This is a genomic window from Haloarchaeobius sp. HME9146, from assembly GCF_025399835.1.
Taxonomy (GTDB): domain Archaea; phylum Halobacteriota; class Halobacteria; order Halobacteriales; family Natrialbaceae; genus Haloarchaeobius.
The window spans coordinates 3,337,527-3,393,171 of sequence record NZ_JAODVR010000001.1; the positions used below are offsets into that span (position 1 = coordinate 3,337,527).

Here is a 55,645-nt window from a genome sequence, read left to right on the forward strand (position 1 = left end):
GTAACGTCGAAAAAACCGGGGTCGGTTCGCGGGGTCAGCCCCGGACTCTGCGGGCGAGCAGCGCCGCACCGAGGAGTGCGACCGCGCCCACGCCGATGGCGGTGCCGGAGACACCGGCCGCGATGGGTTCGGGCTGTTCCTCACCGGCCCCCATCGGCTCCTGGTCGGGCGCGGCTTCCTCGAGTTCGAGGAACGCACCGACCTGGGTCTCATCTATCTCGGGGAACACCGTGGTCGCGGGGTCCCAGTCACCGGGCATGTGGACGACCGTGTCCACGCTTACCTCGGGCAGGAGCTGTACCTGGTCGATGGTCGGGTTCGCCATCGTAGCACCCGTCACCTTGACGTAGGTCGTGGTCTCGCCGGCCTCGAGTTCGCTGTAGAGCTTCTGGACGTGGAGCCCATCGAACTGTTCGTCGACGAGTTCACCGAGTTTCGTGAGGTCGGCGAACTTCGCGGCCGCCTGGATGGTGACCGTGCCCTCTTGCATGTTCACCATCAGCTTGGCCTTCTCGAGGTCGCCCTGCTGCATCGCCTCGAGTATCTTCGCCGAGTGCGGGTCCATGTCGTCCGTGGCACCCTGCTTCATCGCTTCGGCGAGCACCATGTCGACGAGGCCGCTCTGGCTCACCGTCACGGCCATGTCGGTCGAGAGGACGCCCTCCTCGGTGCCGGCAGTTATCTGCACGCTGGACGTCGGAACGTCGATGTCACGGGCGTCGAGTTCCGTGACGAACGACTCCCAGTTCTCGTGGTCGAATCCAGCCTCGAGCTGGAGGCGGTTCGTCGGCTCGTCGGCGTCGACGCTCGACAGCAGCCCACGCCAGTTGAGCGTCATCGTCAGGTCCGCTGCCTGCTTGGCGTCGAGTTTCGCGCGGTGCGTCTCGACGAGCGCCTCGTCTTTCCCGGCGAGCGTCGCGATGTCGAGGTTCGCGGTGACGAGTTCGTCTATCCCGTCGAGCTTGACGTTCCAGGCGAACACCGTCGTCGACTCCGTCTGCTCCATGATGACCGTCATCTCGGTCAGCGTCGCGGCGCTGATGCGCTCGGCGACGAGTTCACGCTGCTCCTCGGTGAGTTCGACGTCCTGGGAATCAGCCATGGCGTCGGCGAGGTGTTCCGACAGCGCCTCCTCGACACCGTCGAAGTTGACCGTGTAGGCCATCGTCAGCCGACCGGTCTCCGCGTCGAACTCGTGCTCGTCGACGGTGACGGTCGTCTCACCGTCGAGCATCTCCCCGACACCACTGAAGGTGTTCAGGAGCGTCTCTTCGGCGGCTTCGCTGGTCTCCCAGCTGTCGGTCGCGAACTCGTTCACGATGATCGACTGGTAGCCGAACAGGACGAATCCGTCGTCGACTTCGGTGAGCGTGAGCTCGTAGACGTCACCCTCGAACGCCTCGGCCTCCGGCTCATCGGCCTCCGCGGGCATCTCGGCGTTCTCTTCCGCCATCTCGGGCAGCGTCCCCATGAACACGTAGCCCTGCATCGTCAGCGAGGACCCTATGGTGACGACACCCTCGGTCGCGAGGATCTCGTCGGTGGAGGTCGTGGGGAGTTCGCCGGTCGTCTCCGCATCGCTCATGAACGTCGCGTCGACGACGAGCGACCCGCTGCTCTCCGTCTCGTCGGTCGACGTGCTGACGTCGAGCGTCAGGTCGGTCAGGGACTCCGGCGTCGGCATCGCGACTGCCCCCTGGGCGTCGAACATGTCGGGGTCGATGTCGATGGTCGCCTGCCCGCTCAGCTCGGGGTCTGTCGCACCGGTCAGGAAGACGGCTGCGAGTCCCTTGGACACGTCGAGTGCGGCGTGTCCGGACGTGGCGGTATCCTCGTGTTCGCCCCTGTAGACGAGCACGGCATCACCGTTCTCGAAAACGAATATCTCGTCGGCCGCCTCGACCGACGCGTCGTGCATGTCGGCGCTCGTCGCGGTGCCGTACGCCGCCCCCGCGACGCCCGCGCTCGTGACGAGCATGAGTGTGACAGCGACGACGAGCGCTGTCCGTAAGTTGGAAGGCATTACGTATGTCCTTGGTCGCTTGGTTCGATAACACTCTCGTATAATCTGACACTATTTGGGAGTCTCCAGCAGGGTGAGTGAGCAGTAACTAACACGGAGACAGTGACCCCCTAACTCGGGGTTCGGCGCGGTACACCTCTCTCTACAGGACAGAACCTAACAGAACAATTACCCACGGTTGTCGCGAGTGCCGGTCGCTGCCCAGCGAGTCGACGTCGAGAAAGTGGAGAGCGGTTCGCGGTGGGCGGTCGAGCCGACGTGAGTCGTTCAGTCGCGCACTCGAAGCGCGACCAGGCTCAGGCCGAGGACCGCCACGATGGCAGTGCCGACGCCGAAGCCGGGCATGCCACCGAGCATGCCGCCGCCACCGTTGTTCACACCGATGTAGTTCCGGACCTCGTCGTGGTCCATCTCGGGGAAGCTCTGCTCGTCGGGGTTCCAGTCACCGGGCATGTGGACCGTGGTCTCGCTGTCCACGACCGCCAGCGACCGGACGTCAGACTCGCTCGCACCCTCGGAGACGGCTCCCTTCAGGCGGACGTAGGTCTTCCCGTCGCTGCCGGCGGTCCCGTAGGCGCTCACGACGTTGAGGTCACCGTACTGCTCGGCCATCGCGTCCTCGAACGCCGAGAGGTTGTCGAACGAGGCACCTGCCTCCATCGAGACGTTCCCGTCCTCCATCGAGACGTCCATCTTGGCCTTCTCGAAGCCGGATTTCTGGAACGCCTCGAGCAGCCGCTTGACCTGCGGGTCGGTCTGGCTGCCCTGCAGCGACTTGACGGCGCTGTCGACGGCGCTGTCGAGGAAGTCCTGCTGTTTCACCTCGGCGGACATCGTCGTCTCGAGCTGCCCGTCGTTCGTCTCGGCGTGGGCCTCGAGCGACATCGTGCCGAAGGTGGTGTCGGTACGGGACTCCATCTCCGAGACGTACGCGCCCCAGTTCTTCGTCGTGTACTCGGTGTCGAACTGGACGCGCGCAGTGTTCTCGTCGGGCGAGGTCAGCTTGCCGTTCCAGGTGACCGTCTGCTGGAGGTCGGCCGCCTGCTGGGCCTCGAACGCGGCCTTGGCCTGTTCGAGCGCCTCGGCGTCCTCGTCCTGCATCTCGGAGGCGGCGGCGAGGTCGAACATCGCCTTCACGGGCTCGTCGTACTCGTCGAGCTGGACGTCCCACGACGCCTTCGCGTTCGTGTCGGTCACGTCGACCGTCGCGGACACCTTCGTCACTTCGAGCTGCTGGATGCGCTGGGCGAGGTCGTCGGCCTCGCTCTCGGAGAGGTCGAGCTGCTGGGAGGTCGCCAGTGCCGAGGCGAGCTGCGTCGAGATGGCCTCGTCCACACCGGTGAACTGGACCGTGTACGCGATGTCGATGCGGTTGGTCGAGGAGTCGAACGAGTAGGAGTCGACGCTGACCGACACCTCACCGTCGAGCTGGCGGGTGAGGGCACTGAACTGGGATTCGAGTTGCTGTTTCGCATCCGCACGCGTGCTCCAGGCGTCGGCCGAGTACTGGCCGACCTCGTAGTTCTGGGCGGCGGTCAGGGTGTAGCCACCGCTGGTCTCTTTCAGCGTGAACTCGTGGTGCTGGTTCGCGAGGGAGGCGGGCTTCTGCTCGAAGGCGACGTCGACCGAGCCGCTCGTGGTGAACGTGCTCGCGGTGGTCTTCATCGTCCCCTCGGTCGAGAGCGATTTGACCATCGAGGTGGACTGGCCCACGGTCCCGTCCTCGCTGGAGAACGTCCCGTCGAAGGAGGCCGACGCCTTCGCGTTGTCCGTGGTCTGGGTGACCGACGCGTCGAAGGTCAGGTCCTCGACGGAGTCGGGCGTGGGCATCTCGAGCGAGCCGTCACCGGAGAACGACTCCGGCTGGAGGACGAACGTCGCGTCGCCCGTCACGTTGCGCTGCGTCGGGGTCTGGTCCTCGACGAGGATGTGCATCAGCCCCTGGGAGAGGTCGACCCCGTAGTGTCCGGTGGTGGAGGTGGAGGGGCTCTGACTCCCGGTGTCGTAGACGAGAACGGCGTCACCGTTCTCTTTGACGTATATCTCATCTGCCGATTCGAGCGAATCGTCCTGGGCGAGGGAGCCGACGGCGGGGGCCGGGTCCTCACCAGCGGGGGTCGCTCCCACGGTCACCACGCTGCCCATGGCGCTTGCCACGAGCAGGGCGGTGACGGTGAGAACGAGCATCGTCTGTTTTTTCGAACGCATTCGGCCGGGTATCATCTAGCCATCCTAATAATTCCCCCGCTTCAAGTGCCACTGGAATTATACATCGTCGTCGGGTAGCTCCCGGAGACGGACCCCAGACAGCAGCCCCGAAACCGGTCGAGAGGCCATTTTCAGGGAGTCCCTCGACTGGCCCCCGACGCCGCCTGCGAGATAGTATCATGCGAGGCATACGAATCTCGGCAGGGGTGGTCCCACGATGGTGACTCCCGCCCGACTCGGTTTCGTGGCGCTTTTGCCCGCGCACGGGCAAGGACCGATAGCATGGCCCGGTACCACATAGAAACGTACGGCTGCACCTCGAACCGCGGGGAGAGCCGCCAGATAGAGTCGGCGCTCAGGGACGCCGGCCACTACCGCGTCGACGGTCCCGAGACGGCAGACGTCGCCATCATGAACAGCTGTACCGTCGTCGAGAAGACGGAGCGCAACATGCTCCGCCGGGCCAAAGAACTCGAAGCCGAGACGGCCGACCTCATCGTCACCGGCTGCATGGCGCTCGCCCAGGGCGAGGAGTTCGAGAACGAGGACATCGACGCCCAGATCCTCCACTGGGACGACGTGCCACAGGCCGTCACCAACGGGGAATGCCCGACGCCCGGCCCCGGCGTCGAACCGGTGCTCGACGGCGTCGTCGGCATCCTCCCCATCGCGCGCGGCTGCATGAGCGACTGCTCGTACTGCATCACGAAGCACGCGACCGGGAAGATAGACAGCCCACCCGTCGAGGAGAACCTCGAGAAGGCCCGCGCACTGGTCCACGCGGGCGCGAAGGAGATTCGCATCACCGGCCAGGACACCGGCGTCTACGGCTGGGAGCAGGGCGAGCGCAAGCTCCACACGCTGCTCGACCGCATCTGCACCGAGATAGAGGGTGACTTCCGCGTACGCGTGGGCATGGCGAACCCGAAGGGCGTCCACGGCATCCGCGACGAACTCGCCGCGGTGTTCGCGAAGCACGACGAACTCTACAACTTCCTGCACGCGCCCGTCCAGTCCGGTTCGAACGACGTGCTGGGGGACATGCGCCGCCAGCACCAGGTCTCGGAGTACGTCGAGGTCGTCGAGGCGTTCGACGACGCACTCGACTACTGGACCCTGAGCACCGACTTCATCGTCGGGTTCCCGACCGAGACGGACGAGGACCACCAGCAGAGCCTCGCGCTCCTGCGCGAGACCCGGCCCGAGAAGATCAACGTCACCCGGTTCTCCAAGCGTCCCGGCACCGACGCCGCCGACATGAAGGGGCTCGGCGGCACGCTGAAGAAGGAGCGCTCGAAGGAGATGTCCGAGCTGAAGATGGAGGTCGTCGGCGACGCCTACGAGGCGATGGTCGGCGAGACGATGGAGGACGTGCTGGTCGTCCAGGAGGGCACGGCTGACTCCGTGAAGTGTCGCGACGCGGCCTACCGCCAGATAATCGTCCAGAACGCCTCCGAGCACGGTCTCGAACCGGGCGACTTCGTCGACCTCGAAGTGACGGGACAGAACACCGTCTACGCGTTCGGGACGCCGGTCTGACTCAGTCGCCGCCGTCCTTCCGTAACAGTTCCTCCGTCGCCCAGTCGTCTTTCCACTCGCCGAGTTCCTTCGGGTCCACGTGGACGAACACGTCGTCGACCTCTTCGATATCCCGGATGGACTGGACCACGTCGGACTCGATGTCGTGCGCCTCGAACAGCGTGTGGTCGCCCTCGACTTCGATGTGCAACGAGACGTCTATCTCGGGGCCGACGTAGTGGGCGACCACGTCGTGGACGCCGTGGACCTCCGGATGGGCGAGCGCCCGCGAGACGATCTCGGCGCGGAGGTCCTCCGGCGGCGCGGCACCGACGAGGTAGTTGACGTTGTCGCGGACGATCTCGACGCCGGTCCAGAGGATGGCCAGCGAGACGACGCCGGCCGCGAGCGGGTCGAGCACCGGGAAACCGAGGCCGGAGCCGACGACGCCGACGAGTGCGGCTCCGGCGGTGAGCACGTCGTTCCGGTTGTCGAGGGCGGTCGCGACCAGCGCCGGAGAGTTGTAGTCGTCACCCATCTGGAGGCAGTAGCGATAGAGCCCGAGTTTCACCACGCCGGACGCGACGAGGACGGCGACCGCGGACGTGGAGTAGCGGACGACGAACTCGCCGGCCAGGAGCGTGGTCACGGACTGCCAGAGGACGAACCCGCCGGCCGCGAACACGCCGACGGCGACGAACAGCGAGACGAACGGCTCGATGCGCTCGTGGCCGTGGGGATGCTCGAAGTCCGGCGGCTGCGTGGTGAGGTACAACCCGAGGAAGACGATGAGGCTGTACGCGGAGTCCGCGAGGCTGTTGACCGCCTCGGAGCCGACCGCGAGGCTGCCCGTCTGCCAGTAGACGAGCCCCTTCACCGCCGCGAGCAGGACGTTCGCGACAACGATGATAGCGCCGACCTGCCTGACGGTACTGCCGCGTGCCATTCGTGTCGGGATACGAGGGGGGAGTAAAAGGGCTTGTCGCGTTTCCGCAGAGGGAGTGCCGGCACGGGGTCACACGACGACGACCCACCGTCGCGCGGTCGCAGTGAAGCCGTCTTACAACAGCCCCGCTCAGATGAATGCGAGTGGGACCATCACGGCGAAGCCGAGAGCGACGCCGGAGACGAGTTCCAGCCGGCCACCACCCTCCATGCGCTCGCCGAGTTCCAGCGCCTCCGGGATGAACTCGGTGGCGACGAGGAAAATCATCGCACCCGCGGCGAACCCGTAGCCGTACGGGAGGAACTCCCGGGCGTACCGGACGAAGCCGAAGGCGATGACCGCGCCGATGGGCTGTGGCAGGCTGGAGAAGACGGCCCACCAGACCATCTTGGGCTCGCTCACGTCCATCGCCCGCAGCGGGATGGAGATGGCCACGCCTTCCGGGACGTTGTGGATGGCGATGGCGACCGTGATGAACACCGCGACGATGGGGACGCCGAAGCCGAGGAACGAGATACCGTCCTGTAGCCCCGGCAGGTTCAACTCGGCGAAGGAGACGCCGACGGCGACGCCCTCCGGGAAGGAGTGGACGGTGAGGATGCCGAGGATGAGCAGGAGCTTCTTGAAGTCCGCCTCGGCGTACGCGCCGGGCTCCGGTTCGTACTCCTCGATGATCTCGTGTGCGACGACGACCAGCACCACGCCCGCGAGCATCCCGATGCCGACCGCGGTGAGGGTACCGCTCGCCGTCCCCTCGAAGATGAGGCCGAACACCGACGCCGACACCATGATGCCCGAGGCGACCCCCCACAGCACCACGTTCCAGCGGTCGCTGATGTCGTCGATGACGAAGAACGGTAGCGCGCCAAGGCCCGTGGCCAGTGCGGTGATGAGCCCCGCGATGAACACCAGGACCAGGTTCTCCAGCAGCGCCATGTCTCTGTTCGATACTCGCGTGGGCGGCGACATAACGCTTGCCATCTCAGAAAATTATTTTCGGTTCCCCTAAACCAAAATTGTCGATTGTGGGTTCGCCGGGGCGCGCAGGGGCAACCTGGCCCGGACAGGGCGCGCGCACCAGCCGCGGGACCGGATGGACCGACCGCTCAGTCGAAGCGGACCGCGGTGTCAGAATCGACCACTGTCGCGCCGTCCTGGGCCGCGAACGCCTCGTGCAGCCGGTCGTAGGTGTCCTCCAGCGCCTCGACGATGACCTTCGTGTCCGAGACGACCGGCATGAAGTTCGTGTCACCGTTCCAACGGGGAACGACGTGCGTGTGGAGGTGGTCGTCGATAGAGCCGCCTGCCGCCCCACCACCCAGGTTCAAGCCGGCATTGAAGCCGTCTGCACCCATGGCATCCTCGAGCGCAGACAGGGTTCGCTGTTTCAGTCTGGCGTGGTCGAGCAGGGTCTCCTCGTCGAGGTCGCCGTAGTCACCGGTGTGGTCGCGTGGGATGACCATGGCGTGCCCCGGGTTGTACGGGTAGTTGTTGAGCATGACGAAGGCGTGGGCGCTGCTGGCGACGATGCGGTACTGCCTGTCGCCGTCTCTCGTCGGGAGCTCGCAGAACACACAGCCCTCGATGTCCTCGTTCTTGTCGTCGCGCTCCACCCACTCGATCCGCCACGGTGCGAACACCTGTTCCATACCTGCACTCGGAGGGCTGGTGATTTCAATCCCACGTCACAGCACCCCTCTGATATCTGGTACGAAAGGGCTGCTATCCCGGTTTCAAGAGGCAACATCCCGATTACAAGCACCCCTCATTCGGCCCCGAGACGTTTCGAAGCTGCTGATATCGGCACATTAACCGATAATCACTATTGGTTGTCAAGAATGGTCTGTTCAACCGTATAAACGGTCGATTCTTTTTATGCTACTATACCTCATCTGGCCAAGTGGATGGCGACGACTGACAACTCACTCAACGGGCGGAACGAACACTGCGACAGCTGCGGTACGGACACGCTCCACAGCGTGTCGGTGCAGCTGGTTACCGAGAGCACGAAGAAGGAGAACTCCCAGTTCTCGCGCGAACCCTACCGGGTGACGGAATGCCAGCGGTGTGGGGAGCGGGCGAGCCAGCGCATGAACAACGCGTAAGGGGTCGACAGCAGGGTTCGACACGTATCGACAGACGAACAGGGAAAGGAAGACTCGGGGATACTCGTTTGCGGGTGGGCGCGGTTATCGTGACCGGGTGGTCACTTCACAGCCGTCTTCAGTGACGATGACGGTGTGTTCTTTCTGACTGACGAGCTTCCCATCGTCCTCTTTGAGCACCGGGTAGCCGTGGACGATGTCGTTCATCTTCAGCCGACGCAGCGCCATCTCGGGACGGGCGATGTCGAGCCAGCGGGTCGCGAACGGGAGCGTCTTGAACTCCTCGGTGATCTGTTCGAGCGCCTGTCGGGCGTTGCGGTCCCGGACCGAGGCCTCCCGCTCGAGCGCGAAGATCTCCTCGTCGGCTCCCTCGGAGACCTTTCCGCTCCCGTCGGTCGCGAACGGTTCGATGGCGACCACGTCGCCGACTTCGAGGGTCGTGCCCTGCGAGACGGCGCGGTTCGGGATGTTCGGGTCGGTGTGTTGCTCCCAGTGGCCCAGCCCGTGGCCGGAGAGGTTCACGACCGGGTTGAAACCGTAGCCCTTGATGACGTCCTCGATCTCCGCGCCGATGGTGCCGGTGTCGACGCCGGCCTCGACCACGTCCAGGGCCGCGTCCAGTGCCTCCTCGGACGCCTCGGCGAGTTCGGGGTTCCCCGAGAGGTCGACCGTGACGGCGGTGTCGGCCAGCCAGCCGTCGATGCAGACGCCGATGTCGAGGTTGACCATCTCCTCGCCGAAGACGGAGTCGTCGTCGATGCTCGGCGTCGCGTGGGCGGCTTCCTCGTCGATGGAGATGTTGACGGGGAACGCCGGCTGGCCGCCGAGTTCGCGGATGCGCTCTTCGGCCCACTCCGCGACCTCGAGGTGGCTCGTGCCCACCTCGACCATCTCAGCGGCCTCGTCCCGTACCTCGGCGAGGATGCGGCCGGCCTCTCGGTGTTTCTCGTACTTCTCTGCGTCCAGGTCGACCTCGGTCTCGCTCATGTCACGTGATTTGCTCACCGGCGAAAAAGAGGTTGCGTTCGGTGGGCGCGACAAAGTTGTCGTATATTGGGATATATAGTTCACTTAGAAACTGTTTATGTCGGTGACGACCTCTCTCACGTAAGTCACCACGATGAGCGCACCAGAACCAGCCTTCTCGGACACAGCGGCCGCCTGGCATCGAACCGTCGACGCGGACGACTGGGACGACATCTACGTCGTCGGGGACGTTCACGGCTGCTTCGACGCGTTGCAGCACCTCCTGCAGGAGATAGACCCGAGCGAGGACGACCTCGTCCTCTTCGTCGGCGACCTCGTCCGCAAGGGCCCGGACAGTCGCGGCGTCGTCCAGCTCGTCCGCGAGTCCCCGAACATGCTGTCGGTCCGCGGGAACAACGAGGAGAAGCTCATCCGCGGGGAGAAGACGCTCGACGAACTGAGCGCGGTCGACATGGAGTACATCGCGTCGATGCCGGTCGCCATCTCGTTCGACGAGTCGCTCGTCGTCCACGGCGGCATCGACCCGCGCAAGCCCCTGGCAGACCACAGCGTCGACGACGTCCAGAACATGCGCTCGCTCGCACCCGGTGGGAGCTACGACCGACCATACTGGTTCGAGGAGTACGACAGCGCGCCGAAGGTGTTCTTCGGCCACACCGTCCTCGACGCGCCAGTTCACCGCGAGTGGGCCGTCGGCCTCGACACCGGCTGCGTCTACGGCGGGGAGCTGACCGCGTACGACTACTGGGCTGACGAGTTCATCGCCGTCCCGCTCGACCGCGAGGGGAAGGGACGCAAATCGTCGAAAATCGTTACCCCGCCCGGCCGCAAGGTAGCGTAAGAACCGATGGCAGACGACTCCCCACCGGTCGAATCAGTCGTGGACCACGACTACGACCTCGACGCCCCCGAGTACTACCTCAACCGCGAGCTCAGCGAACTCGCCTTCCAGCGGCGGGTACTGCACGAGGCCATCGACGAGCGCAATCCCCTCCTCGAACGGGTGAAGTTCCTCTCCATCTTCACCTCGAACCTCGACGAGTTCTTCATGAAGCGGGTCGGCGGCCTGAAACAGCAGATGGCGGTCGACGTGACCGACACCACGCCCGACGGTCGCACGCCCCAAGAGCAGTGGGAAGAGATCATGCAAGAGACGCGCCCGATGTTCGAGGAGCAGGCGCGCTGTTACCGCGAGGACATCAGGCCGGCGCTCGCGGACCAGGGCATCTACGTCGTCGACCACGACGACCTCGAGCCCCACGAACAGCAGGACCTGCGTGAGTACTTCGAGCGCTCCGTGCTCCCGACGCTGACCCCGCTGACGTTCGACCCGGCCCACCCGTTCCCGTTCATCTCGAACCTCTCGCTCTCACTCGCCGTGTTGACCCGGAAGAGCCCGGACGCCGAGCCGAAGTTCTCGCGCATCAAGATTCCCGGGAACCGGCCGCGGCTCGTCCAGGTCGGCGACAGTCACACCTACGTGCCCATCGAGGGCATCATCGCGGCGAACCTCGACCTGCTGTTCCCCGACGTGGAGGTGCTCGACCACTCGATGTTCCGGGTCACCCGGAACGCCGAGGTCCGGCGGAACGAGGAGGTCGCAGAGGACCTCATCGACATGATAGAGGAGGTCCTGCGCGAGCGCCGGTTCGCGACCGTGGTACGCCTCGAGCTCGAGGCCGACACCCCCGACCGCGTGCGGGAGCTACTGAAAGAACACCTGGACGTGACCGAGCGCGAGATATTCGAACGGGAGGGCCCGCTCGACTACCGCGACCTGATGGGGCTGACCGACCTCGACCGACCCGACCTCAAACTCGACCCGTGGACGCCACAGCCGCACCCGCGGCTGCTCGAGTCCCGGATGGAGGAGGAAGACCGGGACCTCTTCGACACCATCCAGCAGCGGGACATGCTGGTCCATCACCCGTACCACTCGTTCTCGAAGACGGTCCACACGTTCATCGACGACGCGGCCCACGACCCCGACGTGCTGGCCATCAAGGCCGCCATCTACCGCACCTCGCGCGACTCGAACGTCATCCAGAGCCTCATCGAGGCGGCCCGCAACGGGAAGCAGGTCGCGGTGATGGTCGAGTTGAAGGCGCGCTTCGACGAGGAGAACAACCTGCGGTGGGTGAAGAAACTCGAAGAAGAGGGTATCCACGTCGCGTACGGGACGCCCGGCTACAAGACCCACACCAAGACGACGCTCGTGGTTCGCGAGGAGGGCGACGACGTCGAACTGTACTCCCACGTCGGAACCGGGAACTACCACTCCGAGACGGCGAAGACGTACGTCGACATCGGCCTGCTCACCGCGAACAAGGACATCGGGCAGGACCTCGTGAAGCTGTTCAACTTCTTCACCGGGCACTCGATGCACGACCAGTACCGCGAGTTGCTCATCGCGCCCGGAAACATGCGCAAAGACTTCGAGGCGATGATTCGCCACGAGGCGGTGGTCGCCCGCGAGGGCGGCGAGGGCCGCATCGTCGCGAAGATGAACCGGCTGGAGGACCCCGGCATCGTCAGAGAGCTGTACGAGGCGTCCATCGCGGGCGTCGACATCGAGCTCTACGTCCGTGACATCTGCCGGCTCCGACCGGGCCTCGACGGCGTGAGCGAGAACATCGACGTGTACAGCGTCGTCGGGCGGTTCCTCGAACATTCTCGCATCTGGTACTTCGAGAACGACGACCCCGGCTTCTACATCGGGTCGGCCGACTGGATGACGCGCAACCTCGACAACCGCATCGAGGCGGTCACCCCCGTCGAGAACACCGACCTGCAGGAGGAGCTGTGGGCCATCCTGCAGCTCAACGGTGCGGACAACCGCAAGTGCTGGGAGATGAACGCCGACGGTACCTACGAACAGCGTCGCCCGTCAGCAGACGAGACGGTCGTCAACATGCAGGAACGACTGATGGAACAGAAGCGTGCGGCGGTCCACGAGGTGGACCAGAACTCGTGGACGCCGGGGATTCTCGACGACCGGTAGCTTCTCAGCGCGTCTCGTCGACCCACGCACACTTCGGGCATGCGTCGACACCCTGGACGTTCACGGTCTCTTCCTCGCACTCCGGGCAGCGGCGTGTGTCGCTGTGCTGGCTCTGCTCGAGCATAGTAGAACTGAGGTATTCGACGACAATAAAGATGCAGTTCGACAATCGACGTAAAATATTGCTACCGCGTGCCACGGCGTCGTAGCGACAGCATCCCCATGATTCCGGGTCCGAGCAGGACGATGCTCACGACGAAACCGAGGGCAAGCAGGGCGACGAGCTGGTCGAGGAACGTCACGTTGTACCGGGTCACCCCACCGGGGAGGAAGAAGACCCCGGCGCTGACGAACAGGGCGACCGGCCACGCGAGGGCGACACGACGGAGCGCGACCCCGGCGTCACCATCGGCACGTGTCGAAACGAGTGCGACCCCGACCAGCAGCGGGACGACGACCAACGTGAGCGCGGTCGCGGCGACGACGAGACCGGCGACCGGCCCGCCAAGGACCAGCGCGCCGAGCACCGCGACCAGCACGGGGAGGCCGACCACGGTCGCCAGCGCGCGCTCGAAGGCGACCCACCGCGCGAGTACGAACGACAGTGCGACCGCTGGGACGGCACCGAGGACGATGCCGACGTAGGTCAACAGCGAGAGTAGCGGGAGAACCGATTCCACGCAGAGACTACGTCGCGTCGAGAGAAAAGCTAGCGCGACACCGCAATCTGCATCGCGTCGGAGTTGAACGCGCTGCCCGCGTTCCCGTCCCGGTCGAGGACGATGATACCCGCGCTCGACCCGGTGAGTTCGCCGAACTCGGAGATCGCGAGGTCGGCCGCGGCCTGGGCGGAGTGCCCCGATTCGAGGTGGCGGACCGCACGCCGGGAGAGCGTCACCCGGGCGATGTCCTCGCCGGCCCCGGTGGCCGAGGCACCACCCGCGGGGGCGCAGTAGAACCCGTTGCCCACCTGCGGGACGTCGCCCACGCGCCCCGCGAGCGCGAGCCAGCGCCCGCCGGTAGAGGTCGCGGCGGCGAAGGAATCGCCGTCGTAGGCGACTGCGCCGACCGTATCGTGATCTAACAGATCACTGCTCGACGAGGTCTCCTCGTCGGCGTCGTGGTCCATCTCCGCCGGGTTGCCGTCGGGGTCGGTCGTCCCGAATCGCTCCTCGAGGTACGCGAGGTGTTCCTTCGGGCCGCCCTCGGGGACGTCCTCCTCGGCCCAGCGCTCGCGAGCCCGGTCGCTCAGCAGGTCGACCCCGGTCTCGACGCCGAAGTCCTCGGCGAGGTCGACCGCGTGCTCCCCGGAGACGCAGATGTGCGGCGTCTCCTCCATGACAGCCCGGGCAACGCTGACCGCGTGTTCGACGCCCGGCATCGAGCAGGCCGCCCCGGTCTCCAGGTCGTCGGTCATGACGCCCGCGTCGGTCCGGACCACGCCGTCGGACTGGACCGCGCCGCCGAAGCCCCCGTTGAACCGCGGCGACGACTCGAGGACGTGGATGGCCTGTTCGACCGCGTCGAGGGGCGTCTCGGCGTCGGACCCCGCAGCGGCTGCCTCGTCGAGCACTCCCTGTCGTGTCTCCGGGTCGTCCGGGTTCGCGCCCGCACCACCGTGGACGATGACGTGCATACCCGACCCTGCCGGGCGAGCGAGTATAAGTACTGACGGTTGGTGGGCGATGGTCGACTTGCCACCAAGGCGCGCGGGGGCAGTGAACCGAGCGCAAGCGAGGGGCACTGTCGAAAGCGCGCGAAGCGAAACAGAGGGAGTCGGCTGGGGAGGGTGTGGGGCGCTTCGAGACCAACCGCCGGCTGGCAACTACACCACCGTTCAGAGTTTGTTACACGTCAGCACGAAACACGCTCAAACGCCGCAAAACTTGCGCTCGCACGCAAATGGCAGCCCTTTTAGGCGCAACCTCCGACGCTCTAGACGACATGAGCTACGACTACGACAAGATCGACGTCCCCGAAGCGGGGGAGCAGATTACGGTCGGTGACGACAACGAACTCGTCGTCCCGGAGAACCCCATCATCCCCATCATCCACGGGGACGGAATCGGAACGGACGTCGGACCTGCGGCCCAGAAGGTCCTCGACGCCGCCGCCGAGGCGACTGGTCGTAACATCGAATGGCTGCGCCTCTACGCTGGCTCGTCCGCCCGCGAGAAATACGACGAGAACCTGCCCGAGGACACCGTCGAAGCGATCAAGCAGTTCAAGGTCGCCATCAAGGGCCCGCTCACGACCCCCGTCGGCGCTGGCTTCCGCAGCCTGAACGTCGCGCTTCGCCAGAAGCTCGACCTCTACGCGAACGTCCGACCGACCTACCACCTCGACGGCGTCCCGTCCCCGGTCAAAGCGCCCGAGAAGATGGACATGGTCACCTTCCGTGAGAACACCGAGGACGTCTACGCCGGCATCGAGTGGGAAGCCGGTACCGACGAGGTCCAGCAGGTCAAGGAGTTCGTCGAGGACGAGATGGGCGCAACGGGCGTCATCCACGACGGCCCCGTCGGCATCGGCGTCAAGCCGATCACCGAGTTCGGAACGAAGCGTCTCGTCCGCGAGGCCATCGACTACGCCATCGAGAACGAGCGCGGCTCCGTCACCCTCGTCCACAAGGGCAACATCATGAAGTTCACCGAGGGTGCCTTCCGTGACTGGGGCTACGAGGTCGCAGAAGAGGAGTACGGCGAGGACGTCATCACCGAGGACGAGCTGTGGGAGGAGTACGACGGCGAGGCTCCCGAGGGCACGCTGGTCGTCAAGGACCGCATCGCCGACAACATGCTCCAGCAGCTCCTGACCCGTACCGACGAGTACGACGTCATCGCGACGATGAACCTCAACGGCGACTACATGTCCGACGCCGCCGGCGCACAGATCGGTGGCCTCGGCATCGCCCCCGGTGCGAACTACGGTGAGACCCGCTGTCTCGCAGAGCCGGTCCACGGCTCCGCCCCGAAGTACGCTGGCGAGGACAAGGTCAACCCGACCGCGATGATCCTCTCCGGCCGCGAGATGTTCGAGTACATGGGCTGGAAGGACGCCGGTCAGCTCATCCGCGACGCCGTCGAGAAGGCGATCTCCGAGGGCTTCGTCACGTACGACCTCGAGCGCCAGATCGAGGGCGGCACGAAGCTCGCCACCAGCGAGTTCGCCGACAAGGTCGTCGAAAACATCGAAGAGCTCGCGTAAGCCAGCCTCGAACCGATTTCCACCGCATTTTTCGGCCACCGCTGACCGATTCAACAGACGAATCCCGCGAGAACCCCTCGGAAAACGCTTGTAGTCTCCAGATTCGCTCGCACACACACTTATCAGCCTCGCAAGCGTCTCCTTCGTAGATGGCGATTATCGCGGAAGTGACGATCGCCTCGGAGTCGTTCCCTCTCGGCCAGTTGACGCTCGAAGAACCGGGGATGCGAATCGAGCTCGAACGGGTCGTACCGACGGACGATGCCGTTATCCCATTCTTCTGGGCACAGGGAGGCGACTTCGAGGCGTTCGAACGGGGGGCTGCACAGCTACAGTCGGTCGACAAGCTGACCGTACTGGATAGACTGGACGATGCGGTGCTGTATCGCGTCACATGGGGAGATGACGTGGTGAGCTTCGTCTCGGTCATCGCCGAACTCGGCGCGACCATCCTCGAGGCACACGGGAACCACAAGTGGCTGTTCCGGCTGCGCTTCAACGACCACGGCGACCTCTCGTCGTTCAGTTCGTGGTGTTCGGACAACGACGTTCCGTTCGAACTCCGGCGGCTGCACACACTCGCCGAGGTGCAGAACCAGAAGTACGACTTCGGGCTCACCGACGAGCAACGCGAGGCGCTCGAGATCGCGGCGAGTCTCGGCTACTACAAGGTCCCGAAGAACGCGACCCTCGCGGACGTGGCCGCCGAACTCGGCATCAGCGAGCAGGCGGCGGGCGAGCGACTCCGGCGTGCGATGGACAAGCTTGCGAACGTGGTCGTCCTGGAGGAAGAAGCCAACTGAGTTCGAGCGCCCCCACGTTGATTCTCCAAGGTCCTTTTTAAGCGGGTTGAGAGAACCGGGCGCACACCCAAGCACGCCAGTGACCAACCTTTACCCGAGAATGACTCTCGTCGACGTCACGGTCGCGGCGACCGACTTTCCGCTCGGCGCGCTCACTGCACGGACGCCAGCGGCGGCTGTCGAGCTCGTCCGGGTCGTCCCCGTCGACGGTGCGGTCGCGCCACTCGTCTGGGTGGTGGGGCGGAACCTGGAGGGGTTCGAGCAGGCTGCCAGGTCGCTCGACCAGATCCAGCGGCTGTCACTGGTCGAGTCACTGCCGGGTCGGCGACTGTACCGCATCTGGTGGCGACCAGATGCGACCCCGTTCGTCAGCACCATCTACCGGTTCCACGGAGCGATACTGGACGGACGAGGGACCGACGAGTGGCACTTCTTCCTCCGGTTCCCCGACGACCGCAGCCGCGATGCGTTCTTCGCGGAGTGCGCCAGGACAGGCATCTCCATCGCCGACACGGAGTACATCGCTGTCGGCTGAGCGCCGGTAACGGCTATACCTGCTGCCAGCCTACACTCCGCGTGGCAAAAGACTCGACAGCCTTCGACGACCTCGATATCGACCTGCTGGGAGACCTGGACCGTTCGGAAGCACAGCTCTCCGTCCGGGTCGAGCGCCGCCGCTACGGGAAACCGATGACCATCGTGGAGGGATTCCCGCCGGACGTCGACCTCGGGAAACTCGCGAGCAAGTTGAAGCGTGCTGCAGGCGCGGGTGGCACCGTCCAGGACGACAGAATCGAGATACAGGGCGACCAGGTCGACCGAGTGGTCGAACTGCTCCGCGCCGACGGATACACCGTCTGACGCTACGAGATTACGAACCGAGCACCACCAGTTTCGCTTTCTTCGACCGTCACCGACCAGCCGTGGGCCTCCGCGATGCGCTCGACGATGGCGAGGCCGAACCCGGTCCCATCCGTGTCGGTGGTGAACCCTTGCTCGAACACCGACTCGCGCTCGGCTTCGGGGATACCGGGGCCGTCGTCGGCGACGTAGAACCCGGATTCTACCGCGGAATCGAGGCGGCCGACGGTGACGGTGGTCGCGCCCGTCGCATGGTCGGCGACATTGCGGAACAGGTTCTCGAACAGCGTCTGCAGACGGTCGGGGTCGGCCTCGATCATACCGAGATTTCCTTCGACTGCGATGGCGAGGTCGCCGGTCTCTCCGGTCTGCCAGGCCCTGGTCACGACCGCCTCGAGGCCGACCGGCTCGGGGTCCGCCACGACCTCGCCCTCGCGGGCGAGCGTCAACACGTCGCCGACCATGCGCTCGATGCGGTCGAGGGCCGCCAGTGCCGCCGCCAGTCCGTCCGAGGGGGTCTGTTCGGCGACCGTCTCGACGTGGCCCCTCGCGACGCTGAGTGGTCCCCGGATGTCGTGGCTCACGACGCTCGCGAACTCCTCGAGGCGCTCGTTCTGCCGGCGGAGTTCGTGGCCGAGTTCCTCCCGTTCGGTCACGTTCTTCTGGAATCCGAAGTAGTGGGTGACCTCGCCGTCCTCGTCGAACACGGGGGCGATGTCGAGCTGGTTCCAGAACGGCTCCCCGTCGGCGTCGTAGTTCTTCAACACGACGGATATGGGTTCGTTGGCGTCGATGGCGTCCCGAATCGAGGCCACCGTCTCCGGGTCGGTGTCTTCGCCTTGCAGGAACCGACAGTTCTTCCCGATGACCTCCTCGGCGCTGTAGCCCGTCATCTCCTCGAACCCGTCGTTCACGTACACGAGCGACTCGTCGGGGCCGGCGATGGTGATGCCGACGCCCGCCTGGTCGATCGCCCGGTCTTTCAACTGCAGGTCGTGTTCGAGCCGGGCCCGGGTCACGGCACGTCGAATCCGGGTCGCGAGCAGGTCAGAACGGCCGGACTCGAGCCGGGGCAGGTACTCGGTGGCGGGCGCAGAGAGGACCGTTTCGAGGACCTCCGAGGTGGGGTCGGCACCGAACAGCAGGTAGGGGGCATCGGTGTGGGACCGGACGGTCGCCAGCGTCTCCGGGGCTGTTCCGGTCTCGGTGGCGTGGACCACGCAGTCGACGCACTGGTCGGACGCGAGCACCTGCTCGACGGCGGCAGCCGAGTCCACGCGGGTGACGGTGAACCCGGAGCGGCCGTCGAGGGCGACGGCGTCCTCGTCCGGCGCGACGAGGAGCACCGCGACCGGGGCGTCGACCGAGATGGTCCGGAAACTGGCCGGTCGAGCACCACTCGAGCGTGTCATTAGTTGCAAATCGCCAGCCCTCGTCTTGAGCGTGTCGCCCAACTGGACGAAGATTCAAACCGATGGCCGCACGACGGTCGGGTATGTACCACGTGGTCGGGTGTAGCGACTGTGGCGCGTTGCGAATCATCGAGGACCGTCCCGAGAGCACCCAGTGTGGGCGCTGTGGCACGCGCCGCAAGTTCAAGCAGGTACGCTCGTTCGTGACGACCGACGATCTCGACCACGCCCGCGAGGTCCGCGCGTCGATGCTGGCGAACCGCCAGGGGGAGGGCGAGGCGTTCGCGAAGGTGGAGTCGTTCGCCGAACTGGACGACGCGGTCGCCGACGGGGTCATCGACGACGCCGAGTTCCTCGAAGCGTCCGGGCTGGACGTGGACGAGGTGAACGCCGCGGGCGACCGCGCGAGCGGCGGTGGCAGCCGGTCGCTGAGTCGGAAAGAGACCGTCGAGGCCGCCCTGCGCGAACTCGACCGGCCGACCGAGGACGAGGTCGTCGCCTTCGCCGAAGAACACGGCGTCCCTGCCGACTACGTCGAGAGGGCGCTGCAGAAGCTCGTCCGGCGTGGCGAGGTCAGCGAGAGTCGGGGACGCTACCGCAGACTCTGAGTCGCCGGGAGTCGGTCACCCGAGCACGCCGCTCGTGGCGAGGAAGACGGCGACCGAGGTCAGCCCCGCACCGAGGGCAGTGAACGCCAGTCCGAGTCGGCCGGGGACGCCCTGCGGCTGGAAGGAACTCGGGTCGGTCACGTCGAAGCCGCCCTGCACGCCCGCCTCGACGGTGTCCAGCCCGGCGTCGGTCGCGGCGAACGGGAGCGGGGCACAGGCCAGCATCGCCCCGCCGAAGAAGAACGAGACAGTGGGGAGGGGCATCCCGGCGACGGCGCTGGCACCGAGGACGAGCGCGGCGAACAGGGGACCGGCGAGCAGCGTGTACCGGACCAGGTACGGCTTGAGGGCAGCGAGATTCATACGCGACCGTTCATAACAGAATTATATCAAACTACCGCCAAACAGTGCCTCGAGAGACGACCCCGGACACTCAGTCGTCGTCCTGCCAGGCCGGGTTCTCCCGCGGCGGGCTGAAGATGTCGATGCCCTTGACGGGCACGTCCCCGCGGTTCTCGGCCCCGTGGACCTCGTCGCCCGGAATCGAGTAGGAGTCCCCCGCAGAGACCGAGATCTCCTCGCCGTCGACCAGGAAGGTGAGCGTCCCCTCGTAGATGAACCCCGCCTGCTCGTGGGGGTGGCTGTGCTCGGGGACTGTCGAGCCGGGCTCGATGAAGAAGTGCTGGACGTTCATCTGCTCGCCACCAGCGAGCATCGAGAGGTGCGTGCCCTCGACCGCTTCGGTCGGCTCGACGGAATCGTTCGGAACGTGTTCCATACCGGGTGGACGCCGGGCGAGCACCTAAAACGAGGGGGCGACCGCGGTTACCGACCCAGTTCCTCGTGGGCGGAGGAGAGGTGGCGCGACGCGAGCGCGGCGAGCAGCGAGAGTTCGCCCGCGAGCGCGCCGGCTGCGATGACCTCCGCGAGGGCGTCGGCGTTCGACCCGGCCGGGTCCCCACCGCCGGCGAGGCCGAGCACGTCGAGCGCCTCGGACTGAGTCGGCAGCTTCGTCCCGCCGCCGACGGTGCCGAGTTCGAGCGACGCCACGGAGATGGAAGCGTAGAGGTCGCCGTCGCGTTCCTCGGCGGTCGTGATGGCGTTCGACCCCTCGACGACCTGGGCGGCGTCCTGCCCGGTTGCGAGGAAGGCCGCGGCGATGGTATTCGCGGCGTGGGCGTTGAAGCCCAGACTCCCCGCCTTGGCGCTCCCGATGAGGTTCTTGCGGGTGTTGGCCTCGGCGATGGCCCCCGCCGTGGTGTGCAGGCGCTCCTCGACCACGTCGCCGGGGATGACCACGTCGGCGGTCACCGAGCGCCCGCGGCCCTCGACCGCGTTCACCGCGGCCGGTTTCTTGTCCGAGCAGAGGTTGCCCGAGAGCGCGACCAGCGAGGCGGGCGTCTCCGCCTCGACCACGTCACACGCCTCGCCCGTCGCGATGGTGGCCATGTTCATCCCCATCGCGTCCTTGGTGTCGTAGCGGAAGCGCAGGTACACCGAGTCACCGACGACGTAGGGCGTCACGTCGAGCAGTTCGCCGTGGCTGGTGGTCGCCTCGGCCGCCTCGCGCAGCTGGTCGGTGTTCTCGCGAACCCACTCGACGGTCTCGGCGGCCTCGACGACGCCGGAGACCCGGAACACGGGGGCACGGGTCATCCCGCTCTTGGTGACGCGGGCGTCCGCACCGCCGGCGGACTGGATGACGGAGAGACCGCGGTTCACGCTGGCCAGCAGCGCGCCCTCGGTCGTCGCCAGCGGGAGGTAGTACTCGCCGTCGGCCGCGCCGCCGTTGACGGTGACGGGGCCGACGACGCCCATCGGAATCTGGGCCGCGCCGATCATGTTCTCGATGGCGGACTCGGCGACCTCGGCGTCGAAGGCGTACTGGCCCACCGTGTCCAGGTCGGCGTCGGTCGCGTCTTCGAGCAGGAGCCGGCGCGCTTCCGTCGCCGTGTCGTGGTCCACGTGCTCTTCGAGTTCGTGCAGTCGGAGTTCCCCCTCGCGGACCCGTTCCGCGAGCGTCGCCGGGTCGGTCATACCAGAAGGTGTTCGGTGGCGGTTGATACCGGTTACCCTTTCAGGCAGGGTGGGGCGCACTCGCGGACACGGGCCATCCAAACGTTTACCCACCGGCGCGTCGCCCCTTGAACTATGACCGACGCAGCGGACCTCGTGCTCACGAACGCGGAGGTCCACACCCTGACGGAGCCGGACGAGACCGCCGAGGCCGTCGCGGTTCGAGACGGACAAATCGTCCGGGTCGGCGACGCCTACGAGGTGGACTTCCTGGCTGGCCTCGACACCGAGGTCGTCGACTGCCACGGGAGAACCGTCCTCCCGGGGTTCATCGACGCCCACACCCACATGCAACAGCTCGGCCAGTACCAGGTCCACGCCGACCTGAGCGAAGCCGACTCGCCCGAGCACGCGGTCGACCTGCTCGCCAGTGAGGCTCGTGAGGACCGCGAGTGGGTTCTGGGCTTCGGCTGGGACGAGTCCAGCTGGGCCGAGGACCGGTATCTCACGAAGGCGGACCTCGATTCGGTGAGTGAAGAACGTCCCGTCGCCGCAGTGCGGGTCGACATGCACACCGCGGCGCTGAACTCGGTCGCCCTGGAGCGCCTGCGCGACGAGATGCCCCCGGAAGACGTCCGAACCGACGACGGCAAGCCGACCGGGGTGGTCGTCGAGGACGCCATCGAACCGGTGTGGGACGCCATCGACCCCGACCCCGCGGAGACGCGAGAACTCCTCCGCGCCGCCCAGCAGCACGCCGTCGAACGCGGCGTGACTGGAGTCCACGACATGGTCCGCCAGAGCCACGCACCGCGGGCCTACCGCGAACTGGAGCAGGCGGGCGAACTGGACATCAGAGTCCGCATCAACTACTGGAGCGACCACCTCGACGCCGTCGAAGAGGTCGGCCTCCGGACCAACCACGGCAGCGAGAAGGTCGAGACGGGCGCGATAAAATCGTTCACCGACGGGAGCTTCGGCGGCCGCACCGCCAAACTCACCGAGCCCTACGCCGACGACCCGGACGAGACCGGGACGTGGGTCGTCGACCCCGACGAACTCCACGACATCACCAAGCAGGCAGACGAGGCTGGCCTGCAACTGACCGTCCACGCCATCGGCGACGAGGCCATCACGGTGACGCTGGACGCGTTCGAGAGTACTGAAAACCCGGGCGAAGCCCGTCACCGCGTCGAACACGTCGAACTGGTCACCGACGAGCACATCGAGCGCTTCGCCGACTCGGGAATCGTCGCTTCCTGCCAGCCGAACTTCCTCCAGTGGGCCGGCGAGGAGGGGCTGTACCAGTCCCGGTTGGGAACCGAGCGCCGCGAGCAGTCGAACCGCTTCCGTGACCTGCTGGATGCTGGTGTCCATCTCGCGTTCTCCAGCGACGTGATGCCGATGGACCCCTTGCTCGGGGTCGACTACGCGGTGAACGCACCGGCCGAGAGCCAGCGGCTCACTGTTACTGAAGCACTCCGCGCGTACACCCTCGGGGGCGCGTACGCGGGCTTCGCCGAGGACCGCCTGGGAACTATAGAAGTTGGCAAGCAGGCCGACTTCACCGTTCTGGACGACTCGCCGTGGGAGCACGAGGAGTCGATTCGCGACATCGACGTGGCGATGACGGTCGTGGGTGGCGAGGTCGTGTACGACGGCCGGTAGTCGTCGGCCACCGTTTTCATCGACGTTGTTTTATATCGGTTAGAAGAAACGTTTCGTATGCTCTCCGCCCTCCTCGCCGCCCTCCGCGAGCGGCGACTGCTCGTGCTGTGGCTCTCGCTCCTCGTGGGTACCGGCGCTGGTGCAGGCGCCTACGTCACGCTCGGCGACTCGAATCTGGTGCTCCCGCTGGTCGTCGGCGTCGGTGGCACCGCCTACTATTCCGTGTACCACGGGCACCGACTCTCGATGCAGCAACAGGACTTCGGCAGGGGGTTCGTCAGGATGTTCGCTCTCATCACGCTGTTCGAACTCGCCGACGCCGCGGGTGGACCCTTCGGCCAGACACTGTGGACCGCTGGCGCAGTCGCCGGTCTCGCGCTGGTGTTCGGTCTCACGATGCAGCTCGACCAGGCCACGTCCTAAGTCACGAAGTCGATTCGTCATAGAAACCGGGCGAGCAGTACGGCGACCCATCGTTAACTCACTCTGTAGTTTATTGTTCACCGAACCACCCGTACCCGACAGTATGCACTCTGATAGCACTATCAGGAGGTGGTAATCCCCCATACCAGACTATCGAAGAGAAAATTTCTTCAATGCGGCCCGCTGACGGCTAGGTAACAACAGGTGTCCAGACCGTGCCAAAGATGGAAACCGCGAACTTCGAGACGGAACTGAGCCTGTTCAAGTACGACAACCTTGAACAGCTCCCGGCGGAGTACCGCGAACTGACCGAGGCGGAACGAACCGAACGCATCGAGGCGGCGAAGGCCGAACTCGGCGACGACGTGGTCATCCTGGGCCACAACTACCAGCGCCGCGAAATCGTCGACCACTCGGACTTCATCGGCGACTCCTACCAGCTGAGCGTGGAGGCGGCGAACGCAGACGCGAAGTACGTCATCTTCGGCGGCGTGACGTTCATGGCGGAGTCGGCCGACATCATCACCGACGACGACCAGACCGTCATCCTGCCGAGCATGGAGGCCTCCTGCCCGATGGCCGGGATGGCCGAGGCGCTGCAGGTCGACGCCGCGTGGGAGGAGATCACGAGCGCGGCCCCCGACGCGAACATCATCCCCATCACGTACATGAACAGCTACGCCGACCTGAAGGCGTTCTGTGCCGAGCAGGGCGGGCTGGTCTGTACGTCCTCGAACGCCCACCGTGCGTTCGAGTGGGCGTTCGAGCGCGGCGACAAGGTGCTGTTCCTGCCCGACAAGCACCTCGGCGAGAACACGGCCCACAGACTCGGCATGCAGGACAACATGGCTGAGTGGGACCCGTGGGACCCCGAGGGCAAGGACGCCGAGCAGGTCGCCAAGTCCGATATCATCCTCTGGGACGGCTACTGTCAGGTCCACGAGCGCTTCCGCGTCGACCACATCGAGCAGGTGCGCGAGCAGCACCCCGACGCGAAGGTCATCGTCCACCCCGAGTGCCGCCGCGAGGTCGTCGAAGCCGCCGACAAGGCCGGCTCCACGGCGGCCATCACGGAGACCATCGAGAACGCCGAGCCCGGCGAGACGTGGGCCATCGGCACCGAGATCCACCTCACGAACCACCTCCAGCGCTGGCACCCCGAGGTGAACGTCCTCCCGCTGTGTGGCGACGCCTGCATGGACTGCAACGCGATGCGCCAGATCGACCCGAACTACCTGACGTGGGTGCTCGAGGAACTGGTCGAAGGCCGCGAGCGCAACGTCATCGAGGTCGCGCCGGAGGAGAAGGAACTGGCCAAGGTTGCACTTGACCGCATGCTGGAGGTCTGAATCATGCGTGAAACCGAGATACTCGTCGTCGGCACCGGTATCGCAGGCTGTGCGGCCGCACTCGCCGCGGCCCGCGAGGGCGCGAACGTCCTCGTCGTCACCAAAGCGGAGCGGCCCGAGGACGCCTCCTCGGACTGGGCACAGGGCGGTATCTCCACGACGGGCACCGACCCCGAGGGGTTCAAACAGGACATCATCGCGGCCAGCGCGGACACCGCCGACGAGGCCGCAGTGGACGTACTGGTCAAGAACGCGGATTCGGCCGTCGAGGACGTGCTGGTCGACACGCTCGGCGTCGAGTTCGACCTCGATTCGGAGACCGAGGAGTTCGATTACACCCGGGAGGCGGCACACTCGGAGAAGCGTATCCTCCACGTCGACGCCTCCACGGGCAAGCACATCCTCCGGCCGTTCCTGCACTACCTCGACGACCACGAGAACGTCGAGATCCTGGAGGACACCGCCGCGCTCCAGCTCATCACCCACGAGGGTCGGGTCCACGGCGCGATGCTGGACACCGAGAAGACCGGCGAACCGGTGTTCGCGGGCACAACCGTCCTCGCTACCGGCGGTATCGGCGACCTGTACGAGCGCAGCACCAATCCGGCGGGGTCGACCGGCGACGGCATCGCCATGGCCGCCCTCGCGGGGGCCGACGTGGCCGACATGGAGTTCGTGCAGTTCCACCCCACCGCCTACGCAGGTGAGGAGCCGTTCCTCCTCTCCGAGGCAGTGCGCGGGGAAGGCAGCCTGCTCCGCAATGGTGCGGGCGAACGCTTCATGCCGGACTACCACCCGGACGCCGAACTCGCCCCGCGCGACGTGGTCGCCCGGGCGGTCCAGGACGAGATAGATTCGACCGGGGAGGTCACGCTCGACGTCTCCACCCTCGACGAACCGTTCGCGGAAGCGTTCCCGGACCTCGCCGCGAAGTGCGAAGAGCACGACGTGGACTGGGATTCGGGGATTCCGGTCGCCCCCTGCGAGCACTTCCTCTGCGGGGGCGTCGACGTTGACGACCGCGGGAAGACCACCCTTGACCGGCTCTACGCCGTCGGGGAGTGCGCCCGCACCGGCGTCCACGGCGCGAACCGCCTCGCCAGCACGAGCCTGCTCGAAGGACTCGTCTGGGGCCTGCGCGCCGGTGAGGACGCGGTCGGCGTCGAGCCGGAGCCGGTCGAGGCACCGGACCTGCTCGACCGCGACCCGGACCTCCCACCGCGGTTCGCCGCCGAGAAGTTCCACCGGCTGCGCCGCGTGATGGACGAGTACCTCGGATTGCGCCGCGACCCGACCGAGATGGCCCGGGCACAGGGCGTCCTGCGCCGGCTCAAGGGCGAGGTCGACGCCTACATCCGGACCCGCACCGCGCGGGACCTGTACGAGCTCCGGAACGCGAGCGTCACGGCCCTGCTCATCTCGCGAGCAGCCGCCGGGAACGAGGAAAGCGTCGGCTGCCACTACGTCGTGAGCGAGGACGAGAAAGCCGCCGCGACTGCGGACGACTGATGGTACCACGATGATTCACGACTCCCAGATAGAGCAGTGGTTCCGCGAAGATTTGGGGCATCACGACGTGACGAACGAGGTGCCCGGCGAGACGACCGGTCGACTCGTCGCCAAAGAACCCGGCGTCGTCGCCGGGATGGACGCCGCCGAGCGCGTGTTCGACTACGTCGGTGTCGACGTGGTCGAAGCGGTCGAGGATGGCACGCAAATCGAGATGGGGGACGTGGTGCTCCGCGTCGAGGGACCGGCGAAAGCCGTCCTCCGGGCCGAACGCATCGCGGTGAACGTCGTCGGGCACGCCTCCGGCGTCGCGACCCGCACCCGGAAGGCGGTCGACGCGGCCCGCGAGGTCGACGACGACGTGCGAATCGCGGCGACCCGCAAGACCACGCCCGGCCTTCGGGGCATCGAGAAACGCGCCGTGGTGGCCGGTGGGGGCGACACCCACCGCCTCGATCTCTCGCACATGGTCCTGGTGAAGGACAACCACATCGCGGAGATGGGCCTGGAGGGGGCAATCGAGCACTTCCGCGAGCGCGTCTCGTTCGCGACGAAGATTGAGGTCGAGGTCGAGGAACCCGAAGACGCGCCGAAGGCAGCCGATGCTGGCGCAGACATCGTCCTCCTGGACAACATGCGCCCCGAGACGACGGCCGAAGCGGTCGGGTTGCTTCCCGATGGGGTGCTCGCCGAGGCCTCTGGCGGCATCACGCTGGAGACCGTCCCGGACTACGCGACGACCGGCGTCGACGTCATCTCGATGGGTTCCCTTACTCACTCCGCGGCAAGCCTGGACTACTCGTTCCGGACGGGCGAATAGGATTCGAACGCCTAGTCGAACCGCGGGTGCCACGACCGAATCGGCGAGTCACCCTCCCGTTCTTCCTCTATCTTCGAGACCGTCTGCAGGAACCACTTCGATAGCTCGAGAGAATCGTCGAGGGCCGCCGCCAGTGCAGCCACGTCCTTGACCGCCCACTCCAGCGCGGACTCGACATCGAGGGGTGCGGCGATTGCCAGTTCGTCCAGTGCGTAGATGGCTTCCGAGCGGGTCGCGGTCCGTTCGTCTTCGTCGGCGAACCGGGCCGCGAGCGCGAGAGTGGCCGTCGAGTCCGCCACAGCCGCCGGGGCGACCTTCGCAGCCCGGTATAGCACCCGAGCAGCGATTTCCCGTTCTTGTTGTCTCCCGGTCTCTAGCACGTCCACGAGCGAATCGACCGCGTCGACGCCCACGGCTGCACCGTCGGCCACGACCTCCCCCAGGAGCGACCCGAACCGGCGCTGGTCACCCTTGCTCGCGTCGAAGACCGAGTCGAGTTCGTCCGCGAGGAACGAGTCGACGAACGACGGGGCGTCGCGGGCAACGATCCCCAGCGGCCACGCGGGGTCGTCCGTGTCGTCGACCGAGAGCAGGGACCGCCCAGCCTCGGGAATCGCAGCTGGCCTGTCTTCGCCGACGGCGACGAGGAACGCTGCGGCTGCCTCGCGACCGCTGGGGTGGGGGTTAGGGAGGCAATCAGCGACGACGTCAGCCAGTTCCGCGACTGCGTCTGGGTCGTACTCTGCGACTGCCGCGAGGCCTTTGAGTGCGAGGCGTTGCCCGGTCGGGTCGATTCGGGACAGGGCGTTGCCGAGGCCGATCGTTACCGGTGACAGCAGGTCCGGGTAGTCTTCGCCCACGTCCCCGAGCGTCGCCGCCGCCCGGGTCCGAGTGGTCCGCGCGTCGGCATCGAGCGCGGCCACCAGGTCGGGGACGACCGCCGAGACGACGGTCGGGTCCACGGCTGCGATTCGTTCCAGCACCTGCACGGACTCGAGCAACAGGCTCGCATTCGGGTCGATGTGGCGCTCGAGAAGGTCGCGCAGGCGGTCGGTCACGAACTCGGGATGGCCAGTCGCCAGCACTTCGAGCGGGAACAGGTACTCGGTGTCGAACTCGGCAGGGTCGTCGACGGTCCGTGCGAGTTGTTCGATGGCGGCTGGCTCGAACTCGCCCTCGGTGTGGTCGATGCGTTCGACGCGAGCCGGTGCGCCGCGTGCGACCCTGACCAGCCCGGTCGCTGCGGCCCGCCGAAGATCGACCGACGGGCTCGCGAGCAAGGAGATGAACACCTCGATTGCATCCATGTCGAGCCCGGGGACGCTGGTGACGACGTCCGCGTACGCGTCTGCGGCCGCGGCACGCTCGCGTCGGTCGCTCCGGTCGTACGGTGTCGCCAGTATCGTGCGCCGAAGACCGGCCGTGATTCGTTCGGCGGCATCGGGTTGGCGCTCGAGGACTTCGGTCGCCAGTTCGGGGTCGGAGGCGACGAGGTTCGAGAGGGCGACACCGGCGGCGTTCCGGACCTGCTCTTGGTCCGCGTCGAGGTGACCGAGGAGGGCGTCGACGTGCGATTCGAGAACAGCGGGATGTTCCTCGGACAGTTCGTCGAGCACGTCGGTCAACTGGCGGGTGTGTGCCGGGTAGTCGACGAGCGCGTCGAGGACGCGACCGGCGGCCGCCTGCGGGTCGGGATGGCTTGCGACGAGGGGACCGGTGAGTGTTCTCGCGGCTCGCTTGCGAATCAGGTCACCGGAGTCTCCGAGACACGCCACGAGCCCCGCCGCGACGACCCGGGCCTGTTCGGCCATCGCTGGCCGGTCGTCGACCCCGAGACCGTACATCCATTCCCGGTTCCAGAGGGCCCCGGTGGCGGTCTGTCGAACACGCTCATCGTCGTCCGTCAGCGCCTCAAGCACGGGCGTCAGCCGTGGAATCGGTTCGTCGTACTCTCCCTGCCGGAACGCCACCTCGCCGAGGACACCGACGGCGTGGCCCCGAACCACCGGGTCGGGGTCGTCTGTCGCGTCGGCCAGTGCAGCCATCGCCTCGTCGTCGAAGTCGTCGATTCGGCTGCGAGAGTGTCGGAAGAGTTCGCGACCGGCCTCGCGGCGTTCGTCGACCGACGCCGAGTCGAGGGCCGCCACTGCGTCAGCGAGGGCCATCGATGTCGTACTCCCGTTTCACGTAGTCGACCACGTCGATGCCGTAGCGCTCGCTGCCCTCGATTTTCTCACGCGCTTCGAGTGCACCGTCTGCCCGCTCGTACACCCAGCCGACGCCAGTCATCGAGGTGTCGTAGACGTGGAGGAGGAACGCCCGTGCCACGTCGCCGGCGACGGCCATGAGTTCCTCCCTGGCCGGGGTCGCATCCCGACCGACCCCGACGACGACCAGCGACTCGCCGGAGCGGTCGGTCCGCTCGTCGAATACGGCGTCGGAGAGCCGGCCCCGGAGGTCGTCGTGAGCCACACCAGCTCGCGGCTCCAGACACAGATAGTTCCTGTCAGCGCCCATGGATTCTGGTCACCGCCGCAGCACATAATCCCACTGACGAAATTAAGTCGGATAGATTACAATAATCGGCTTCAGAAAACGGTTTAGGACCTGCCACGACGATTTTGGCCCGTGCTCCGGTCCCGCCCTCCCCTCCCCGTACTCAAGTACTACGCCTACAAGGCGACCGCCTCCGTGGGCCTCGCGACGCCCATCTGGGTGCTGTTCCTCCGTGCCAACGGCCTGAGCTTCACCGAGATAATGGTCCTCGACGCCATCTGGTGGATCGGTATCACGCTGGGCGAGGTGCCGACGGGCTACGTCGGGGACCGCATCGGCTGGAAGAACAGCCTCGTCGTCGGCAACGTCCTCCGGGCCGTCGCGGTCGTCGCGATGGGCGCTTCAGGAACGTTCTGGGCGCTCGCGGGCATCTACCTGCTGTGGGCGCTCGGCTCGACGCTCCAGTCGGGCAGCACCGACGCCTGGCTGTACGAGGTGCTCGACCGCGGGGGCGAGGACGACTCCGACGAGTTCACCCGAATCCGCGGTCGCGGCCAGTCCCTGACGCTCGCGGTCGGTGCGGCCGGCTCGGTCGTCGGCGGCTACCTCGGCGACGTGAGCCTTCGCTGGCCGTTCTACGCGACCGGCGCGCTCTTTGCCGTCGGTGTGGTCGTCCTGATGACCTTCCCGAGCGTCTCGGTCGAGGACGACGACCGCATCACGGCCGCCGACGCGCTTCCCATCCTCCGCGAGCGCCTGCTCTCGGTCGAGTTGCGCGGGTTCGTCCTCTGGGTGGCGGTCGTGCTCGCCATCGCGAGCGCGACCAGCCGGCTCACCCAGCCGGTGGCGGTCGGCCTGGGCGTGCCACAGGTCTGGCTCGGCTGGCTCTACGGCGGCTTCACCCTGCTCGGTGCCGGCGCGAGCTATCGGGCGGACTGGATTCGAGACCGGTTCGGCCTGCTCGGCTGGGTGGTCGTCGCGCCGGCCATCACCGGGGTCGCACTGGCGCTCGCGCTCGTCGCACCGCTGGCCGCAATGCCTGCGTTTGTACTCGTCCGGGCGGTGAACGCGCCGACGAACACCCTCGCCAGCCAGTACGTCAACGACCGCATCGAGACCGCCGGCCGGGCGACCGTCCTCTCCGGCGTCTCGATGGTCAACGCCGTGGTCGCCATCCCCTTCGGCGTGGCCGTGGGCCGGGTCGCCGACAGTTCGCAGTACCTCGCGCTCGGGCTGGCCGGCATCGCGCTGGTGTTGCTCGCGGGGGTCGCCTCGGTACGACTCTCGGGCGGGCTGGTGAGCGTTCCAAATGCGTTGGAAGCGGACTGAGGAAGGTGCTACTCGTCGTCGAGCAGGTCCGCCTGCTGTTCGAGTTGCAGGTCCGTCTGCTCGGGGACCAGCAGGTTCTCTCCGGTCATCGCGGCCGGCTTCGCCACCCCGGCGAGCGAGAGCAGCGTCGGGGCGATGTCACAGAGCGACCCGCCCTCGCGGACGCGCTTCCCGCCGTCGTCGCCACCCGGCGTGGTGTAGACGAACGGGACATCGTTGTAGGTGTGGGCCGTGTGCGGGTCCTCCTCGGTACCCATGTCGTCGGCGTTCCCGTGGTCGGCCGTGACGAGGACGTGCCCGCCGGCGGCCCGGACCGCGGCTTCGAGCCGCCCGAGCTGGACGTCGACCGCCTCGACCGCCTCCACGGCGGCGCGGTAGTCGCCCGTGTGCCCGACCATGTCGGGGTTCGCGTAGTTGAGGACGAGCACGTCCGGGTCGTCGGTCGCGATGCGCCGGACCGCCGCCTCGGTGAGTTGTCGCGAACTCATCGCCGGCGTCTCGTCGTACGTCGGCACGTCGGGCGACTCGATGATCTCGCGCTGCTCGCCCTCGAACTCGACCTCGCGCCCGCCGTTGAGGAAGTAGGTGACGTGGGCGTACTTCTCCGATTCCGCCATCCGGAGCTGCGTCTTGCCCGCCTTGGAGAGGACCTCGCCGAGGACGTCCTCGGGTTCGTGGGGCTCGAACGCCACCGGGAAGTCGAACGTCTGGTCGTACTCCGTCATCGTCACGAGCTTCGTCTCCGGGGGCTCCGGCCAGTCCTCCTCGGGTTCGACCGCCTGGAGCATCCGGACGAGCTGGCGGGCGCGGTCCGACCGGAAGTTGAAGAAGACGATGGCATCGCCATCTTCGATACCGTCGTGCTCGCCCACCGTGGTCGCCTCGACGAACTCGTCGGTGTCGCCGCGGTCGTAGCTCTCCGTGACGGCCTCGACCGCGCTGTCGGCGTGGTGTGGGGCCTCGCGCTCGACGATGGCGTCGTACGCCTGGCGGGTGCGCTCCCAGTTCTGGTCGCGGTCCATCGCGTAGTAGCGCCCGCAGACCGTCGCCACGTCGCCGGTGCCGTACTGCTGGGCGTGCGCCTCCAGGTCGGCCAGGTAGGACTCGCCGCCGTGGGGCGCGGTGTCGCGCCCGTCGGTGAACGCGTGGGTGACCGCCGGAATCTCGCGCTCGGCGGCCATCTCGATGAGTGCGTGGAGATGGCGCTGGGAGGAATGGACGCCGCCGTCGCTGACGAGGCCCATGAGGTGGACCTTCCCTCCATTGTCGTCGGCGTACGCGAACGCCGAGCCCAGCGCCTCGTTGTCGAAGAAGGAGCCGTCGTCGATGGAATCCTCGATGCGGGTGTACTCCTGCATGACGATACGGCCCGCCCCGATGTTGAGGTGGCCGACCTCGGAGTTGCCCATCTGGCCGTCCGGCAGGCCGACGCGCCGGCCCGCGACCGACAGCCGGCCGTACGCACCGGTTCGCTTCAGCCGGTCGAAGACGGGTGTGTGCGCTGCTGCGACCGCGTCGCGATGGTCGCCGGGGTCGTCGTTGAGCCCCCAGCCGTCGAGGATGATGAGTGCCGCGTCCATGTCAGAGGCGTCGCGGGTCGGTACAAAGAAAGGTTCGTTACGGGCATGCATTCGGCCCAACCCGGAACGAACCACTGACTGGCCGACAAAGAAGACGAGAGCGGTCCGCTTGGCCGGTAGAAATCAGGGCCCACCTCATTCTCTCGAACCCCATACGTTGAAATATGGGGAGTCGAGAGAGAATCGAACGTATCGAAGGAAGTGGAAGACACGGTGTCCTGTCCCGTCGAACACTGCTGAAATACCTCGCCGGTGCCGGGACCATCGCCACGCTCGGAACGGTACCATCACCGGTGACCGCGCAACCAAGAGGCTGGACGAACTGGGAGCGGATTCCGGGGAAAACTGCACAATACGGCGTCTCTGCTACGTCGTGGGGAGAGGGCCACCTCTCACTCTTCACGGTCGACCGCAACGCCGCAGTTCGACACACCACGACCACAGATGGCGAGACGTGGTCTCGCTGGGAGTCACTGGGAGGGAAAGTCTGGGCACCACCGACCGCGATATCGACAGCGCCACACAACATGGTCGTCTTCGGAATCGGTGTCGACGGCGACGTCTGGCACAACGACTGGAACGGGGCTGCCTGGAGCGGCTGGTCTTCCACTCGGCTTCAGGGACGGAGACGGCCGGCACGATACGGTGTAGCTGCGACGCCGAGCAACAGAGCCCACGCGATGGTCATCGGGAGGAACGGGAAAGTGTTCTTCACCAGACTCGAACCAGGTGGAAGCTTCACCAGGTGGAGAGAAGCACATTACTCGGGGAGTGAACAGGGGCTCCGTGGCATTCCGGCCGCAGCTTACTGGGATGACAAACCGTACATCTACGCCATCGACTACAAGTCCAACGTCCTCAGGAGTGGTGTTACTAAACAACAACGTCGGCTCAGGGCGTCCGGTGTCAGACCCGTGAAGTGGGAACGGTTGCAACCGGAAGTCTGGGAGCTCGCAACTCGGGGTGTCGGCGTTGCGCAGCTGTCGGCCGAATATCTCCCCCACGTCTTCACGGTCGGGACCGACAGCGCCGTCTATAGCCGACGCTGGAACGGTAGCGGTTACGATAACTGGCGGATCCATGGTGGCCGAGCGTTCTCTGCACCGGCTGTGACGTTCGGGCCGATTGGGCGGGCTGAAGAGCGCGAAGCCTACGTTTTCGTCATCGGTCCTGGAAACCGTGTTTGGCACTCGCATGGGCCGCTTTGATGCAACTGCAGAGACCGGTCCTGTCGGCTCCACCGTGCTAAAAAAACGCTGGCTGGGTCACTCCAGTTCGAACGATGCGTCGCACTCCACGCACATTGAACAGTTGCCGGGACGAGTGGGCTGGGCCACCACGGCACCGCACTCGTCACAGACCATGAACAGGCGCTTCTCCGGCGGGACACCTGCTTCGAACTCCATCTCGACCCACGCGTCCGGGTTCTCGGGGTCGTAGATTCGCACGCCGGTGTCGGTTCGCGTCCAGTCGTAGGCCGGCTCGTCCTCGGTGACCGCTTTCGCGGTTCGCTCCGTCATCGGGTAGTCATCGCGGACACATTCATATAAATCTCTTGATAAATTTGAACACGGAACCGAGTTAACTGTCGCGGCTACCGTCGGCTTTAGTACGGCAGGGTGGGTTCGGTGGGACATGACGCTGGACCCGGTGCACTTCGAGGGCATCGCGCAGCTTGCCCAACGCATCAGGTACGACGTGGGCGAGGACGACCACCGCGACTTCGCCCGGACGGTGTGGGACGAGTTCCTCGACCCGCTGGTCGACGACGGGCGAACCGTGCTCGACCCACTGGGCGAGCAGGGCCGCCACGTCGCCCCCGTCGAGGACGTGGCGCTGGCGGAGGTGCCCTACGAGGAGGTCCACGGGCTCGATTCGGGGACCATCAACCCGACCACGTTCACCAATGGATTAGTGCTCGACATCGCCCAGGCCGCGATGTCGGCGACCCCCTCGGACCTCGACCTGCACCGGGCTCGCACCCTCGTGATGACGGTCCACACGAACGACGCCACGGTCGACGTGGACGAGGGCGAGTGGACGGTGTACGACGAGGGCTACATCCGGTCGCAGATCCGCCACGCACCGCACGTCAACCGGTACGAGGAGGGCGTCGTCCACGCGCTGGCGCTCTACCTCGCCGAGTCCGAACACGCGCTGTTGCAGGCCGACCTCGTCGACGACCTGCTGGTGCTCGACGGGCCGCTGTATCCCAAGGGCCTGTTCAAGTGGGCCGACCAGCACCCCGAGCTGGCCGCGCTGCTGGAGGACGAGGACCAGCCACAGGAGGTCGTCCAGAACTACGTCGAGCTCGTCGAGACGTTCGTCACCAGGGACGTGCCCCTCGTCGGGTTCGTCAAGAACCCCGCGACGAAGGTCATCACCCGCACCGTGCGCGAGAAGGGCGGGCACGCCCCCTGGGTCGACGACTCCGCGTTCTTCACGCGAATCCTCGAACGCGGCCAGTTCGACCACGACGCCGAGCGCTGGGAGCGCGACACGCACAACCTCACCTGCACGAACTGGTTCCGTTCCCGCGGCGGCGCGGACCACCCGCTTTCGAAAGACGGCGACGCGCTCGGTGCCGACCGTCGACTCGACCCCGAACAGTACGAGGTGACGTTCTGCGCCGTCTACGACCCGCGTGACGACCTGGTGTACCGGCTCGAAGCGCCCTACGCGTTCACGAAGGACGCCGAGACCCGCGAGAACCTGCGGCTGTTCGCGCTCCAGGAGATCGCCGCCCAGGGTGGCCCGCCGCTGGCCGTCGCGAAGGCCGACGAACTCGCGCGCATCAGCCGCGACGAGAAGCGTGCGCTCACCGAGACGCTCGAAGAGACGTTCCAGGCGCGTCGCACGCGAGATTACGACGATACGCGCTGGGGATAGAGAGAAGAGTCAGGCCGTTTCGGCTTTCTGCACCGAGATGTCGACCATGTCCGGGTCGACACCCACCCGGGCGAACTGGGTCCGGACGTGCTCTTTGGCGGCGGCCAGTGCCTGGTCCTTGGTGTCGAACCCGCGCGCATCAGCCGCGACGAGAAGCGTGCGCTCACCGAGACGCTCGAAGAGACGTTCCAGGCGCGTCGCACGCGAGATTACGACGATACGCGCTGGGGATAGAGAGAAGAGTCAGGCCGTTTCGGCTTTCTGCACCGAGATGTCGACCATGTCCGGGTCGACACCCACCCGGGCGAACTGGGTCCGGACGTGCTCTTTGGCGGCGGCCAGTGCCTGGTCCTTGGTGTCGAACCCGCGCGGCATCGGCGACTCGAAGGCGATGTGTATCTCCTCGCCGTCGACCTCCTGGACCGTCCCGCCGCTCTCGACCTCGTAGAACTCGTCGCACACCCAGACGTACGGGGCGTCCTCGTCGGGCGCACCGCGGAACTCCGGCGCGTCCTCACCCCGCTCGTAGATGGTGCCGGTCAGGTCGGTACCGGCTGCACTTCCGCGTACTAACAACATGGGTTGTGACTAGGCGACCGACGCGCATAAGACCACGGCCTACCGTCGACCGCGGCGCACACCCGACCGAGGGAAACCGGTTTCACGCCGCGATTCCTTGCCTTGGGGTATGACCGACCTCGGTGACTTCGGGGACTTCGACGTAGACGACGAGCCGGCCAACGCCGACGGGCCAGCCGGGGATGCCAGGCAGGACGACGGCGCGACGACTGACCCGTCCGGCGAGCCGCCGACCGCGACCGGCGGCAACGACCAGACCGACGACTTCCAGCGCATGGACGTGACCCCGAGCGGGCGCGACCGCGGCCTCGGGACCATCGCGGTCTCGGAGGGGCTGCGCATCGCCGAGCGCGAGGAGGACACCCAGTTGCGGGCGTACGTCACCACGGGGAACCGGCCGAACGTCCGCATCGGCTCGTACCTGCTCGCACCGTACCCCGACGGCGAGAAGCTCTTCGCCCGTATCACCGGCCTGGAGTACGCCCAGGCGTTCCACGCCGACGACGCGACCGAGATCCACGCCCGGCGCGCGATGCGCCGCGACGGTATCGACGAGGCCGACTACAAGTTCATGGCGACGCTGGAGCCGATGGCTGTCCTCTTCGAAGATTCGGGCGAACTCAAGCGCCGGATGGTCGACCGCGTCCCCAAACCGGAGACGATAATCAGGGAAGCGACCGACACCACCGAGATAAAGACCGGCCTGAAGATGCCCGAGGAAGGCGTCTTCTTAGGACATCTCTCCGTGGGTGGCGAGAAGGTCCGGACGAACGCGGAGCCCCCGACCATCGACTACCGGCTCAAAGACGACTACGAGGCGGGCGACCCGCTCGTGTTCCGGCACACCCTCGTCGCGGGTGGCACCGGCTCCGGGAAGACCCACGGCGCGAAGAACATCCTCCGGCAGTACCTCGACTCGGACCGCACCTACCCGATGGAAGGTGGCCGGGACGTCCGCCCCGCGATGGTCGTCTTCGACCCGCAGGACGAGTACGCCCAGATGCACGACGACAACCCCGAGATGACCGACGAGTTCGCGCGGAAGCTTGAGCGCGAGGACATCGCTCACGGCGGCATCGAGGACACGACGGCGTTCGTCCCGAAGGTCGGCCAGGCGAGCTACGCCGCCGATCACCACCGCGCCGAACAGGTCGAGTTCACCATCCCGTTCTCGATGGTGCGGTCGCGTCCCTGGCTCGTCGCCAGCGGCGGCCTCAACGACAACCAGTACCCCGCCCTGAAACAGCTCCTGCGACGGTTCTTCCGCCAGCACGGCGACAGCGGGACCTACTCGCAGTTCCGGTCGTTCCTCGACGACCCCGCGCTGAAGGAGGAGCTGCACGAATCGGGGCGCATCCACGAGGCGACGTTCGACGCGGTGAAGCGTCGGACCTACGGCTTCGGCGACGTGTTCGACCAGTCCGCGAAGCCCATCACCGACCTCGTCCACGAGTTCGTCCGCCCGGGCGGCCTCTCGGTGGTCCCGACCTACCACGTCAACGACTCGCGGACGACCACGACGGTGGTGCTCGCCCTCGCGAGCCTGCTCGTCGACCAGAAGCTCTCGAACGACCCCGACTTCGACCGCATCAAGGAGACCCCGATGGTTCTCGGGATGGACGAGGCGCACAACTTCCTCACCGACGCCGATACCGTCCAGGCCCGCAAGGTCATCACGAAGTTCACCGAGGCGGCCAAGCAGGGCCGCAAGGAGCGCCTCGGGCTGTTCCTCATCACGCAGGACCCCCAGGACATCGCCGACCCGGTGTTCAAGCAGGTGAACACGACGGTCGTGCTCAACCTGGGCGACGAAGACGCCATCAAGAGCGTCAATATCCCCGCCAACCTCGAAAGTAAGGTGCCCTACATGGAGAAGGGCCAGATGGTCGTCTACTCGCCCGACAACTCCGAACCCGTCGAGTGCATCGGCCTCTCGACGTGTGTGACGAGCCACGGACGCTGAGAACGGGCGTCGTTCCCGCCGTTTCTCGATTAGTACACGGGGGGTGACGCCGGAGATGCATTTATCCGCCAGAGTGTGCTACTCTATACCAATGGCAGAGCACGTCCTCGTCGCCTACGACGACTCGGTGCAGGCCGACCACGCCCTGCGGTTGGCGCTGCAGGAGTTCGACGACGCGGGACGGATGACCCTCCTCACCATCATCGACCCTGCGTCCGCCGGCTACAGCCGCAAGCTCACCATCCCGAGCCTGCCCGAGGAGTGGTACGAGGAGACGAAGATGGCAGCCGAAGAACGCCTCGCGACTGCGGAACGGGCTGCCGCCCAGGTCGGCGTCGACGTCGACACCGAGATCGTCGTCGGGCGGCCCTCTCGGCGCATCGTCGCCTACGCCCGCGAACACGACGTGGACCACATCATCACCGGGAGCCACGGCCGCTCCGGCGTCTCACGCATGCTGCTCGGCAGCGTCGCCGAGGCCGTCATCAGGCACGCGAACTGCCCGGTGACGGTGGTTCGGTGACCGTGGTGCGGTGACCCGCGGTTCGACGGCGGTTCCCACCGGCCCCGTCAGCGGACGAGCCACTCGAACATCTCCGCGTCGTGTTCGACGAAGATGGAGAGGTGCCCGAGTTCCGGGTAGAAGTGTCCTTCTGCGGTGGGGATGGCATCGAGCAGATGCGTCCCCATCTCGACCGGGTTGATCCTGTCCCCACGCCCGTGCCAGATGCCGACCGGCACGTCGATGGCAGCGAGCGAGAACGGCCAGTCCTGGCCGAACAGCTGGAGGTCTCGCACGAACGCCGCCGTGCCGTGGTGCTGGCAGGCAGCCGGTATCGAGGCGACCAGCAGCTTCCCGACGTCACCCCGCCAGACCGACTCGTCCCGCGGCGCGGCACCCCTGACACGCCGCTCTATCGTCCACCCGGGCGCGTACCGGGCCGACCGAACCTCGAACCCGAGGAACGCCCGGATGACCCACGGCACGTGGATCGCGGCGCGTATCATCAGTCGGAGGAGCCGGGGCACCGACTCGAGTGGCCCGGAACTACAGCAGACGGCGACGCGAGGGAATCGCTCCGGGGCGACCGCGCCACAGGCGAGGGCGTACGGGCCACCGCCGGAGATGCCGAGAACGGGGGCCGCATCGATATCGAGTGCGTCCAGTAACTCGACGACGTCGGCTGGCCACCCGGTCAGTTCACGGGACGGGTCCGGGTCAGAGACGCCCACACCGGGGCGTTCGGGGGCGATGACACGCACCCCGAGGTCCCGACCGACCTGGTCGAAGACGGCCGCACCCAGGCGGCCGTTGGGTATCCCGTGGAAGGTGAGGACCGGCCGACCAGCCGGGTCGCCGGTCTCCGCGTACCCGAGCGTTCTACCGTCCGAGAGCGTCAGGACGGACGGGTTCTCGACCAGTCGGCGGGCGACGGCACGCATCCCCGTCGCCCCGTCTCCGAGGTACGGCAGTTCCGCGCGCTGCTTCCCCAACAACCGACGAGAGACCGCCTCGAGACCGCTCATTCTCTAGTCAGACGGGGGGAATCGAGTTAACGCTTCGTCAGACCCCGCCGTGTCTCCTGAATCCCGAGTACGAACTCCGGTGCGTGCTCCGAATCAGGTCCTCGTCGGAGACCTTCAGGCCGAGTTCGTCGAGTTCCTCACCGATCCGGGTCAGGTCGTCGCCGTCGGCCCCGACGGCCCGAACGAGGACGTTCGACTCGCCTTTCATCACCTCCTGTACCTCGACGACGCCGTCCACCTCGGCTGCCGCCCGTGCGAGTTCCTCACGGTCCGGAATCGGTGCCGTACACACGATGAGGGTGAACAGCTGGTACCCGGCCTGTTCGTAGTCCACGTCGGCGTGATAGCCACGGAGCACCCCGTCTTCTTCGAGTCGCTGAATCCGGTTCCGGACGGTACTCGCGGAGACGTCGAGTTCGGCTGCGATGTCGCTCGAGGACGTGCGGCGGGCCTCCGACTGGAGTTCACGGAGGATGCGCCGGTCGAGGTCGTCCAGTTCTCGAATCGCCATTTGGCTACAGTGTTCGGCTGGCATCCTAAAAGCGTGGCCAAACTAGATTGTCAGAACAGCACCAGAACAGAACAAGATTTCGTTTCCGAAAATCGGCTATTTAAACTCGAAGACAGTGCGCCACTTTTTCCTGTCTCGAACGAGAACGAGCGAACACTGACGACCAATGAACGGCCTCGAAATCTCGATTCGCCTGTTCGCAGGAGCCCTGCTCATCCTCGCAAACGGCTTCTTCGTCGCCATCGAGTTCGCACTGACGCGTGCTCGCCAGTTCACCGAGAGCGAGTTCGTCGACGGGGATTCCCGACTGGAGCGAGCGTGGGAGATGACGAACGACCTCGAACTGTACCTGACGACGTGCCAGGTGGGTATCACCGCCTCGAGCATCGCCGTCGGTATCGTCGCCGAACCCGCACTCGCGGCCATCTTCGAGCCGCTGTTCGGCGGCACCCCCCTCGCGAGGATCGGGGCCGGCGCGCTCATCGCGTACCTCATCATCAACCTCATCCACCTGACCCACGGCGAGCAGACGCCGACCTACCTCGGCGTCGAGCGCTCCCGGCTGGTCTGCCGGTACGGGGCTGCGCCCCTCTACTGGTTCTACGTCGTCATCTCGCCGCTCATCAAGCTCGGCGACTGGGTCGCGAAGTTGACCCTCCGACTGTTCGGCATCGAGATGTCCGGCGCGTGGCTCGAAGCCGAGGAGGACGTCATCGAGTCCCGGAGTCAGCTGCGCAACCGCCTGAGTTCGCTGCTGCAACGCGGCGACATCGACGGCGAGCGCCACGATGAGGTGCTGAGCGCACTCGACGCCGGGACGATGCAGATCCAGGACGTGATGGTCCCCGAATCGGAGGTGGCGTTCCTCTCGACCGAGGTTTCCCCCGAGGAGAACCTCCGACGCCTGTCGGAGACGCAGCACACCCGGTATCCGCTCATCGGTGACACGCCGGAGGACGTGAAGGGTATCGTCTACGTCCCGCGGGTCATCGAGAACATCGACGCGCTGCGTGACGGGGAGATGACGTTCGCGGACATCGCAGCGCCGCCGATGACGGTCTCGGCTGACACCTCCGTCAGCGACGCCATCGACCGGTTCCAGGCCGAGAATCAGGAGCTGGCGGTGGTCCTCGCCGATGGCGAGGTCGTCGGGCTGGTCACCGCGACCGACGCGCTCGAAGCCGTCATGGGCGAACTGGAGGACCCCCTCGATTCGAGGACCGCGAACACGTCGCGTCGGAACCAGCCCGCACCGAACTAGGGCGGTTGCCCTGCCCCGTCGCTGGGCGGGGTCATTCGATTCTACACCCCCGGAATCCCCAGCACGTTCGGGGCGACGATTCCCACGACTGCCAGCACCCAGACGACCACGACCGCGACGAGCCACGCGACCACGCCGATGCCGGCTGCCGTCTTCCAGCCACCCGGGTAGCGGTAGTTGATGACGCCGACCCAGGCGACCAGCACGAGGAGGATGCCGAGAAGCGGAATCCACCCGAAGAGGAAGCTCACGATGCCCCAGACGACCGCCCCCAGCAGGGCCGTGACGGCGGCGTACCCGACGTCTGTCTTCCGTTCCAGTACCGCCCGGGCACCCGCGACGATGCCGACCGTCCCGATGACCCAGCTCACGACGAAGACGACGAGTGAATCGACGAGTCCCATGTCAGACCCTCCGGGCCGCGGGCTGACCACTGGCGAGCAGCATCTCACTGGCTACCGATGACATACGGGAGGTAGGCTATGGAGCCGGAAAGGTAGTGGCCGGATATTCCTCAGAAGATGTTCGCCTGCCGGTGGACCGAGATACCCTCGTCGGTGATCTCGTAGGGTTTCGTCTCGCGGGAGTGGTTCGCGTCACGTATCTTCTGTATCTCGACGGCGAGGCGGGTCTCCCGGAAGTCCGAGGGCCGGACGTACTGGAGGATGAACACGGCGTCGGTGAGGTACTCGACGATGCCGTGTCGGGAGGCGTAGGGCGAGTCCTCGCTGGCCTCGGAGGTCATCATGGTCGTGATGCCGGCCTCCTTCAGGCTCTTCGTGAAGTCGAATATCTCGTTGCGGCGTTTGGCCCGGTCGTCGTACATCATCTCCAGCAGCGACACCGAGTCGAGCACCAGCCGGCTCGCGCCGAACTCGCGGATGAGCCGGGGGAGTTCGGACCGGATGGACCCGAGGCTGTTGGCCATCTCGATGGGGTCGATGTCGACGACTGCGAGCAGGTCGTCCGCGACGTACTCGTCGAAGGGCATCCCCTTCTCGGTGGCCGAGTTGATGACGCGCCGGCGGTTCTCCTCGAGGGTGATGAAGATGGCGCGCTCGCCCTGGCGCATCCCGTGGTCGAGGAACTGGAGCCCGAAGGTGGTCTTCCCGGTCCCGGCGGAGCCGACCGCGACCATCAGCGAGCGCTCGGGAACGCCGCCCATGATCATCTCGTCGAGCCCCTTGATGCCGAGGTTGATACGGGGGAGTTCGGAGTCGAAGTCCTCGTCGGAGGTGAAGTCCCCGCCGCCGAAGCCACCGCCGCCGCTGTCGAATCCCGCGCTCATCCCGAAGTCGTCGGTGGCCATGTCGAACTCGCCGTCGCCCACGTCGAACGGGCTCCCGTCGACGTCGAAGGAGTCGCCCGCACCGCCGGACCCGCTGCCGTCGTCGACGTCCGGCATCTGGACGTTCTCCATGGCGGCCCCGAAGTTGTCGTTGAACAGCGAGCCAGAGCCCGAAGCACCGCCGGGGTCTTCGGCCGGGGTGCTGTCGGGGCTGCTATCGGGCGTGCCGGCAGGGCTGCTGTCGGTACCGGGACCGTCCGCAGCCGGGTCTGCTGGTGATTCAGACACCGAGTCCGAATCTGTGCCAGCTTCGGCCACCGCGTCCGCGGCGGCCTCTTCGGCACTCATGTCGTCGGGCCACTCGTCGTCCCAGGCAGAATCGTCGGAGTCGGTGGCGTCGTCGCCATCGGCTTCGCCGTCGCCATCGCCGTCAGCCGTGTCCGTCCGCTGGTTGCGCTCCCGGATGGCCCGTTCGAACCAGTCTTCCTCGCTCACCGTGACCACCGCTCCTGGCGAGCGAACAGGTGTGTCACTACTGTGCCAGAAACGGACACCGCGTCGTGGCCGGCACGAGTCTGGTCGGAAGGGAGCATTGCTATCGTGGTGACGCGTCGGAGGAGTCCTCCTCGACCGCGCCGTTCGTACACCGGAGGCCACGCCCTGCGCAGGTATTAACCTTGTTGCTGTCGATGGGGTTTTTAATCTCGTGGGCGGTAGCCTCGGGTATGAAGGTGGGGCTGGTCGCCCAGAAGGACAACGCTCGTGCGGCCCATCTGGCGGAGAAACTCCGCGAGATGCTCCGCGAGCGCGACGTGACGATAGTAGTCGACACGGCCACAGCCACGGCCCTCGGCATCGACGGCGTCTCGCCCGAGGCCATGCAGGACTGTGCGCTGGTCGTGAGCATCGGGGGCGACGGGACGTTCCTCTACACCGCCCGCGGCGCTGGGACCGCCCCCATCATGGGCGTGAACCTCGGCGAGGTCGGCTTCCTGAACGCCGTCTCGCCCGACGATGCCGTCGACGCGGTCCGGGACGAGGTCGCGCACATCCGGGAGACCGGATCGCCACACGTCCGCGAGATGATGCGCCTCCAGGCCAGCGGCGACGACTGGACGCTCGACCCCGGGATGAACGAGATCGTCGTCCAGGGGCCCCAGCGCGGCCACGGGGCGGGTGCCTCCTTCGAGGTCCGGGTCGACGGCGAGCTCTACACCGGCAGCCAGGGCGACGGTATCCTCATCGCGACCCCGGCGGGCAGCACCGCGTACAACCTCAGCGAAGGTGGGCCGTTCATCCGCCCCGAGGTCGACGCCGTCGTCGTCACCGAGATGTGTGCCTCCGAACCGATGCCCTCGCTGGTGAGCGCCGCCGACAGCACGGTCACGGTCCGTGTGGACGACGCGGACTCCGGCTTCGTCATCAGCGACGGGCGCAACCAGCAGGTCATCGACCCACCCGAGACCGTCACCATCGAGCGGGCCGACCAGCCGGTCCGGATGGCCGGCCCCCCGAGCGAGTTCTTCAAAGCCCTCAACAAGCTGGATTGAATCCGGGTACGGGCAAGCCCCCCGACTTTCGAAAGCCCTTAGCAACTCCTGACCCTTCCTGCACCTAATGAGTGAGCAACTGCCGGACGTCCAGGCGTCCAGCCCGGACGTCACCGTCGGGCTGAGCCAGGTGGGGGTCACAGGCGTCGAGAAGCTCGTGAAACTCCACCGAGAGGGCAAGCGCCCCATCGTCCTGATGGCCGAGTTCGAAGTGTTCGTCGACCTCCCGTCGTGGCGCAAGGGTGCCGATATGTCCCGCAACATGCAGGTCATCGACGAGACGCTCGAAGCCGCGACCCGCGACGAGGCCCTCCGCGTGGAGGACGTCTGTGGCGACGCCGCCGAGCGCCTGCTGGCCAAGCACGACTACACCAGCAAGGCCGTCGTGAAGATGGAAGCCGAACTCGTCACCCGCGAGAACACGCCCGCCTCCGGACTCGAGACCCAGAGCGTCGTCGATATCATCGCGAGCGCCACCGCGACCGACGAGGGTACCCGCGAGGAGATCGGTGCCCACGTCGTCGGCATGACGGTCTGTCCCTGCTCGCAGGGCATGTCGGCCGCCCGCGCCCGGAACGTGCTCGCCGACCTCGGCGTCGACGACGAGACCACCGAGGAGTTCCTCGACCGCGTGCCCCAGCCCGGCCACAGCCAGCGCGGCCACGCCACCATCACCATCGAGAGCGAGGGCACCCCCGACGTGGACCTCATGGACATCGTCGAGGTCGCCCGCGACTCCATGTCGGCCCGCATCTACAACCTCGCGAAGCGCCCCGACGAGGACCACATGACCTACGAGGCCCACGCCGACGCGAAGTTCGTCGAGGACTGCGTGCGTGCCATGGCCGAGGGCGTGGTCGCGGAGTTCGACCACCTGCCGGACGACGCCGTGATTCATATGGAGCAGTCCAACGACGAGTCCATCCACCAGCACAACGCCCATGCGGAACGGCTGGTCGAGATGGGCCAGCTCCGGAAGGAACTGGACGGCGAACACTGACCGGTCGGCGACGTCTCTCTCGACTCTACTTCTGCGATAGAGACAGACATCGACGGTCGACAGGGAGTGCGACCGCTGTTCAGAAACTCAGCGGTTCGGCGTCCTCCCACGTCGGCTGGAACTCGTCGTACACCTCGGTCGCGAACTCTGGGTCTTTGAGGTCGATCATCGCGAACGTCTCGCCCGAGGAGCCGAGCGGGTTGGGCACCTGGATGACGACCTCGACGTCGTCGAGCAGATTGAACGTACCAGTCACGTCGTCGCTGGTGCGGACCTCGAAGTCGGGGTCGGGGGAGAGGCGCTCGCGGTACTTGCGACCGACCTCCTCGGAGAGGGTGTCGACGACCTGGCGGGTGAGGAGGACGTCTATCTTGACACCACGTTCGAGCGCGTCTTCGAGCTGTTCGACTATCTGGTCGCCGACCTCCGTCACGTCGAACTGAGGGGTCTGGGCCGAGGCGACCATGATGATGTGGCGGTCGGCCGCGGTGAGCCGTTCGAGCAGGAGGTCGGTGGTCTCCTCCTGTCCCACGGCGGCGGTCCAGAACTGCTCTTCGACGGGTTCGGCGGCGTCGAGTTCGTCCGAGAGTTCGTCGACGATGTTCTCGTACTGTTCGGCCTTCTCGTCGAGTTCGCGCTTCTTGTCCTCCAGCAGTCGGTCGAGGGCGGTCGCGGGCTCGACGGCGACGTACTTCTTGGGGCGGCTCGCGGTCTGGCTCCGGACCAGGTTGTACTGCTCGATGCTGTTGAGCACGTCGTAGATTCGGCCCATGGGCACGTCGCTGGCCCGCGACAACTCTTTGGCGGTTGTCGGTCCTGTGTTCAACAGCGCACGGTATGCTCTCGCTTCGTACTCCGACAACCCGAGGTCCCTGAGGCTCGCCATAATAAACCTCATGAGAGTGGAGAACCATAAACACAACGGTAGTTTCCGACAGCAGTCGGGGTGTCACTCCATCGCGTCGGAAACTCGGCGGCTGAGTGTTTCGGGGTCGTAGGCGGGGTCGGCGACGGACTCCCCGCGGACGACGTAGGCCGCTCCCGATTCCGCGTAGCCGGTCGCGTTCGGGACGACCACCTTCTCGTGGTCGGCCATCCGCAGGGCGGCGCGGTGGAGGTCGCTGCCCGGTTCGTCGGTGACCGCGATGACGAGCGGGTCGTACAACAGGCGCGACACCGCCGAACCGTAGGCCGCGATGCGGACCCCGAAGCGGTCGGCCGCGCCGGCGAAGGCGGCCAGCGCGTCCGCGGCGACTTCACGGTACTCGTCCTCCCCGGTGAGCAGCGCGAGGTCGAGCAGCGCGTCGGCGAACTCGACGTTCCCGTCGAGCGGGCGGAGCGGGCGGTCGAGAAGCCCGAGTCCCTCGCGCGGGCCGTCGACGAAGGAGTCGCCGACGAGCAGGGTGTCGATGGCGTGGTCGGCGACCGCCTGGGCGGTGTCCAGCGTGTCCGCACCGAGGACCTCGCGGGCGCGGGTGAGCGCGCTCAGGACGCGGGCGTGGTCGACCAGCAGCCCGGCCTCGCCTTCCGTCCCGTCGTCGGCCCGGAAGTGGGTGACGACGCCGTCGTCGACGAGTTCCGCAGTGAGATAGTCGAGAGTGCGCTCGGCGTACCGGCGGGCCGTCTCGTCGTCGGTGTAGGCGTGGTAGGTGAGCAGGGCGTCGACCGCCAGCGCGTTCCAGTCCGCGAAGGCCGTCTCGTCCACGGTCGGGGTCTCTGCGGATTCGCGGTCGCTGGGCTCCGCGGTGTAGTAGCTCGCGCCCGCGCCGGCAGCCTGCCCGCCGCCGAAGGCGTCACCGTTCCAGAGCGTGCCCGTCAGGTAGTCGACCGTCGCCTCGGCGGGCTGGCGGTACTCGTCCTTCCCGGTGTAGAGGTAGGCGTTGGCGAACGCCCGGAGCAGGGAGGCGTTCGTGTCCAGCAGCTTCTCGTGGTGGGTGCCACTCCAGTCCGGGTTCGCGGCGAACCGGAAGAAGCCGCCCGCGTAGTCGTCCAGCAGGTTCGCGCTGACCGCGTTCAGGCTCCGGAGTGCTTGCTCTTGCTCGCGCTTCAGCGCGAACTCGATGGTCCGGGGCATCGGGAACTTCTCTGCACTGCCCCAGCCGCCGTTTCGCTCGTCGTAGCTCTCGCGGATCTGACCCAGCAGCTGGATCTCGATGTCCTCGGTGAGTTCCCCTGCCGGGGTGTCGTTGTCCTGGACCGACCGGGGGACCCGGCCAGCAGCCGCACCCTTCTCGTCCCACATCCGGCGCACCGAGTCGATGACCTGGCGCATGCCGTCCTCGCCGAGGTAGCCCGACCCGGTCAGTACCTCGCCATCTGGCGTGAGGAACACGTTCGACGGGAAGCCGCCCATGTTGTACCTGTCCCGCACGCGCGGGTTCCGGTCCACGTCGACCCGAACCGGCACGAAGCCGTCGTTCACGTTCGCGGCGATTCGGGGTTCGTCGTACGTCTCGCGGTCCATCTCGTGACAGTGCGAGCACCACGTCGCCGACAGCGAGAGCAGGATCGGCTTTCCTTCCTCGGCGGCCAACTCGAAGGCGTCCGGTCCCCACTCGTGCCACTCGACCCGTGTCTGGGCTGCGGACTCGTCCATGTGGGGGGCTTCGGGTGCGCGAGGGTATGAACTCGGCGATGGCAGCAGCGGCGACCCAAGCAGCGATGGAAAAAGGGCTTTGACCCCTGGCCCGTTACCCCCGAACATGCGAACACTCCGGCTCATCGGGCTGTTGCTCGTCATCCCGACGCTCGATGCCGCCTTGCTGTTGCTCATCACGCTCTTCGCGCCCGAGGTGACCATCGTCATCGCGGCCGCGCTGGTCGTCCTGACCGCGCTCGTCGGCATGCTGCTCGTGCGCGCCGAGGGCCGGCGCACCATCCGGAAGATACAGCGCCAGCTCGCCGAGGGGAAACCGCCCACGAACGAGTTGATGGACGGCGGGCTGCTCATCGCGGCCGGCGCGTTCTTCCTCACGCCCGGGCTCGTCACGGACTTCGTCGCCCTGCTGCTGACGATCCCCGTGACCCGCATCCCCATCCGCGCCGGGCTGAAGAAGTACATCGTCACGCCGTACCTCGACAAGCAGACCGGCGGCATGGCCTCCGGCAACGTCTGGACGTTCGGCTTCCCCCAAGGCGACTTCGAGGGCGGGAACGGCCAGATGGGCGGCTTCGGCGGGATGGGTAGCGGCCCCGGCGGTTCCGGCGGCTCCAGCAGCGGGAATTCCGGCGGGAGCAACGCTGACGACACCTACAACCTCGGGGACGACTCGTACTCCATCGAGTTCGAGGACGACGAGTGAGAACCCCTGTCTAAGCTCTGCGAGAAAGAAACCCTTATACTTCCCACCGCACAACTCGGAAATGCGAACGACGGCGGGCCGATAGCTCAATCAGGTTGAGCGCCACTCTGATAAGGTGGAGGCTCTCGGTTCAAATCCGAGTCGGCCCACTAATTCTCTGCGAGGCTACGAACGTAGTGAGTACGCCGAGCAGTGATTAGTGAATCCGCGAGGATTTGAACCCTGGTAGTCACAGCCCGGAAGCGCAGCGTAGCGAGCATCCCGGACTGTCTACCTCTGGTTCACAATCCGAGTCGGCCCATAATATCTGCGCGAACTCTCGAACGGCGAGACCGCTCACTCCCTACACGACAGGTGAGCGAGGGCGGTGGTGGGAGGCATTCATCAGGACCAGGGTGTCGGCAATCAAGACGATAAACGCGTTCCCGCGGGGACATTCGATCACTAGACCACCCACCAGTCACTTCCAGTACAGGAAAAGGGCAACGGCGAACAGCAGCATGAGCGGGAGGACCGGTGCCACGGCCTCCAGGGGGAAGAACAGGAGGACTGCGCCGGCCATCACGACGAACTCGAGCGCGACGAGCACGCTCACCATCTCGGCAGGGCTGGCCATACCCGGACGTTCATCCCACCAGAATGTAAGTCTTCAGCGACGTTCGGCGGCCGTACCCATCGAACCCATCCGGCGTCGGGAAAACCTCTAGAACCGCGACAGTCACCCCCGACAGAACTATACTACTGCCAACACGAACAGAGCGTAGTATGGAGGAGCGCGCCCAGGTGTCCGTCGGGCTCATCTTCATGTTCTTCGCGATGGTCGCGGTGGCGGCCATCGCCGGGGGCACCCTGCTCAGTGGCGCGAGCCAGCTGAGCGCGCAGGCAGAGAACGAGACCTCGGCGGCGTTCGAGGACATCTCCGGGGGCGTGCTGGTCGTGAACGAGGTCGGGAAGGTCGACGCCGAGGATGGAAGCGTCGGCACGGCCCGGCTGACCGTGAAACTCGGGGCCGGGATGAACCAGACCAACCTGTCGAACGCGACCATCCAGTACGAGGACGAGCACGTGAACCGGACGCTGAACTTCACGACGGGCGAGCCGACCGCGCAGAACTTCACCGTGGCCGGGCCGGTCGACCACGACGGGTCCGCGCCGGTGCTGAACAATGAGACCGACGTGTTCCACATCGTCGTCGCCGTGGAGGACGTCCGGGCGGGCACCGAAGAAGGTGCGGCGGGTCTCGGGGCAGGCGACAGGGCGGTGCTGACCATCACCACGGAGCGGGGCATCGTGACGCGGTCGGTGCTGACGGTGCCACAGTCGATGGAGGAGAAGGTGTGGGTGCCGCTGTAGGCAGGAACGCGATTCTCGGCCGGTGAGTGACACCGACGAGCCAGGGCTATGCGTCGTCCCCGAAGCCGGAGAAGGCGTCGGCGAGCCGCTCGTCCTCGATGGTCTCCACGCCGACGTGGAGCGGGGAGACGCTGGTGACGTGGTCGGCGCAGGCTCCGAGGTCGGTGTCGGGGTCGGGCGCGGGGGCGTCGCGCTCGGGGACGACGGGGTCGTAGAAGCGGTTGTCGAAGGTGAGTTCGCGGTCGCCGTCGCCCTCGACGACCCGGCGGTCGAAGCCGCGGGCCGGGCGGGTGAGCCGGAGCTCGTCGTCCTTCGAGCGGTCGGTCGGGACGGTCACGTTGAAGTACCAGTCGGGGCCGAGCCAGTCGGCGTCGTGGAGTCGTTCGACCAGGAAACGGGTGACGCGAACAGCTTCATCGAAATCACTGCGGTCGAACTCGCGCAGCCCACCGACCTCGGGGTCGTACGCCGAGACGGCGATGCCCGGTATCCCGAGGAACGCGGCCTCCATCGCCGCGCTGACGGTGCCGGACTGGCTGAGCTTGTGTGCCCCGATGTTGGGGCCGGGGTTACAGCCGGCGACGACGAGGTCCGGGGCGGGCTGGGTCTGGTAGCGACCGACAGCCACGCAGTCGACGGGGGTCCCGTCGAGGGCGGTGCCGCGCTCGTGCTCGTGTGCTTCGACGGTGTAGGACTTCCGGCGGCCCGCACCGCTCTGGTCCTCGGTGGGGGCGACGACCGTGACGTCCGCCACGTCCCGGAGGCCGTCGTGGAGCGCGTGGAGCCCCACCGCGTCGATTCCGTCGTCGTTCGTGAGCAGCACCCGTGGCCGTGCCATCGTCGTGGAGTGTGGTCCGGAGCGGGACAACTGTATCGGTCGGACAGGGACTGGCGCTACCAGTCGAGGCGTTCGACGCTGTAGCTGCCACACTCCGGGCAGACGTGGTGCTGGATGGGGAAGTCCGTCTCGCAGGCGCGACAGACGTAGGATTCGACGTCCTCTCCTGTCATGCCGAGTCGGGTGCGGAGGCCTCGCCTGACGCGATCGAACGGGGACATATATCGTTCGCGTCGAATGGGGAGGATATAATTTTTCGGGCCAGAACGTGTGTAACAACTACTTTCACTTTCACTCTGCTTGGCTCGCTGTTTTGTACCCGTGTCACGAACTGGCATCCATGGACGAGGAAGTACAGGAGGCCATGGACGCCGCGCGACTCGCGGTCGCCAGCGACGACTACGACGCCCTGGAACGGGCTGGCCTCGAACTGCTCGGTCTGGCTCGCCGCCGGAGACGGGAGACGCGCCGAGCCGACTGAGACGGCTCCCGGCGCACGCTCAGGTGAGCCCGCCCCGCGTCCCGAGCGTCACCGTTCGCTCGATGCGTTCCCCGTCCCGGAGGACGGTCGCCGTCACGACCTCGCCGGGCCGCATCTGGAGCGCGAGGTAGACCGCGTACGCCTGCTGGGTCGGAATCGGCGTCCCGTCGAGGGCGAGCAACACGTCCCCGCCGACCGGTACCCTGACGCCACCGACGCTGTTCGTCCCGGTCGCCGGCTGGAGCAGTCCCGACGACGGGCCGCCGTCGGCCACCGTGACGACCATCACACCCGAGACCCCGTCGAGGTCGTTCACTCTCGCGACCGTCGGCGTCACGTTCGTCATGCTGATACCCATCGCCGCGTGGTCGTACTCGCCGCGGTCGATGAGTTCGGGGACGACCCGTCGTATCATCGCCGCCGAGATGGCGAATGCCAGGTTCTCGCCGCCGCCAGCGTTCACACAGCCGACGACGGTCCCGTCGAGTCGAAGCAGGGGCCCGCCGGAGTTCCCGGGGTTCACCGCCACGTCGGTCTGGATGGTGTCCGCGATCTGGACGCCGTTGATGTTCGGGAGCAGCCGGTTGACCCCGGAGACGATGCCCTCCGACATCGAGCCCTCGAGGCCGTAGGGGTTCCCGATGGCGACGACCCGCGTCCCCACCGGAGGGTCCCCCGACATCACCGGGAGCGGCACGGCCGAGTCGGGTTTCTCCGCGACCGCGAGCACCGCGAGGTCGCTGAACCGGTCGGTTCCGAGGACCGTCGCCTCCGCCCAGGTGCCGTCGGAGAACTGGACCTCGACCACTTCGGCGTCGTCGACGACGTGGTGATTCGTGATGACGTGGCTCCCGTCGTACACCCAGCCCGAGCCCTGGCTCTGCCCGGTGGACAGGAAGGCCTGGACGAGCACGACGGACTCGATGGCTGACTCGTACACGTCGACGTAGCTGGCTGTCTGGCCCTGCTGGACCGACCCCTCACCGGTGACCACCACGCTGGCGTCGTTGGTCTGGTCGACCCCCTGCTCGCCGACGCGGGTCCCGGAGCAGCCAGCGAGACCGACGCTGGCGGCGACACCGGCGGCCCGGAGGAACCGGCGACGGCTGCCCTGTTTCATGTCTCTCAATTCGCGACGAACCCGGTTAAGTCACATCCCGGGGACCGCCCCGCGACCGAGCGAATGTAGCCACCTTCGCCCCCTTTTTTGTCGTGATAGTCGGTAGCTCTCGATATGGCACGGAGTGAAGGGTCTGGCACGGACCCTGCGGCTGACAGACGGAGTTCTTTCGACTACCGGAGCGACGAGGTAGCCGAGACACCGCTCCAGGCAACGCTCGACGACCGCATCGATGGGGAGGTGCGGTTCGACACGTACTCGCGCCAGCTGTACGCGACCGACGCCAGTATCTACGAGAAGACGCCCATCGGCGTGGTGTTCCCGCAGTCGACCGACGACGTGGCTGCCGTCGTGTCGCACTGCGCGGACGAGGGCATCCCGGTCCTCCCGCGAGGGGGCGGGACCTCGCTCGCCGGGCAGACGGTGAACGAGGCGGTCGTCCTCGACTTCTCGCGCTACATGGACGGCGTGGTGTCGGTCGACCCCGACGGGCAGACCGCCCGCGCCCAGCCCGGCGTCAAGCTCGGCCGACTGAACACGGAACTCGCCGAGCACGACCTGAAGTTCGCGCCGGACCCGGCGTGGGGCGACAAGTCGGTGCTCGGCGGGGCCATCGGCAACAACTCGACCGGCGCACACTCGCTGAAGTACGGCAAGACCGACGCCTACGTCGAGTCCTGCGAGGTCGTCCTCGCCGACGGGACGGTCACGGAGTTCGAGGACGTCCCGGTGGACGACCTCGACGAGTACGCCGACCCGGACGGTGACCTCGAGGAACGCATCTACGCCGAGGTCCAGCGCGTCCTCGAGGAAGAGGCCGACGAGATTCGTGAGAAGTTCCCCAAGCTGAAACGGAACGTCTCGGGGTACAACCTGAACTACCTGCTCGACCAGGCCGAGGAGGAGGGCGTCGTCAACCTCTCGAAGCTGCTGGCCGGGAGCGAGGGCACCCTCGCGGTCGTCACCGAGGCCGAGGTCTCGCTCGAACCCGTCCCGGAGACGACGGCGCTGACCATGCTGTGTTACGACGACCTCGTCGCCGCGATGGACGACCTGCCGGCCATCCTCGAACACGACGCGGCCGCGGTCGAGCTCGTCGACGACGTGTTGCTCGACCTCGCCCGCGAGCGCCCCGAGTTCGAGCAGGTCGCCGACCAGCTGCCCGCGGGGACCGAGGCGACCCTGCTCGTCGAGTTCTACGCCGACGACGAGGACCACGGCCGCGAGCAGGTTGCGGCCCTGCTCGCCGACCGCCTGGACGACTACGAGCCCGAAGGCGAGGCGACCGACGGCGGCGAGGCCGTCAGCGTCGACCAGCCCGCCCGGGCGTTCGACGCGCTGGAGGCCTACGACCCCGAGCAGATGGCGAAGATCTGGAAGCTGCGCAAGTCCGGCCTCCCGATTCTGCTCTCCCGCACGGGCGACGAGAAGCACATCGCGTTCATCGAGGACACCGCCATCCCGCCGGAGAACCTCGGTGCCTACGTCGCCGACTTCCAGGACATCCTCGACGAGCACGACACCTTCGCCAGCTTCTACGCCCACGCCGGCCCCGGCGTGCTCCACATCCGCCCGCTGGTGAACACGAAGTCGGTCGAGGGCGTCCAGACGATGTACGACATCGCCGACGAGGTGACCGACCTGGTGGTGAAGTACGACGGCTCTGTCTCGGGCGAACACGGTGACGGCCGTGCCCGCACCGAGTGGAACAAGAAACTGTACGGCGAGCACCTCTGGGGCGTGTTCCGCGACCTCAAGAGCGCGTTCGACCCGGACTGGCTGTTGAACCCGGGCCAGGTGTGTGGCGACGTGGACATGACCGAGAACCTGCGCTCGGGTCCCGACTACGAGTTCGACCTCGGCTTCGACCCCGAACTCACCTGGGACAACGAGAACGGGATGCAGGGCATGGTCGAACTCTGTCACGGCTGTGGCGGCTGCCGGGGCGACCAGGACACGACCGGTGGCGTGATGTGTCCGACCTACCGCGCCTCGGGCGAGGAGATCACGGCCACCCGCGGCCGGGCGAACATGCTCCGGCAGGCGATGAGCGGTGACCTGAGCCAGGAGGAGCAGTTCTCCGACGAGTTCAAACACGAGGTACTCGACCTCTGTATCGGCTGCAAGGGCTGCAAGAACGACTGCCCCAGCGGGGTGGACCTCGCGAAGCTCAAGGTCGAGGTCGAACACGAACGCCAGCAACGCGAGGGCGTCCCCCTGCGGAACCGCCTCTTCGCGAACATCCACGAGCTCTCGAAGCTCGGGAGCATGACCGCCCCCATCGCGAACTGGATGGCCGACTTCGGCCCCGCCCGCAAGCTCGGCGAGAAGCTGGTCGGTATCTCCGCGGACCGCACCCTCCCGACGTTCCACCGCGAGACGTTCCGTGACTGGTTCGAGTCCCGTGGTGGGTCGACGGTGCCGAAGTCGACGGCGACCCGCACGGTCCTGCTGTTCCCCGACACCCACACCAACTTCAACGACCCCGAGTCCGGCAAGGCCGCCGTCAGGGTACTCGAAGCCGCGGGCGTCCACGTCGACGTCCCCGACCTCGGCGACACCGGCCGCCCGGCGCACTCGAAGGGCGTCCTCGACAAGGCACAGGAGGCGGCCCGCGAGAACGTCGCATCGCTCGCCCCGAAGGTCCGCAAGGGCTGGGACGTGGTGCTGGTCGAGCCCTCGAACGCGGTGATGTTCCAGTCGGACTACCTCGACCTGCTCTCGGGCGAGTCGGTCGAACAGGTCGCCGAGAACACCTACGGCGTGTGTGAGTACCTCGATTCGTTCGGTCTCGACGAGTCCATCGACTTCGTGGCCCCGGACGAGTCGCTGGCCTACCACGGCCACTGCCACCAGAAGGCGACCCAGAAGGACCACCACGCGGTGGGCGTCCTCCGCCGGGCCGGCTACGCGGTCGACCCGCTGGACTCCACCTGCTGTGGGATGGCCGGGAGCTTCGGCTACGAGGCCGAACACCGCGGCATGACCGAGGCCATCGCGAACATCCTCTACGACCAGATAGACGCCAGCGAGGCCGAGCAGATCGTCGCCCCCGGCGCGTCCTGCCGGACCCAGCTGGAGGACCGCGACACGCTGGGCGACGCGGCCGAGAGC

55 protein-coding genes and 1 tRNA gene (2 of these 56 only partly in view) are annotated in these 55,645 nt (G+C 66.6%); 29 read left to right on the forward strand and 27 right to left on the reverse strand.

The features are described from left to right. Positions 1 to 4 carry the end of a deoxyribose-phosphate aldolase gene (deoC, locus tag N6C22_RS17175; protein ID WP_261652353.1) on the forward strand. The gene continues 641 nt to the left of window position 1, outside the view, so the window shows 4 of its 645 coding nt (coding positions 642-645); the start codon falls outside the window, past its left edge; it ends in the stop codon at positions 2 to 4. 30 nt (positions 5 to 34) lie between these two features. Here deoC and N6C22_RS17180 read toward each other — a convergent pair whose 3' ends face one another. Together N6C22_RS17180 and N6C22_RS17185 are read right to left on the reverse strand one after the other, a co-directional pair. Next, positions 35 to 2,023 (reverse strand): hypothetical protein, encoded by a 1,989-nt coding sequence (locus N6C22_RS17180; protein WP_261652354.1) that lies wholly within the window; start codon positions 2,021 to 2,023, stop codon positions 35 to 37. Positions 2,024 to 2,290: 267 nt separating this feature from the next. Further along, a complete protein-coding gene (locus tag N6C22_RS17185; RefSeq protein ID WP_261652355.1) occupies positions 2,291 to 4,231 on the reverse strand; it encodes a hypothetical protein in 1,941 nt (646 codons plus the stop codon). 282 nt (positions 4,232 to 4,513) lie between these two features. Here N6C22_RS17185 and N6C22_RS17190 point away from each other — a divergent pair, with 282 nt between their 5' ends. Next, on the forward strand, positions 4,514 to 5,770 hold the full coding sequence (locus tag N6C22_RS17190) for a tRNA (N(6)-L-threonylcarbamoyladenosine(37)-C(2))-methylthiotransferase (protein WP_261652356.1): 1,257 nt from the start codon (positions 4,514 to 4,516) through the stop codon (positions 5,768 to 5,770). 1 nt (position 5,771) lies between these two features. Here the strand turns inward: N6C22_RS17190 and N6C22_RS17195 are convergent, their stop codons facing one another. From N6C22_RS17195 to N6C22_RS17205, 3 genes are all read right to left on the reverse strand, one after another. Continuing rightward, positions 5,772 to 6,695, reverse strand: coding sequence for a cation diffusion facilitator family transporter (locus N6C22_RS17195; RefSeq protein WP_261652357.1), 924 nt, complete (start codon positions 6,693 to 6,695; stop codon positions 5,772 to 5,774). Positions 6,696 to 6,824: 129 nt separating this feature from the next. Beyond that, positions 6,825 to 7,631: a ZIP family metal transporter gene (locus N6C22_RS17200; protein ID WP_261652358.1), complete on the reverse strand. Its 807-nt coding sequence runs from the start codon at positions 7,629 to 7,631 to the stop codon at positions 6,825 to 6,827. Positions 7,632 to 7,801: 170 nt separating this feature from the next. Beyond that, positions 7,802 to 8,344, reverse strand: a complete 543-nt coding sequence (locus N6C22_RS17205; RefSeq protein ID WP_261652359.1) for an HIT domain-containing protein — start codon at positions 8,342 to 8,344, stop codon at positions 7,802 to 7,804. Positions 8,345 to 8,599: 255 nt separating this feature from the next. On the opposite strand from N6C22_RS17205, the gene N6C22_RS17210 reads away from it, so the two are divergent. Further along, complete coding sequence (locus tag N6C22_RS17210) at positions 8,600 to 8,800, forward strand: hypothetical protein (protein WP_261652360.1); 201 nt, start codon at positions 8,600 to 8,602, stop codon at positions 8,798 to 8,800. 84 nt (positions 8,801 to 8,884) lie between these two features. Here N6C22_RS17210 and map read toward each other — a convergent pair whose 3' ends face one another. Beyond that, positions 8,885 to 9,787, reverse strand: coding sequence for a type II methionyl aminopeptidase (gene map, locus N6C22_RS17215; RefSeq protein WP_261652361.1), 903 nt, complete (start codon positions 9,785 to 9,787; stop codon positions 8,885 to 8,887). 133 nt (positions 9,788 to 9,920) lie between these two features. On the opposite strand from map, the gene N6C22_RS17220 reads away from it, so the two are divergent. Together N6C22_RS17220 and ppk1 are read left to right on the forward strand one after the other, a co-directional pair. Then, the gene (locus N6C22_RS17220; protein ID WP_261652362.1) at positions 9,921 to 10,628 is read left to right on the forward strand and encodes a metallophosphoesterase family protein; all 708 of its coding nucleotides are present in this window, start codon (positions 9,921 to 9,923) and stop codon (positions 10,626 to 10,628) included. 6 nt (positions 10,629 to 10,634) lie between these two features. Then, entirely contained in the window at positions 10,635 to 12,788 is a 2,154-nt protein-coding gene (gene ppk1 / locus N6C22_RS17225) for a polyphosphate kinase 1 (protein ID WP_261652363.1), read from the forward strand. Positions 12,789 to 12,973: 185 nt separating this feature from the next. Here the strand turns inward: ppk1 and N6C22_RS17230 are convergent, their stop codons facing one another. Both N6C22_RS17230 and N6C22_RS17235 read right to left on the reverse strand, forming a co-directional pair. Beyond that, positions 12,974 to 13,468 carry a hypothetical protein gene (locus N6C22_RS17230; protein WP_261652364.1) on the reverse strand — a complete coding sequence of 165 codons (495 nt, stop codon included), beginning with the start codon at positions 13,466 to 13,468 and terminating at the stop codon, positions 12,974 to 12,976. 29 nt (positions 13,469 to 13,497) lie between these two features. After that, positions 13,498 to 14,424: an isoaspartyl peptidase/L-asparaginase gene (locus N6C22_RS17235; RefSeq protein WP_261652365.1), complete on the reverse strand. Its 927-nt coding sequence runs from the start codon at positions 14,422 to 14,424 to the stop codon at positions 13,498 to 13,500. A 308-nt stretch (positions 14,425 to 14,732) separates the two neighbouring features. On the opposite strand from N6C22_RS17235, the gene icd reads away from it, so the two are divergent. The 4 genes from icd (at position 14,733) to N6C22_RS17255 (ending at position 17,659) form a co-directional block, all read left to right on the forward strand. Then, positions 14,733 to 15,995, forward strand: a complete 1,263-nt coding sequence (gene icd / locus N6C22_RS17240) for an isocitrate dehydrogenase (NADP(+)) (protein ID WP_261652366.1) — start codon at positions 14,733 to 14,735, stop codon at positions 15,993 to 15,995. Positions 15,996 to 16,144: 149 nt separating this feature from the next. After that, complete coding sequence (locus N6C22_RS17245; protein ID WP_261652367.1) at positions 16,145 to 16,798, forward strand: helix-turn-helix domain-containing protein; 654 nt, start codon at positions 16,145 to 16,147, stop codon at positions 16,796 to 16,798. A 100-nt stretch (positions 16,799 to 16,898) separates the two neighbouring features. Continuing rightward, the gene (locus tag N6C22_RS17250; RefSeq protein WP_261652368.1) at positions 16,899 to 17,333 is read left to right on the forward strand and encodes a bacterio-opsin activator domain-containing protein; all 435 of its coding nucleotides are present in this window, start codon (positions 16,899 to 16,901) and stop codon (positions 17,331 to 17,333) included. 41 nt (positions 17,334 to 17,374) lie between these two features. Beyond that, positions 17,375 to 17,659: a translation initiation factor gene (locus N6C22_RS17255; RefSeq protein ID WP_261652369.1), complete on the forward strand. Its 285-nt coding sequence runs from the start codon at positions 17,375 to 17,377 to the stop codon at positions 17,657 to 17,659. 2 nt (positions 17,660 to 17,661) lie between these two features. Here N6C22_RS17255 and N6C22_RS17260 read toward each other — a convergent pair whose 3' ends face one another. After that, a complete protein-coding gene (locus N6C22_RS17260; protein WP_261652370.1) occupies positions 17,662 to 19,071 on the reverse strand; it encodes a PAS domain-containing protein in 1,410 nt (469 codons plus the stop codon). Positions 19,072 to 19,154: 83 nt separating this feature from the next. Here N6C22_RS17260 and N6C22_RS17265 point away from each other — a divergent pair, with 83 nt between their 5' ends. Further along, the gene (locus N6C22_RS17265) at positions 19,155 to 19,679 is read left to right on the forward strand and encodes a DUF5817 domain-containing protein (protein ID WP_261652371.1); all 525 of its coding nucleotides are present in this window, start codon (positions 19,155 to 19,157) and stop codon (positions 19,677 to 19,679) included. Positions 19,680 to 19,694: 15 nt separating this feature from the next. Here the strand turns inward: N6C22_RS17265 and N6C22_RS17270 are convergent, their stop codons facing one another. The 3 genes from N6C22_RS17270 to hmgA all read right to left on the reverse strand — a co-directional run bounded on the left by N6C22_RS17270 (position 19,695) and on the right by hmgA (position 21,716). Continuing rightward, complete coding sequence (locus N6C22_RS17270) at positions 19,695 to 20,042, reverse strand: hypothetical protein (RefSeq protein ID WP_261652372.1); 348 nt, start codon at positions 20,040 to 20,042, stop codon at positions 19,695 to 19,697. A gap of 70 nt (positions 20,043 to 20,112) precedes the next feature. After that, a complete protein-coding gene (locus N6C22_RS17275) occupies positions 20,113 to 20,457 on the reverse strand; it encodes a cupin domain-containing protein (protein WP_261652373.1) in 345 nt (114 codons plus the stop codon). A 47-nt stretch (positions 20,458 to 20,504) separates the two neighbouring features. Next, the gene (hmgA, locus tag N6C22_RS17280; protein WP_261652374.1) at positions 20,505 to 21,716 is read right to left on the reverse strand and encodes a hydroxymethylglutaryl-CoA reductase (NADPH); all 1,212 of its coding nucleotides are present in this window, start codon (positions 21,714 to 21,716) and stop codon (positions 20,505 to 20,507) included. Between the two features lie 114 nt (positions 21,717 to 21,830). Between hmgA and N6C22_RS17285 the strand changes: the two genes are divergently transcribed. From N6C22_RS17285 to nadC, 5 genes are all read left to right on the forward strand, one after another. After that, on the forward strand, positions 21,831 to 23,363 hold the full coding sequence (locus N6C22_RS17285) for an amidohydrolase (protein WP_261652375.1): 1,533 nt from the start codon (positions 21,831 to 21,833) through the stop codon (positions 23,361 to 23,363). Between the two features lie 57 nt (positions 23,364 to 23,420). Next, on the forward strand, positions 23,421 to 23,786 hold the full coding sequence (locus N6C22_RS17290; protein WP_261652376.1) for a hypothetical protein: 366 nt from the start codon (positions 23,421 to 23,423) through the stop codon (positions 23,784 to 23,786). A gap of 215 nt (positions 23,787 to 24,001) precedes the next feature. Next, positions 24,002 to 25,135: a quinolinate synthase NadA gene (gene nadA, locus N6C22_RS17295; protein WP_369684424.1), complete on the forward strand. Its 1,134-nt coding sequence runs from the start codon at positions 24,002 to 24,004 to the stop codon at positions 25,133 to 25,135. Between the two features lie 3 nt (positions 25,136 to 25,138). Beyond that, entirely contained in the window at positions 25,139 to 26,644 is a 1,506-nt protein-coding gene (locus N6C22_RS17300) for an L-aspartate oxidase (RefSeq protein WP_261652377.1), read from the forward strand. A gap of 10 nt (positions 26,645 to 26,654) precedes the next feature. Then, entirely contained in the window at positions 26,655 to 27,464 is an 810-nt protein-coding gene (nadC, locus tag N6C22_RS17305; protein WP_261652378.1) for a carboxylating nicotinate-nucleotide diphosphorylase, read from the forward strand. A gap of 11 nt (positions 27,465 to 27,475) precedes the next feature. Here the strand turns inward: nadC and N6C22_RS17310 are convergent, their stop codons facing one another. After that, positions 27,476 to 29,629, reverse strand: a complete 2,154-nt coding sequence (locus tag N6C22_RS17310) for a HEAT repeat domain-containing protein (protein ID WP_261652379.1) — start codon at positions 29,627 to 29,629, stop codon at positions 27,476 to 27,478. Continuing rightward, positions 29,616 to 29,936 (reverse strand): hypothetical protein, encoded by a 321-nt coding sequence (locus N6C22_RS17315; protein ID WP_261652380.1) that lies wholly within the window; start codon positions 29,934 to 29,936, stop codon positions 29,616 to 29,618. The genes N6C22_RS17310 and N6C22_RS17315 overlap by 14 nt, the downstream gene beginning before the upstream one ends. Before the next feature lie 156 nt (positions 29,937 to 30,092). Here N6C22_RS17315 and N6C22_RS17320 point away from each other — a divergent pair, with 156 nt between their 5' ends. Next, positions 30,093 to 31,289, forward strand: coding sequence for an MFS transporter (locus tag N6C22_RS17320; protein ID WP_261652381.1), 1,197 nt, complete (start codon positions 30,093 to 30,095; stop codon positions 31,287 to 31,289). An 8-nt stretch (positions 31,290 to 31,297) separates the two neighbouring features. Here N6C22_RS17320 and gpmI read toward each other — a convergent pair whose 3' ends face one another. After that, complete coding sequence (gene gpmI, locus N6C22_RS17325) at positions 31,298 to 32,869, reverse strand: 2,3-bisphosphoglycerate-independent phosphoglycerate mutase (RefSeq protein WP_261652382.1); 1,572 nt, start codon at positions 32,867 to 32,869, stop codon at positions 31,298 to 31,300. Between the two features lie 164 nt (positions 32,870 to 33,033). Here gpmI and N6C22_RS17330 point away from each other — a divergent pair, with 164 nt between their 5' ends. Continuing rightward, positions 33,034 to 34,077, forward strand: coding sequence for a hypothetical protein (locus N6C22_RS17330; RefSeq protein WP_261652383.1), 1,044 nt, complete (start codon positions 33,034 to 33,036; stop codon positions 34,075 to 34,077). A gap of 57 nt (positions 34,078 to 34,134) precedes the next feature. On the opposite strand, the gene N6C22_RS17335 is transcribed toward N6C22_RS17330, so the two are convergent. Next, positions 34,135 to 34,389 carry a hypothetical protein gene (locus N6C22_RS17335; protein WP_261652384.1) on the reverse strand — a complete coding sequence of 85 codons (255 nt, stop codon included), beginning with the start codon at positions 34,387 to 34,389 and terminating at the stop codon, positions 34,135 to 34,137. Between the two features lie 115 nt (positions 34,390 to 34,504). On the opposite strand from N6C22_RS17335, the gene N6C22_RS17340 reads away from it, so the two are divergent. Next, the gene (locus N6C22_RS17340; RefSeq protein WP_261652385.1) at positions 34,505 to 35,758 is read left to right on the forward strand and encodes a DNA double-strand break repair nuclease NurA; all 1,254 of its coding nucleotides are present in this window, start codon (positions 34,505 to 34,507) and stop codon (positions 35,756 to 35,758) included. A gap of 87 nt (positions 35,759 to 35,845) precedes the next feature. Further along, complete coding sequence (locus N6C22_RS17345) at positions 35,846 to 35,992, forward strand: hypothetical protein (protein ID WP_261652386.1); 147 nt, start codon at positions 35,846 to 35,848, stop codon at positions 35,990 to 35,992. A 9-nt stretch (positions 35,993 to 36,001) separates the two neighbouring features. On the opposite strand, the gene N6C22_RS17350 is transcribed toward N6C22_RS17345, so the two are convergent. Further along, a complete protein-coding gene (locus N6C22_RS17350; RefSeq protein WP_261652387.1) occupies positions 36,002 to 36,337 on the reverse strand; it encodes a hypothetical protein in 336 nt (111 codons plus the stop codon). Between the two features lie 109 nt (positions 36,338 to 36,446). On the opposite strand from N6C22_RS17350, the gene N6C22_RS17355 reads away from it, so the two are divergent. Then, positions 36,447 to 38,300, forward strand: a complete 1,854-nt coding sequence (locus N6C22_RS17355) for an ATP-binding protein (protein WP_261652388.1) — start codon at positions 36,447 to 36,449, stop codon at positions 38,298 to 38,300. 91 nt (positions 38,301 to 38,391) lie between these two features. Continuing rightward, entirely contained in the window at positions 38,392 to 38,823 is a 432-nt protein-coding gene (locus N6C22_RS17360; protein ID WP_261652389.1) for a universal stress protein, read from the forward strand. Between the two features lie 47 nt (positions 38,824 to 38,870). Here N6C22_RS17360 and N6C22_RS17365 read toward each other — a convergent pair whose 3' ends face one another. Both N6C22_RS17365 and N6C22_RS17370 read right to left on the reverse strand, forming a co-directional pair. After that, a complete protein-coding gene (locus N6C22_RS17365; RefSeq protein ID WP_261652390.1) occupies positions 38,871 to 39,827 on the reverse strand; it encodes an alpha/beta fold hydrolase in 957 nt (318 codons plus the stop codon). Between the two features lie 37 nt (positions 39,828 to 39,864). Next, the gene (locus N6C22_RS17370; protein WP_261652391.1) at positions 39,865 to 40,338 is read right to left on the reverse strand and encodes an Lrp/AsnC family transcriptional regulator; all 474 of its coding nucleotides are present in this window, start codon (positions 40,336 to 40,338) and stop codon (positions 39,865 to 39,867) included. Positions 40,339 to 40,504: 166 nt separating this feature from the next. On the opposite strand from N6C22_RS17370, the gene N6C22_RS17375 reads away from it, so the two are divergent. Further along, on the forward strand, positions 40,505 to 41,599 hold the full coding sequence (locus N6C22_RS17375; protein WP_261652392.1) for a hemolysin family protein: 1,095 nt from the start codon (positions 40,505 to 40,507) through the stop codon (positions 41,597 to 41,599). 41 nt (positions 41,600 to 41,640) lie between these two features. On the opposite strand, the gene N6C22_RS17380 is transcribed toward N6C22_RS17375, so the two are convergent. Continuing rightward, positions 41,641 to 42,003, reverse strand: a complete 363-nt coding sequence (locus tag N6C22_RS17380; RefSeq protein WP_261652393.1) for a hypothetical protein — start codon at positions 42,001 to 42,003, stop codon at positions 41,641 to 41,643. Between the two features lie 110 nt (positions 42,004 to 42,113). Next, positions 42,114 to 43,391, reverse strand: coding sequence for a KaiC domain-containing protein (locus tag N6C22_RS17385; protein WP_369684425.1), 1,278 nt, complete (start codon positions 43,389 to 43,391; stop codon positions 42,114 to 42,116). Between the two features lie 221 nt (positions 43,392 to 43,612). Between N6C22_RS17385 and N6C22_RS17390 the strand changes: the two genes are divergently transcribed. After that, the gene (locus N6C22_RS17390; protein WP_261652395.1) at positions 43,613 to 44,437 is read left to right on the forward strand and encodes an NAD(+)/NADH kinase; all 825 of its coding nucleotides are present in this window, start codon (positions 43,613 to 43,615) and stop codon (positions 44,435 to 44,437) included. A 67-nt stretch (positions 44,438 to 44,504) separates the two neighbouring features. After that, the gene (mptA, locus tag N6C22_RS17395) at positions 44,505 to 45,437 is read left to right on the forward strand and encodes a GTP cyclohydrolase MptA (protein ID WP_261652396.1); all 933 of its coding nucleotides are present in this window, start codon (positions 44,505 to 44,507) and stop codon (positions 45,435 to 45,437) included. 79 nt (positions 45,438 to 45,516) lie between these two features. On the opposite strand, the gene N6C22_RS17400 is transcribed toward mptA, so the two are convergent. Both N6C22_RS17400 and N6C22_RS17405 read right to left on the reverse strand, forming a co-directional pair. Next, on the reverse strand, positions 45,517 to 46,323 hold the full coding sequence (locus tag N6C22_RS17400; RefSeq protein ID WP_261652397.1) for a TrmB family transcriptional regulator: 807 nt from the start codon (positions 46,321 to 46,323) through the stop codon (positions 45,517 to 45,519). Positions 46,324 to 46,386: 63 nt separating this feature from the next. Next, complete coding sequence (locus tag N6C22_RS17405; RefSeq protein WP_261652398.1) at positions 46,387 to 48,033, reverse strand: DUF255 domain-containing protein; 1,647 nt, start codon at positions 48,031 to 48,033, stop codon at positions 46,387 to 46,389. Between the two features lie 106 nt (positions 48,034 to 48,139). On the opposite strand from N6C22_RS17405, the gene N6C22_RS17410 reads away from it, so the two are divergent. Then, complete coding sequence (locus N6C22_RS17410) at positions 48,140 to 48,739, forward strand: FxsA family protein (protein ID WP_261652399.1); 600 nt, start codon at positions 48,140 to 48,142, stop codon at positions 48,737 to 48,739. A gap of 75 nt (positions 48,740 to 48,814) precedes the next feature. Beyond that, positions 48,815 to 48,888 (forward strand) — tRNA-Ile (locus tag N6C22_RS17415). A 311-nt stretch (positions 48,889 to 49,199) separates the two neighbouring features. Here N6C22_RS17415 and N6C22_RS17420 read toward each other — a convergent pair. Further along, complete coding sequence (locus N6C22_RS17420) at positions 49,200 to 49,355, reverse strand: hypothetical protein (RefSeq protein WP_261652400.1); 156 nt, start codon at positions 49,353 to 49,355, stop codon at positions 49,200 to 49,202. Positions 49,356 to 49,504: 149 nt separating this feature from the next. Here N6C22_RS17420 and N6C22_RS17425 point away from each other — a divergent pair, with 149 nt between their 5' ends. Continuing rightward, entirely contained in the window at positions 49,505 to 50,092 is a 588-nt protein-coding gene (locus N6C22_RS17425; protein ID WP_261652401.1) for a flagellin, read from the forward strand. A gap of 46 nt (positions 50,093 to 50,138) precedes the next feature. Here the strand turns inward: N6C22_RS17425 and surE are convergent, their stop codons facing one another. Further along, a complete protein-coding gene (gene surE, locus N6C22_RS17430; RefSeq protein ID WP_261652403.1) occupies positions 50,139 to 50,930 on the reverse strand; it encodes a 5'/3'-nucleotidase SurE in 792 nt (263 codons plus the stop codon). A 56-nt stretch (positions 50,931 to 50,986) separates the two neighbouring features. Beyond that, a complete protein-coding gene (locus N6C22_RS17435) occupies positions 50,987 to 51,151 on the reverse strand; it encodes a hypothetical protein (RefSeq protein ID WP_261652404.1) in 165 nt (54 codons plus the stop codon). 119 nt (positions 51,152 to 51,270) lie between these two features. On the opposite strand from N6C22_RS17435, the gene N6C22_RS17440 reads away from it, so the two are divergent. After that, positions 51,271 to 51,411 carry a hypothetical protein gene (locus N6C22_RS17440; RefSeq protein WP_261652405.1) on the forward strand — a complete coding sequence of 47 codons (141 nt, stop codon included), beginning with the start codon at positions 51,271 to 51,273 and terminating at the stop codon, positions 51,409 to 51,411. Between the two features lie 19 nt (positions 51,412 to 51,430). Here N6C22_RS17440 and N6C22_RS17445 read toward each other — a convergent pair whose 3' ends face one another. After that, a complete protein-coding gene (locus tag N6C22_RS17445) occupies positions 51,431 to 52,531 on the reverse strand; it encodes a S1C family serine protease (RefSeq protein WP_261652406.1) in 1,101 nt (366 codons plus the stop codon). 114 nt (positions 52,532 to 52,645) lie between these two features. Between N6C22_RS17445 and N6C22_RS17450 the strand changes: the two genes are divergently transcribed. Next, positions 52,646 to 55,645, forward strand: the 5' portion of a protein-coding gene (locus N6C22_RS17450) for an FAD-binding and (Fe-S)-binding domain-containing protein (protein ID WP_261652407.1). Its footprint extends 48 nt past the window's final position; 3,000 of the gene's 3,048 nt are visible here — the first part of the coding sequence; its start codon is at positions 52,646 to 52,648; the stop codon falls past the right edge of the window.

What these genes read in the sequence shown, in the direction of transcription:
- N6C22_RS17180 (WP_261652354.1), bottom strand. Translation starts at nt 2,023, where the DNA reads ATGCCTTCCAACTTACGGACAGCGCTCGTCGTCGCTGTCACACTCATG.
- N6C22_RS17185 (WP_261652355.1), bottom strand. Translation starts at nt 4,231, where the DNA reads ATGCGTTCGAAAAAACAGACGATGCTCGTTCTCACCGTCACCGCCCTG.
- N6C22_RS17190 (WP_261652356.1), top strand. Translation starts at nt 4,514, where the DNA reads ATGGCCCGGTACCACATAGAAACGTACGGCTGCACCTCGAACCGCGGG.
- N6C22_RS17195 (WP_261652357.1), bottom strand. Translation starts at nt 6,695, where the DNA reads ATGGCACGCGGCAGTACCGTCAGGCAGGTCGGCGCTATCATCGTTGTC.
- N6C22_RS17200 (WP_261652358.1), bottom strand. Translation starts at nt 7,631, where the DNA reads ATGGCGCTGCTGGAGAACCTGGTCCTGGTGTTCATCGCGGGGCTCATC.
- N6C22_RS17205 (WP_261652359.1), bottom strand. Translation starts at nt 8,344, where the DNA reads ATGGAACAGGTGTTCGCACCGTGGCGGATCGAGTGGGTGGAGCGCGAC.
- N6C22_RS17210 (WP_261652360.1), top strand. Translation starts at nt 8,600, where the DNA reads ATGGCGACGACTGACAACTCACTCAACGGGCGGAACGAACACTGCGAC.
- map (WP_261652361.1), bottom strand. Translation starts at nt 9,787, where the DNA reads ATGAGCGAGACCGAGGTCGACCTGGACGCAGAGAAGTACGAGAAACAC.
- N6C22_RS17220 (WP_261652362.1), top strand. Translation starts at nt 9,921, where the DNA reads ATGAGCGCACCAGAACCAGCCTTCTCGGACACAGCGGCCGCCTGGCAT.
- ppk1 (WP_261652363.1), top strand. Translation starts at nt 10,635, where the DNA reads ATGGCAGACGACTCCCCACCGGTCGAATCAGTCGTGGACCACGACTAC.
- N6C22_RS17235 (WP_261652365.1), bottom strand. Translation starts at nt 14,424, where the DNA reads ATGCACGTCATCGTCCACGGTGGTGCGGGCGCGAACCCGGACGACCCG.
- icd (WP_261652366.1), top strand. Translation starts at nt 14,733, where the DNA reads ATGAGCTACGACTACGACAAGATCGACGTCCCCGAAGCGGGGGAGCAG.
- N6C22_RS17245 (WP_261652367.1), top strand. Translation starts at nt 16,145, where the DNA reads ATGGCGATTATCGCGGAAGTGACGATCGCCTCGGAGTCGTTCCCTCTC.
- N6C22_RS17250 (WP_261652368.1), top strand. Translation starts at nt 16,899, where the DNA reads ATGACTCTCGTCGACGTCACGGTCGCGGCGACCGACTTTCCGCTCGGC.
- N6C22_RS17260 (WP_261652370.1), bottom strand. Translation starts at nt 19,071, where the DNA reads ATGACACGCTCGAGTGGTGCTCGACCGGCCAGTTTCCGGACCATCTCG.
- N6C22_RS17265 (WP_261652371.1), top strand. Translation starts at nt 19,155, where the DNA reads ATGTACCACGTGGTCGGGTGTAGCGACTGTGGCGCGTTGCGAATCATC.
- N6C22_RS17270 (WP_261652372.1), bottom strand. Translation starts at nt 20,042, where the DNA reads ATGAATCTCGCTGCCCTCAAGCCGTACCTGGTCCGGTACACGCTGCTC.
- N6C22_RS17275 (WP_261652373.1), bottom strand. Translation starts at nt 20,457, where the DNA reads ATGGAACACGTTCCGAACGATTCCGTCGAGCCGACCGAAGCGGTCGAG.
- hmgA (WP_261652374.1), bottom strand. Translation starts at nt 21,716, where the DNA reads ATGACCGACCCGGCGACGCTCGCGGAACGGGTCCGCGAGGGGGAACTC.
- N6C22_RS17285 (WP_261652375.1), top strand. Translation starts at nt 21,831, where the DNA reads ATGACCGACGCAGCGGACCTCGTGCTCACGAACGCGGAGGTCCACACC.
- N6C22_RS17290 (WP_261652376.1), top strand. Translation starts at nt 23,421, where the DNA reads ATGCTCTCCGCCCTCCTCGCCGCCCTCCGCGAGCGGCGACTGCTCGTG.
- N6C22_RS17300 (WP_261652377.1), top strand. Translation starts at nt 25,139, where the DNA reads ATGCGTGAAACCGAGATACTCGTCGTCGGCACCGGTATCGCAGGCTGT.
- nadC (WP_261652378.1), top strand. Translation starts at nt 26,655, where the DNA reads ATGATTCACGACTCCCAGATAGAGCAGTGGTTCCGCGAAGATTTGGGG.
- N6C22_RS17310 (WP_261652379.1), bottom strand. Translation starts at nt 29,629, where the DNA reads ATGGCCCTCGCTGACGCAGTGGCGGCCCTCGACTCGGCGTCGGTCGAC.
- gpmI (WP_261652382.1), bottom strand. Translation starts at nt 32,869, where the DNA reads ATGGACGCGGCACTCATCATCCTCGACGGCTGGGGGCTCAACGACGAC.
- N6C22_RS17330 (WP_261652383.1), top strand. Translation starts at nt 33,034, where the DNA reads ATGGGGAGTCGAGAGAGAATCGAACGTATCGAAGGAAGTGGAAGACAC.
- N6C22_RS17335 (WP_261652384.1), bottom strand. Translation starts at nt 34,389, where the DNA reads ATGACGGAGCGAACCGCGAAAGCGGTCACCGAGGACGAGCCGGCCTAC.
- N6C22_RS17340 (WP_261652385.1), top strand. Translation starts at nt 34,505, where the DNA reads ATGACGCTGGACCCGGTGCACTTCGAGGGCATCGCGCAGCTTGCCCAA.
- N6C22_RS17350 (WP_261652387.1), bottom strand. Translation starts at nt 36,337, where the DNA reads ATGTTGTTAGTACGCGGAAGTGCAGCCGGTACCGACCTGACCGGCACC.
- N6C22_RS17355 (WP_261652388.1), top strand. Translation starts at nt 36,447, where the DNA reads ATGACCGACCTCGGTGACTTCGGGGACTTCGACGTAGACGACGAGCCG.
- N6C22_RS17360 (WP_261652389.1), top strand. Translation starts at nt 38,392, where the DNA reads ATGGCAGAGCACGTCCTCGTCGCCTACGACGACTCGGTGCAGGCCGAC.
- N6C22_RS17365 (WP_261652390.1), bottom strand. Translation starts at nt 39,827, where the DNA reads ATGAGCGGTCTCGAGGCGGTCTCTCGTCGGTTGTTGGGGAAGCAGCGC.
- N6C22_RS17370 (WP_261652391.1), bottom strand. Translation starts at nt 40,338, where the DNA reads ATGGCGATTCGAGAACTGGACGACCTCGACCGGCGCATCCTCCGTGAA.
- N6C22_RS17375 (WP_261652392.1), top strand. Translation starts at nt 40,505, where the DNA reads ATGAACGGCCTCGAAATCTCGATTCGCCTGTTCGCAGGAGCCCTGCTC.
- N6C22_RS17380 (WP_261652393.1), bottom strand. Translation starts at nt 42,003, where the DNA reads ATGGGACTCGTCGATTCACTCGTCGTCTTCGTCGTGAGCTGGGTCATC.
- N6C22_RS17390 (WP_261652395.1), top strand. Translation starts at nt 43,613, where the DNA reads ATGAAGGTGGGGCTGGTCGCCCAGAAGGACAACGCTCGTGCGGCCCAT.
- mptA (WP_261652396.1), top strand. Translation starts at nt 44,505, where the DNA reads ATGAGTGAGCAACTGCCGGACGTCCAGGCGTCCAGCCCGGACGTCACC.
- N6C22_RS17400 (WP_261652397.1), bottom strand. Translation starts at nt 46,323, where the DNA reads ATGGCGAGCCTCAGGGACCTCGGGTTGTCGGAGTACGAAGCGAGAGCA.
- N6C22_RS17405 (WP_261652398.1), bottom strand. Translation starts at nt 48,033, where the DNA reads ATGGACGAGTCCGCAGCCCAGACACGGGTCGAGTGGCACGAGTGGGGA.
- N6C22_RS17410 (WP_261652399.1), top strand. Translation starts at nt 48,140, where the DNA reads ATGCGAACACTCCGGCTCATCGGGCTGTTGCTCGTCATCCCGACGCTC.
- N6C22_RS17420 (WP_261652400.1), bottom strand. Translation starts at nt 49,355, where the DNA reads ATGGCCAGCCCTGCCGAGATGGTGAGCGTGCTCGTCGCGCTCGAGTTC.
- N6C22_RS17425 (WP_261652401.1), top strand. Translation starts at nt 49,505, where the DNA reads ATGGAGGAGCGCGCCCAGGTGTCCGTCGGGCTCATCTTCATGTTCTTC.
- surE (WP_261652403.1), bottom strand. Translation starts at nt 50,930, where the DNA reads ATGGCACGGCCACGGGTGCTGCTCACGAACGACGACGGAATCGACGCG.
- N6C22_RS17435 (WP_261652404.1), bottom strand. Translation starts at nt 51,151, where the DNA reads ATGTCCCCGTTCGATCGCGTCAGGCGAGGCCTCCGCACCCGACTCGGC.
- N6C22_RS17440 (WP_261652405.1), top strand. Translation starts at nt 51,271, where the DNA reads ATGGACGAGGAAGTACAGGAGGCCATGGACGCCGCGCGACTCGCGGTC.
- N6C22_RS17445 (WP_261652406.1), bottom strand. Translation starts at nt 52,531, where the DNA reads ATGAAACAGGGCAGCCGTCGCCGGTTCCTCCGGGCCGCCGGTGTCGCC.